The sequence below is a fragment of the Acetobacter oeni genome (genome assembly GCF_011516825.1).
In the GTDB taxonomy this organism is placed as follows: domain Bacteria; phylum Pseudomonadota; class Alphaproteobacteria; order Acetobacterales; family Acetobacteraceae; genus Acetobacter; species Acetobacter oeni.
This window is the reverse complement of sequence record NZ_WOTA01000009.1, coordinates 1-56,988: the sequence shown is the minus strand read 5'-3', so window position 1 is coordinate 56,988 and position 56,988 is coordinate 1. Positions and strand designations below refer to the sequence as shown.

The 56,988-nt window shown below is 59.5% G+C and carries 51 protein-coding genes and 3 pseudogenes (1 of these 54 only partly in view); 21 read left to right on the top strand and 33 right to left on the bottom strand.

Annotated features, from left to right (window positions below; all coding sequences use genetic code 11):
- From GOB90_RS07830 to GOB90_RS07810, 5 genes are all read right to left on the bottom strand, one after another.
- Positions 1 to 259, bottom strand: the 5' portion of a protein-coding gene (locus GOB90_RS07830; RefSeq protein WP_146887192.1) for a sodium:solute symporter family protein. The gene continues 1,118 nt to the left of window position 1, outside the view; 259 of the gene's 1,377 nt are visible here — the first part of the coding sequence; the start codon lies at positions 257 to 259; its stop codon lies beyond the left edge, outside the window.
- Between the two features lie 7 nt (positions 260 to 266).
- Positions 267 to 473, bottom strand: coding sequence for a DUF3311 domain-containing protein (locus tag GOB90_RS07825; RefSeq protein WP_194300876.1), 207 nt, complete (start codon positions 471 to 473; stop codon positions 267 to 269).
- 248 nt (positions 474 to 721) lie between these two features.
- The gene (locus GOB90_RS07820) at positions 722 to 2,122 is read right to left on the bottom strand and encodes an amidase (protein ID WP_173571989.1); all 1,401 of its coding nucleotides are present in this window, start codon (positions 2,120 to 2,122) and stop codon (positions 722 to 724) included.
- 158 nt (positions 2,123 to 2,280) lie between these two features.
- Positions 2,281 to 3,177 (bottom strand): LysR family transcriptional regulator, encoded by an 897-nt coding sequence (locus tag GOB90_RS07815; protein ID WP_146887209.1) that lies wholly within the window; start codon positions 3,175 to 3,177, stop codon positions 2,281 to 2,283.
- 120 nt (positions 3,178 to 3,297) lie between these two features.
- On the bottom strand, positions 3,298 to 4,119 hold the full coding sequence (locus GOB90_RS07810) for an SDR family NAD(P)-dependent oxidoreductase (RefSeq protein WP_146887211.1): 822 nt from the start codon (positions 4,117 to 4,119) through the stop codon (positions 3,298 to 3,300).
- A 113-nt stretch (positions 4,120 to 4,232) separates the two neighbouring features.
- Between GOB90_RS07810 and gmk the strand changes: the two genes are divergently transcribed.
- A complete protein-coding gene (gmk, locus tag GOB90_RS07805) occupies positions 4,233 to 4,901 on the top strand; it encodes a guanylate kinase (RefSeq protein WP_242011876.1) in 669 nt (222 codons plus the stop codon).
- A gap of 15 nt (positions 4,902 to 4,916) precedes the next feature.
- Complete coding sequence (gene hldE, locus GOB90_RS07800) at positions 4,917 to 6,350, top strand: bifunctional D-glycero-beta-D-manno-heptose-7-phosphate kinase/D-glycero-beta-D-manno-heptose 1-phosphate adenylyltransferase HldE (protein WP_146887213.1); 1,434 nt, start codon at positions 4,917 to 4,919, stop codon at positions 6,348 to 6,350.
- Positions 6,351 to 6,540: 190 nt separating this feature from the next.
- On the opposite strand, the gene GOB90_RS07795 is transcribed toward hldE, so the two are convergent.
- On the bottom strand, positions 6,541 to 7,242 hold the full coding sequence (locus tag GOB90_RS07795) for a glutathione S-transferase (RefSeq protein WP_146887215.1): 702 nt from the start codon (positions 7,240 to 7,242) through the stop codon (positions 6,541 to 6,543).
- 373 nt (positions 7,243 to 7,615) lie between these two features.
- Between GOB90_RS07795 and GOB90_RS07790 the strand changes: the two genes are divergently transcribed.
- The 6 genes from GOB90_RS07790 (at position 7,616) to GOB90_RS07765 (ending at position 14,073) form a co-directional block, all read left to right on the top strand.
- Positions 7,616 to 8,488, top strand: a complete 873-nt coding sequence (locus tag GOB90_RS07790; protein WP_146887217.1) for a pirin family protein — start codon at positions 7,616 to 7,618, stop codon at positions 8,486 to 8,488.
- A 372-nt stretch (positions 8,489 to 8,860) separates the two neighbouring features.
- Complete coding sequence (locus tag GOB90_RS07785; RefSeq protein WP_146887220.1) at positions 8,861 to 9,160, top strand: hypothetical protein; 300 nt, start codon at positions 8,861 to 8,863, stop codon at positions 9,158 to 9,160.
- Between the two features lie 82 nt (positions 9,161 to 9,242).
- The gene (locus tag GOB90_RS07780; RefSeq protein WP_146887222.1) at positions 9,243 to 9,485 is read left to right on the top strand and encodes a hypothetical protein; all 243 of its coding nucleotides are present in this window, start codon (positions 9,243 to 9,245) and stop codon (positions 9,483 to 9,485) included.
- A 9-nt stretch (positions 9,486 to 9,494) separates the two neighbouring features.
- Positions 9,495 to 9,656, top strand: a complete 162-nt coding sequence (locus tag GOB90_RS07775) for a hypothetical protein (RefSeq protein ID WP_173571988.1) — start codon at positions 9,495 to 9,497, stop codon at positions 9,654 to 9,656.
- Positions 9,657 to 9,845: 189 nt separating this feature from the next.
- Positions 9,846 to 10,835 carry an LLM class flavin-dependent oxidoreductase gene (locus tag GOB90_RS07770; RefSeq protein ID WP_146887224.1) on the top strand — a complete coding sequence of 330 codons (990 nt, stop codon included), beginning with the start codon at positions 9,846 to 9,848 and terminating at the stop codon, positions 10,833 to 10,835.
- Positions 10,836 to 11,568: 733 nt separating this feature from the next.
- Positions 11,569 to 14,073: a phosphocholine-specific phospholipase C gene (locus tag GOB90_RS07765; protein WP_146887227.1), complete on the top strand. Its 2,505-nt coding sequence runs from the start codon at positions 11,569 to 11,571 to the stop codon at positions 14,071 to 14,073.
- 183 nt (positions 14,074 to 14,256) lie between these two features.
- On the opposite strand, the gene GOB90_RS07760 is transcribed toward GOB90_RS07765, so the two are convergent.
- From GOB90_RS07760 to cls, 3 genes are all read right to left on the bottom strand, one after another.
- Positions 14,257 to 14,781 (bottom strand): DUF1269 domain-containing protein, encoded by a 525-nt coding sequence (locus tag GOB90_RS07760; RefSeq protein ID WP_146887229.1) that lies wholly within the window; start codon positions 14,779 to 14,781, stop codon positions 14,257 to 14,259.
- A gap of 49 nt (positions 14,782 to 14,830) precedes the next feature.
- The gene (locus tag GOB90_RS07755) at positions 14,831 to 15,082 is read right to left on the bottom strand and encodes a hypothetical protein (protein ID WP_146887231.1); all 252 of its coding nucleotides are present in this window, start codon (positions 15,080 to 15,082) and stop codon (positions 14,831 to 14,833) included.
- A 132-nt stretch (positions 15,083 to 15,214) separates the two neighbouring features.
- Positions 15,215 to 16,660 (bottom strand): cardiolipin synthase, encoded by a 1,446-nt coding sequence (gene cls / locus GOB90_RS07750; RefSeq protein WP_146887233.1) that lies wholly within the window; start codon positions 16,658 to 16,660, stop codon positions 15,215 to 15,217.
- Between the two features lie 407 nt (positions 16,661 to 17,067).
- Between cls and GOB90_RS07745 the strand changes: the two genes are divergently transcribed.
- The 5 genes from GOB90_RS07745 to GOB90_RS07725 all read left to right on the top strand — a co-directional run bounded on the left by GOB90_RS07745 (position 17,068) and on the right by GOB90_RS07725 (position 22,254).
- Positions 17,068 to 17,547 carry a hypothetical protein gene (locus GOB90_RS07745; RefSeq protein ID WP_146887235.1) on the top strand — a complete coding sequence of 160 codons (480 nt, stop codon included), beginning with the start codon at positions 17,068 to 17,070 and terminating at the stop codon, positions 17,545 to 17,547.
- 301 nt (positions 17,548 to 17,848) lie between these two features.
- Positions 17,849 to 19,078: a Tm-1-like ATP-binding domain-containing protein gene (locus tag GOB90_RS07740; protein WP_146887237.1), complete on the top strand. Its 1,230-nt coding sequence runs from the start codon at positions 17,849 to 17,851 to the stop codon at positions 19,076 to 19,078.
- Complete coding sequence (locus tag GOB90_RS07735; protein ID WP_146887239.1) at positions 19,056 to 19,886, top strand: phosphoenolpyruvate hydrolase family protein; 831 nt, start codon at positions 19,056 to 19,058, stop codon at positions 19,884 to 19,886. The genes GOB90_RS07740 and GOB90_RS07735 overlap by 23 nt, the downstream gene beginning before the upstream one ends.
- Before the next feature lie 83 nt (positions 19,887 to 19,969).
- Positions 19,970 to 21,088 (top strand): L-dopachrome tautomerase-related protein, encoded by a 1,119-nt coding sequence (locus GOB90_RS07730; protein ID WP_146887242.1) that lies wholly within the window; start codon positions 19,970 to 19,972, stop codon positions 21,086 to 21,088.
- Positions 21,089 to 21,150: 62 nt separating this feature from the next.
- Positions 21,151 to 22,254: a PQQ-dependent sugar dehydrogenase gene (locus GOB90_RS07725; protein WP_198912623.1), complete on the top strand. Its 1,104-nt coding sequence runs from the start codon at positions 21,151 to 21,153 to the stop codon at positions 22,252 to 22,254.
- A gap of 3 nt (positions 22,255 to 22,257) precedes the next feature.
- On the opposite strand, the gene GOB90_RS07720 is transcribed toward GOB90_RS07725, so the two are convergent.
- On the bottom strand, positions 22,258 to 23,175 hold the full coding sequence (locus GOB90_RS07720) for a LysR family transcriptional regulator (protein WP_146887246.1): 918 nt from the start codon (positions 23,173 to 23,175) through the stop codon (positions 22,258 to 22,260).
- A gap of 195 nt (positions 23,176 to 23,370) precedes the next feature.
- On the opposite strand from GOB90_RS07720, the gene GOB90_RS07715 reads away from it, so the two are divergent.
- Positions 23,371 to 23,853, top strand: coding sequence for a lipocalin-like domain-containing protein (locus GOB90_RS07715; RefSeq protein ID WP_146887248.1), 483 nt, complete (start codon positions 23,371 to 23,373; stop codon positions 23,851 to 23,853).
- 174 nt (positions 23,854 to 24,027) lie between these two features.
- On the opposite strand, the pseudogene GOB90_RS19135 reads toward GOB90_RS07715, so the two are convergent.
- Positions 24,028 to 24,192: pseudogene (locus GOB90_RS19135) on the bottom strand (transposase); the annotation flags it as partial.
- A 375-nt stretch (positions 24,193 to 24,567) separates the two neighbouring features.
- On the opposite strand from GOB90_RS19135, the pseudogene GOB90_RS18960 reads away from it, so the two are divergent.
- Positions 24,568 to 25,054, top strand: a pseudogene (locus GOB90_RS18960) (IS5/IS1182 family transposase); the annotation flags it as partial.
- 105 nt (positions 25,055 to 25,159) lie between these two features.
- Here GOB90_RS18960 and GOB90_RS07705 read toward each other — a convergent pair.
- The 9 genes from GOB90_RS07705 to GOB90_RS07665 form a co-directional block, all read right to left on the bottom strand.
- Positions 25,160 to 26,623 carry an ATP-binding protein gene (locus GOB90_RS07705; RefSeq protein WP_173571987.1) on the bottom strand — a complete coding sequence of 488 codons (1,464 nt, stop codon included), beginning with the start codon at positions 26,621 to 26,623 and terminating at the stop codon, positions 25,160 to 25,162.
- Positions 26,624 to 26,676: 53 nt separating this feature from the next.
- On the bottom strand, positions 26,677 to 28,095 hold the full coding sequence (locus tag GOB90_RS07700; protein ID WP_206752470.1) for a carbohydrate porin: 1,419 nt from the start codon (positions 28,093 to 28,095) through the stop codon (positions 26,677 to 26,679).
- Positions 28,096 to 28,226: 131 nt separating this feature from the next.
- The gene (locus tag GOB90_RS07695) at positions 28,227 to 29,447 is read right to left on the bottom strand and encodes a TIGR03862 family flavoprotein (protein WP_146887258.1); all 1,221 of its coding nucleotides are present in this window, start codon (positions 29,445 to 29,447) and stop codon (positions 28,227 to 28,229) included.
- A gap of 102 nt (positions 29,448 to 29,549) precedes the next feature.
- Positions 29,550 to 30,632 (bottom strand): EscU/YscU/HrcU family type III secretion system export apparatus switch protein, encoded by a 1,083-nt coding sequence (locus tag GOB90_RS07690; RefSeq protein WP_146887260.1) that lies wholly within the window; start codon positions 30,630 to 30,632, stop codon positions 29,550 to 29,552.
- A gap of 50 nt (positions 30,633 to 30,682) precedes the next feature.
- On the bottom strand, positions 30,683 to 31,483 hold the full coding sequence (locus tag GOB90_RS07685) for a flagellar biosynthetic protein FliR (RefSeq protein WP_146887262.1): 801 nt from the start codon (positions 31,481 to 31,483) through the stop codon (positions 30,683 to 30,685).
- A complete protein-coding gene (locus GOB90_RS07680; protein ID WP_146887264.1) occupies positions 31,480 to 31,752 on the bottom strand; it encodes a flagellar biosynthetic protein FliQ in 273 nt (90 codons plus the stop codon). Before GOB90_RS07680 ends, GOB90_RS07685 begins: the two co-directional genes overlap by 4 nt.
- A 37-nt stretch (positions 31,753 to 31,789) precedes the next feature.
- Positions 31,790 to 32,044 (bottom strand): flagellar hook-basal body complex protein FliE, encoded by a 255-nt coding sequence (locus tag GOB90_RS07675; protein WP_261765942.1) that lies wholly within the window; start codon positions 32,042 to 32,044, stop codon positions 31,790 to 31,792.
- Positions 32,045 to 32,121: 77 nt separating this feature from the next.
- On the bottom strand, positions 32,122 to 32,529 hold the full coding sequence (gene flgC, locus GOB90_RS07670; protein WP_146887268.1) for a flagellar basal body rod protein FlgC: 408 nt from the start codon (positions 32,527 to 32,529) through the stop codon (positions 32,122 to 32,124).
- Positions 32,530 to 32,544: 15 nt separating this feature from the next.
- Positions 32,545 to 32,940: a flagellar basal body rod protein FlgB gene (locus tag GOB90_RS07665; protein WP_146887270.1), complete on the bottom strand. Its 396-nt coding sequence runs from the start codon at positions 32,938 to 32,940 to the stop codon at positions 32,545 to 32,547.
- A gap of 208 nt (positions 32,941 to 33,148) precedes the next feature.
- Between GOB90_RS07665 and GOB90_RS07660 the strand changes: the two genes are divergently transcribed.
- A complete protein-coding gene (locus GOB90_RS07660; protein WP_146887272.1) occupies positions 33,149 to 33,421 on the top strand; it encodes a hypothetical protein in 273 nt (90 codons plus the stop codon).
- Positions 33,418 to 34,215, top strand: a complete 798-nt coding sequence (fliP, locus tag GOB90_RS07655; RefSeq protein WP_146887274.1) for a flagellar type III secretion system pore protein FliP — start codon at positions 33,418 to 33,420, stop codon at positions 34,213 to 34,215. Before GOB90_RS07660 ends, fliP begins: the two co-directional genes overlap by 4 nt.
- A gap of 384 nt (positions 34,216 to 34,599) precedes the next feature.
- Here the strand turns inward: fliP and GOB90_RS07650 are convergent, their stop codons facing one another.
- Positions 34,600 to 36,150 carry a gamma-glutamyltransferase family protein gene (locus GOB90_RS07650; RefSeq protein ID WP_261765943.1) on the bottom strand — a complete coding sequence of 517 codons (1,551 nt, stop codon included), beginning with the start codon at positions 36,148 to 36,150 and terminating at the stop codon, positions 34,600 to 34,602.
- Positions 36,151 to 36,507: 357 nt separating this feature from the next.
- Positions 36,508 to 37,155, bottom strand: a complete 648-nt coding sequence (locus GOB90_RS07645) for a hypothetical protein (protein WP_242011875.1) — start codon at positions 37,153 to 37,155, stop codon at positions 36,508 to 36,510.
- Positions 37,156 to 37,521: 366 nt separating this feature from the next.
- Between GOB90_RS07645 and ispH the strand changes: the two genes are divergently transcribed.
- The 3 genes from ispH to rnhA all read left to right on the top strand — a co-directional run bounded on the left by ispH (position 37,522) and on the right by rnhA (position 40,086).
- Positions 37,522 to 38,520 carry a 4-hydroxy-3-methylbut-2-enyl diphosphate reductase gene (gene ispH / locus GOB90_RS07640; protein WP_146887278.1) on the top strand — a complete coding sequence of 333 codons (999 nt, stop codon included), beginning with the start codon at positions 37,522 to 37,524 and terminating at the stop codon, positions 38,518 to 38,520.
- 80 nt (positions 38,521 to 38,600) lie between these two features.
- A complete protein-coding gene (locus GOB90_RS07635; RefSeq protein ID WP_146887280.1) occupies positions 38,601 to 39,593 on the top strand; it encodes a homoserine kinase in 993 nt (330 codons plus the stop codon).
- A 13-nt stretch (positions 39,594 to 39,606) separates the two neighbouring features.
- A complete protein-coding gene (gene rnhA / locus GOB90_RS07630) occupies positions 39,607 to 40,086 on the top strand; it encodes a ribonuclease HI (protein ID WP_261765944.1) in 480 nt (159 codons plus the stop codon).
- A gap of 51 nt (positions 40,087 to 40,137) precedes the next feature.
- On the opposite strand, the pseudogene GOB90_RS07625 reads toward rnhA, so the two are convergent.
- The 11 genes and pseudogenes from GOB90_RS07625 to GOB90_RS07575 all read right to left on the bottom strand — a co-directional run bounded on the left by GOB90_RS07625 (position 40,138) and on the right by GOB90_RS07575 (position 55,229).
- Positions 40,138 to 40,810, bottom strand: a pseudogene (locus GOB90_RS07625) (transposase).
- A gap of 123 nt (positions 40,811 to 40,933) precedes the next feature.
- Positions 40,934 to 41,896 (bottom strand): glycosyltransferase family 17 protein, encoded by a 963-nt coding sequence (locus GOB90_RS07620; protein ID WP_146887285.1) that lies wholly within the window; start codon positions 41,894 to 41,896, stop codon positions 40,934 to 40,936.
- An 84-nt stretch (positions 41,897 to 41,980) separates the two neighbouring features.
- Positions 41,981 to 42,739 (bottom strand): glycosyltransferase family 2 protein, encoded by a 759-nt coding sequence (locus tag GOB90_RS07615; protein WP_146887287.1) that lies wholly within the window; start codon positions 42,737 to 42,739, stop codon positions 41,981 to 41,983.
- Positions 42,729 to 44,405, bottom strand: a complete 1,677-nt coding sequence (locus GOB90_RS07610) for a hypothetical protein (protein ID WP_146887289.1) — start codon at positions 44,403 to 44,405, stop codon at positions 42,729 to 42,731. Before GOB90_RS07610 ends, GOB90_RS07615 begins: the two co-directional genes overlap by 11 nt.
- Before the next feature lie 303 nt (positions 44,406 to 44,708).
- Positions 44,709 to 48,116, bottom strand: coding sequence for a Hint domain-containing protein (locus GOB90_RS07605; RefSeq protein WP_146887291.1), 3,408 nt, complete (start codon positions 48,114 to 48,116; stop codon positions 44,709 to 44,711).
- A gap of 239 nt (positions 48,117 to 48,355) precedes the next feature.
- Positions 48,356 to 48,847 (bottom strand): hypothetical protein, encoded by a 492-nt coding sequence (locus GOB90_RS07600; RefSeq protein WP_146887293.1) that lies wholly within the window; start codon positions 48,845 to 48,847, stop codon positions 48,356 to 48,358.
- Between the two features lie 194 nt (positions 48,848 to 49,041).
- A complete protein-coding gene (locus GOB90_RS07595; RefSeq protein WP_146887295.1) occupies positions 49,042 to 50,460 on the bottom strand; it encodes an ammonium transporter in 1,419 nt (472 codons plus the stop codon).
- 300 nt (positions 50,461 to 50,760) lie between these two features.
- On the bottom strand, positions 50,761 to 52,158 hold the full coding sequence (gene gorA, locus GOB90_RS07590; protein WP_146887297.1) for a glutathione-disulfide reductase: 1,398 nt from the start codon (positions 52,156 to 52,158) through the stop codon (positions 50,761 to 50,763).
- A gap of 154 nt (positions 52,159 to 52,312) precedes the next feature.
- On the bottom strand, positions 52,313 to 53,191 hold the full coding sequence (locus GOB90_RS07585; protein WP_146887299.1) for a ferredoxin--NADP reductase: 879 nt from the start codon (positions 53,189 to 53,191) through the stop codon (positions 52,313 to 52,315).
- Between the two features lie 256 nt (positions 53,192 to 53,447).
- The gene (locus GOB90_RS07580) at positions 53,448 to 53,891 is read right to left on the bottom strand and encodes a hypothetical protein (protein WP_146887301.1); all 444 of its coding nucleotides are present in this window, start codon (positions 53,889 to 53,891) and stop codon (positions 53,448 to 53,450) included.
- Between the two features lie 141 nt (positions 53,892 to 54,032).
- Complete coding sequence (locus GOB90_RS07575; protein WP_146887302.1) at positions 54,033 to 55,229, bottom strand: YVTN family beta-propeller repeat protein; 1,197 nt, start codon at positions 55,227 to 55,229, stop codon at positions 54,033 to 54,035.
- Between the two features lie 488 nt (positions 55,230 to 55,717).
- Here GOB90_RS07575 and GOB90_RS07570 point away from each other — a divergent pair, with 488 nt between their 5' ends.
- Positions 55,718 to 56,704: a VOC family protein gene (locus tag GOB90_RS07570; protein WP_146887304.1), complete on the top strand. Its 987-nt coding sequence runs from the start codon at positions 55,718 to 55,720 to the stop codon at positions 56,702 to 56,704.
- Positions 56,705 to 56,988: the final 284 nt, after the last annotated feature.

The window sequence follows — 56,988 nt, the reverse complement described above, 5'->3', positions numbered from 1 at the left end:
CGACGGGGTAGGCGAGGACGATGTAGCCGAGGAACCAGTCGATAAAGGGCAGGCCCTGGTGCATGGCGGCGGCGGGAAAGCCCATGATGCTGCCGATGCTGTAGGTTTCTCCGACGGTCAGCAGGAAAACCAGGAGGCCGCCGAACTGACCGGAGGCGGTGAAGAAATCCCGGCTGTCCTGTTGCGTGTGATTGCGCCGTGACAGGAGGGCGACGACGAAGGACAGGAGGATTATCGCGGCGAAAACGGCTGAGGCCATCCGGGGATCACTCCTCGTCCTGAGAGGCGTGATTTTCCAGTGTCCAGGCGACGGCCATGCAGAGGGACGTCAGGGGCAGGCAGGCGAACAGCCACACAAGCGCGGCCGGGAAGCCGCCGAGTGTGAGCGGGCCGGACGAGAGCCAGGGCATCGGGGCGAGGACGGCGAAGAACGGCAGGCCCAGCCCGATGACGATCCTGAAGCGTGATGACATTCCGGAGTCACATCCTTCCGTTGTTCGGACTGTTGTTTGTGTTGTTCAGCCGGGCGTCGCAGAGGAGTGGCGGTGTGAGCATACAGCGAAACCGGGCGTGTTGAAAAATCCGCGGCGGATGTTCTGCGCCGCGCCCTGAAAGGCCGGGCGGCCCGCCCGCCGTTTTTGCATGGAGCTGAAGCGACTGCGTTCCTTTCAGGATGTGGGATGAACCCCCGAAAAACCCTTTTTTCGTCGTGGGTTTCTTTTTAACGCAGTCCGCTGGCCGGGGGCGATGGCCAGTTTGTGATCGGGCCACGGAGGGTTTCCCAGACGGCGGCGAGTTGCAGGGCTTCCAGATCGGCGAAACGGGGAGTGACGATCTGGAGGCCGATGGGCATGCCGTCACGCGAGAAGCCGCAGTTCAGGGAAATGGCGGGTTGTTCCGACATGTTCCAGGGCACGGTGTAGACGATATGGTCGAAGGAGCGTTCCGGGTCGTTGGTCGGGCCGGCGGCTTCGGCGGGGAAGCTGACATTGGGAGTGGTCGGGGACAGCACGACATCCACGGTATCGAACAGGGCGGCGCAGGCTTTCCGCATGGCGAAGGTCTGGCCGAGGCCGTCAACGGCTCTGACGCCATCGACGTCTTTTCCGCGTGAGGCCCATTGCCAGATAAAGGGCAGGATTTTCTCCTGATCACTTTCGGGGAGTTTACGCAGTTCCGCCCAGGAGCGGGCTGACCAGTAATCGTCCAGTCCGGAGAGCATTTCCTGTGTCATGACAGGGGCGACGGGGATGATGTCGGCGCCGAGTGCGGCGAATTTCGCGGCTGCGTTTTCGACGGCGGCGCGGATGTCGTCTTCCGGCGGCAGGCCGCAGCCGGGTTCGAGCATCAGGCCGATTCTGAGGCCTTTGACGTTTGTGCCGCGATACCAGGACTCCCAGCTGATGTCGTTGGGCGGGAGGCTGGTGGCGTCCCGGCTGTCCGGGGCGGACAGGGCGGGCATCATCAGGGCGGCGTCGCCGACGGTGCGGGTCATCGGGCCGGCGCAGCGACCGATATAGTAAGGATCGACGGGGATGCGGCCGAGGCTGGGCTTAAAGCCGACGATGCCGCACCAGGCGGCGGGGAGTCTGACGGAGCCGCCGATATCGGTGCCGACATGAAGCGGGCCGTAGCCGGCGGCGGCGGCGGCTGAGGCCCCGGCGCTGCTGCCGCCTGGGTTGCAGGCGAGGTTCCACGGGTTGCGGGCGAGGGTATGAAAGGTGGAGAGGCCGGAGGACAGCATTCCGAAATCGGGAACGGTTGTCTTGGCGAAGATGATGGCGCCGGCCTCTTTCAGGCGGGCGGCGACCGGGGCGTCGGCGGGGGCGGGGATGAGCGGGCTGGCGGCGCTGCCCTGCGGCACCGGGTCGCCTTTCGTGGCGATGAGTTCCTTGACGGTTGCGGGCAGGCCGTCCAGCGGGCCGTTCGGCTCGCCACGGAACCAGCGTTGTTCGGACTCTTTCGCGGCGGCGAGATATTTATCGGGGTCGTAGAGGTAGAGCGCGCCGAGGGCGGGTTCCCATCTGCTGATATGGGCGACGAGGCTTCTGGCGTATTCCAGCGGGGACAGACTGCGGGTCCGGAATTTTTCAAGAAGCTCCCGACCGGATAATTCAGTCATGATCTGTCCCTTTTCTGTTTTCGCTATCGCGCGACCGGCGAATGGTTACGATAACGAATTTACTTTAAGGGGGTGCGGCTTCTGTTTGCTACCGTGTTATTGTGAGCAGTCTGCTCCGCAAAACGTGGCATGAGTCTGGGGATGGTTTCAGAAGTCTTTCAGGTCAGGCGGGCCATGATTTCGCCTATCCGGGCGGACGTTACGCGCGCGGCGTGGGACAGCGGGCGATGCGAGGCTCTGAGGAGGTCGAGCGCCGTGGGCACCCGGAGGCGGGCGGGAAGCGGCACGGCGCAGAGCAGTCCGCGATCGATGAGAGGGCGGCAGGTGAATTCGGGCAGCAGCAGGACGGCGCATCCCCGCATGGCGAGATCGATCTGGAGATCGAAAGAGCCGCTCATGAAGACAGGGTCGAAGTCGGGTTCGCCGGGTCGGATGACGCGGTCGAAGGCCTGTCTGACGAAGTAACCCGCATCCGGCAGGGAGAGAGACTGATCGCGCAGGTCGTGCAGGGATATATTGGTGTTATTTCGCAGCGGGTGGGTGGGCGACATGATGGCGGAATGCACGACGGGCAGGCGCGCGCAGAGAGTCAGTTCGGAGAGATCGGGGGCGAACAGGGTCAGTCCGAGATCGGCTTCGCCCGAGAGCAGCGCGCTTGCGATCTGCGGGGCGCCGGACATTTCGATGACAAATCGCAGGCCGGGGTAATCGCGGTGCAGGGCGTCCAGCGCCGGGGCGATGACGCTGGTGAGGGTGCTTCCGGAGGCGCGGATTCTGACGGTTCCGCGTCTGAGTCCTTTGAGGTCTTCGACGCGGCGGTGGCTGATGGCCAGTTCCCGGGAGACGCGTCCGGCGGATTCCATGACGACTTCGCCGGCGGCTGTCAGCCGGACGCCATGCTGTTCGCGTTCGAAGAGAGGCGTGCGGAAGAAATATTCGAGATGTTCGAGCTGCCGTGTCAGCGCGGTCGGGGTGATGCCGATTTTCTGCGCGGCACCACGGAGTGAGCCTGTTTCAGCAAGGACACGCAGATAATCGAAAGCTTTGACGTGCATCCATGCTTCCTGGCCTGGTGAAATGGGAACCGGAGCATAGTGTCACCATAGTCGTTCTGGTTTCGCAACAGGGCAAGGGGGCGCGGAGTGACCCCCTCCCCGTTCGTATCCGTGGCAGAATCAGTCGGCGGCGTCTGTCACCGGCATAGTTCCGGCGGCGCCAATGGGCTGGGTGGTATAGTATTTTTCGGCCAGCCGGACGGGCAGCAGGTCCATGAAGCGCGAGCCGGCGACGATCCATTTCGGGAAGACGATGCGGCGCTGGTTTCGGGCCATGCCTTTCATGATTTTTTCCACGGCGTCGCAGGTCTGGGTGAGGCCGGGCATGGGGAAGTTGTTGGTCGCGACCATGGGGGTATTGAGGAAGGCGCAGACGACGGAGGAGAGGATCACGCCTTCGCGTTTCAGATTGCCGCCTGTGGCGACCATGAAGCGGTCGACGGCGGCTTTGGTGGCGCAGTAGGTCGGGGTTCCGGGGAAGGAGACGACGCCGGCGACCGAGGAGATGGCGCAGATGCGGCCGCGCATGCCATCGGCGGCGCGGGGCTGGCGGCGGATGAGGTCGATGGCAGGCAGGACGGTGTTGAGCACGCCGTCGAGATTGGTGGCGACCATGCGGCGGATCTGTGTTTCGGGCTCGGTGGGGGCTGCGTCCGGGGTCGGGCCGGGGCGGGTGCCGCCGGTGATTCCCGCGCAGGCGAAGACGAGGTCGAGCTGTCCGGCGCTGGTGACGGCGGTTTTCATGGCCGGGGCATCGGCGACATCGAGTGTGTGGGTGACGACGCGGGCGCCGAGGGCTTCCGAGCGTGTGGCGGTGTCGGCGAGGTCGGTTTCGTGATGGTCGATGAGATGGAGGGTAACGCCTTTATCGGCATGGGTGAGGGCGAGCGCGCGTCCCAGTCCTGAGGCGGCTCCGGTGATGAGTAAAGAATCCTGTTTCATGGTCGCTCTATTAACCTGGTGCTGGTAGAAGGGCGACACCGGCGGGTCAGAATGGCTCTCCGGCGGGATTTTGAGTGCCGGAATACGGCGCCGGGAACTGAGACGCAGGAGCCATGAACGCCGCAATGATACGCAACGGACAGCCTCCCTCCCCCCCTTCTCCCGTTTCCCGGCGGGGCGTCTGCTTTGTCATTTCGGCGCCCTCGGGAGCCGGAAAATCGACCATTGCGAATGCGCTGCGGGCGGCGGAGCCGCGGCTGAAACATTCGGTGTCCATCACGACACGGCAGCCGCGCCCGGGTGAGACGGAGGGCATTCACTATCATTTCCGGACGATGGATGAATTTCAGCGCATGGCGGAGCGGGGCGAGCTTCTGGAATGGGCGACGGTATTCGGGCGCGGTTACGGCACGCCGCGCGCGCCGGTTGAGGCGGCGCTGGAAGCTGGTCTGGACATGGTGTTCGACATTGACTGGCAGGGGCACCGGCAGATCCGGGAGGCGCTTCCGGAGGATGTGGTCAGTCTGTTTGTTCTGCCCCCTTCCCTGCCCGAGCTGGAGCGGCGTCTGAAGGGGCGGGATTCCGATGCGGCGGATGAGATTGCCCGGCGCATGGATGCGGCGCTGGCGGAGATTTCGCACTGGCGGGAATTCGATCATGTGATTGTCAATGCGGATCTGGACCGGGCGATTTTCGAGGCGCGGGCTATTCTGACGGCGGCGCGGCTGCGCACTGTCAGGCAGACGGGTCTTGCGGATTTTATTGCCGGTTTTCTCGGCTGATTTTGGGCTGACGTTATGGATTTTTCCCGGATCACCGTTCTGTGTGTCGGCGATGTGATGCTGGACCGGTTTGTTTATGGCGACATGGAGCGGATTTCTCCGGAGGCGCCGGTGCCGGTGCTGCTGCTGAACAGGCGGACGGAGATGCCGGGTGGCGCGGGCAATGTTGCGAGCAATGTGATTTCGCTGGGCGGGCGGGCCATTCTGATCGGTCTGGTCGGCGAGGATGACGCGGCGGTGACGCTGCGGGATACATTGCGTATCCGGGCGCAGGTTTCGGAAATGCTGGTGGCGACGACGCGTCGTCCGACGATCTGCAAGACGCGGTTCATTGCGGCGCATCAGCAGGTGGTGCGGGCGGATGAGGAGAGTCGTCTGCCCCTCCAGACCGAAGAGGCGGAGTTGCTGTGTCAGGCGATCGATGCGCGGCTGGAGGAAGCGAATGTTGTGATTCTTTCCGATTATGGAAAGGGTGTTTGTGACAGCATGGTGGTGCGTCATCTGATCGGCGAGGCGCGGCTGCGGGATATTCCGGTGTTTGTCGATCCGAAGACGCCTGATTTCCGGCACTATCGCGGGGCGACCTGTATTACGCCGAATGCGAAGGAGCTGGCGGCGGCGGCCGGGATGGCCGTTTCGGATAATGCCAGTGTGGAGCAGGCGGCGCGCAGGGTGATGGCGCGGGCCGAGGCGGATGCGATTCTGGCGACGCGTTCCGAGAAGGGCATGATGCTGGTGCCCTCCGGGGGTGAGGCGATTGCGGTCCCGGCGCGCGCGCGGGAGGTGTTTGACGTTTCCGGCGCGGGCGACACGGTGATTGCGACGATGGCGCTGGCGGTCGGGTCCGGCATGGCTTTCGATCAGGCGATGCGGGTTGCGAATGCGGCGGCGGGTGTTGTTGTGGCCAAGCTGGGGACGGCGACGGCGGATATTGGCGAGGTCATCCGTGAATTGCAGGCGCAGGACGGGCCGGAGGAGGCGCCGCATCTGCTGACCACAGTGCAGGCGAAGCGACAGATTGCGGACTGGAAAGCGCATGGTCTGACCGTTGGTTTTACGAACGGGTGTTTCGACATCATTCATCCGGGGCATGTCAGTCTGCTGGCGGCGGCGCGGGGGGCGTGTGACCGGCTGATTGTGGCGCTGAACGACGATGCGAGTGTGCGGCGGCTGAAGGGTGAGACACGGCCGGTGAATATGCTGGCCAGCCGGGCGGCCGTGATGGCGGCGATCCGGTCCGTGGATGCGGTGGTGGCGTTTTCCGAAGATACACCGCTGGAGATTATCCGTGAGCTGATGCCGGATGTTCTGGTGAAGGGCTCTGATTACAGGCCTGAGGACGTGGTGGGTGCCGCGGAGGTCATTGCCGGCGGGGGAAAGCTGGTGCTGGCGGATCTGCGGGCGGGACATTCGACGACGGCGACGATCGGGCGGATTCAGGGGGCGTAAGGGGAAACGGCGCGGGCTCTGTCCGAACCCGGCAGGCGCCACGGATTTCTGGCGGATTTCCGGGCAAGGCCCTGAGAAAAACAGCAGAACCTGACGTGAACAGAGTCTTTTCGGAATATTCGGGCGCCGGAAATAAAACGATTTGCTGGGATCACGAGCCTTACGGGGGTTGGTTAGCCATGAGTTCCGGCTAAGCTCCCAGAACCTTACGCAGCGAGGCCTCGATCTGTCCGCCGCAATAGGCGTCTCCGTAGTTCTGGCGGGCCTGGGCGGACAGGCTGGCCAACGGAGGCAGGGCTGCGACCCGGCGGGTCAGGCTGGCGGTCATGGGAGCGGCTTCCCTGAGGATTGCTTCGATCTTATGGAAGCGGTCTGTCATGGTTGACCACAGGGTGGCTGTCACGACATCGGCGATACCCGGCGCCTCGCCACCGAGCAGAAAGCCGGACTCTGCTTTCAGGCCGTGGCGCTTTCCGATCTCATCCCAGAAAGACATCCACTTTTTCAGGCGCGGAACGAAATCGTGCCAGCGTTTTTCCGTCCACATTTCGCGACCGCCATCCAGAGTGATCTCGTCGATGACATCGTTGGCATCGTTGACGATCTTCATGGTCAGGGCGCGCAGAGCCGGGGTGGCGGGCATGAGGTTGAGTGTTTCACCCAGATAAAGGATAATAGCCGGCATTTCGGCTATGGCGAAGCGTGCCTTTTTGTCGATCAGCATGGGTGGCCCCATGAACGGGACCGGCATGTCTTTTACCGGCTCTGCCATCAGCTTTGAGATTTCAGCATCGCCGCCCTCTGTCCAGGTTTTACCGGCCCAGGCCAGGACGGCGCGGACGAACTGACCGCGAAATGGCACGGACCAGTAGTAAAGTTCGTAATCGGACATGTCGCGGTTTCCCGGTTATGCGAGCGCTATGCGTCCATAACGCTGGCGGGCTGTTTTCGTTCGGGCCTTTATGGTGTTTCGGTTCGATACGTGTGGCCGGTAAGGTTTTTGATGGTTCTGCTTTCGGTGGTGTTGCTGTTTTTCTCGGGACGCTGCCCTGAAACCCGCCAAAGGCCGGAGCCTTTGGAAACCGGTTTGTTGATCGACGGATCAGAGTGTCGGGGCAGCGTGCATAAGGCGAGCCATACCTTTTTAAGACGTCTTCAGTTTTCTGCTGCGTCGGGGTTTGCCACCTTTTGCATTTGTCAGGCGTCACCATCTTAAGGGCATAAGCGCGGTTTCATAACGGGACTGGCCGCACGGGAGGCGTGACATGGACAAGACGATCACGGGTCGCTTTGGCAACAATCAGAGGCATTGGGTCGGGGATGGTTTTCCTGTCCGGTCGCTTTTTTCCTACGGCGGTCTCGGGGAGGCGATCAGCCCGTTTCTGCTGCTCGATTATGCGGGGCCGTATAATTTCGGGCCGACGGACAGGCAGCGCGGAGTGGGTCAGCATCCGCATCGCGGGTTCGAGACGGTGACGCTGGTTTATGACGGCGAGGTGGAGCATCGGGATTCCGCCGGGCATGGCGGCATTATCGGTCCGGGCGATGTGCAGTGGATGACGGCGGGCGGTGGTATTCTGCATGAGGAGTATCATGCGCCGTCTTTTGCCAGGACGGGCGGGCCGTTCCGGATGGTGCAGCTCTGGGTGAATCTGCCGGCGAAGGACAAGATGACACCGGGTGGCTATCAGGCGATTACGGCCTCGCAGGTTCCGGTTGTGGAACTGCCGGATGGCGCGGGCACGGCGCGGGTTATTGCCGGGGAACTGATGGGCCGGACCGGGCCGGCGCGGACGTTTTCGCCGGTTAATGTGTGGGATCTGCGTCTGACACGGGATGCTTCGCTCACACTGGATCTGCCCGAGGGGCATACCGCGATGCTTGTAGGGCTGACCGGGCACATCACGGTTGAGGGGGGTGACGGAGAACTTGGCGAGGCGGAGATGCTGCTGCTCAGCCGCGAGGGGAAGACGGTGTCTCTCAGCGCGGACGGGGATGCGATGGTGCTGGTTCTGACGGGGCAGCCACTGAACGAGCCGATTGTCGGTCAGGGGCCGTTCGTGATGAACAGCCAGGCGGAAATTGCTCAGGCTTTCGATGATTTTCGCAAGGGCCGGTTTGTGACGACGGCAGTCTGAGGGGGAACCGCTTCCGTCATCACATCCTCCGTGGCGAAAGCAGCTGAGCACGCGGACATTTCTCCCGCCCGGCAGGTAGTGCTGTCTTCGTGTCAGCAGCACCCGCTATGAGGGGCGGGAGCGGTCGTGTCAGTCAAAAGATAGGTTCCTCTTTTTTCGGAGGAGATGCGGCGAGTGACCCGATGAGGGGACAGAGGCCTGCGATTTTAATGCAAAAAACACCACAACACTGTGTCTGATCTGTGCGGCAAAACGAAATTCAATGTAGCACGGTGTAAATAAGACATATCATGAAAGAAAACATGCGGTGTCCTTGACGGGAATCCTTCCGTTACCAATGTTTTTGTAATATTCGAAACAGGAGATGTCTGCATGTCGACACGCGACAAGCTATGTGCTGCGGTAAAAAGCCGGAGCAATGTCAGTTTTACATATCACGGACGTGCTCTGGTCGGTTCTCCCCATGCCGTGGGGAAAGGCGATGGTGAGGATCGGGTGCTGATTTATGTTGGCAGCGATGAACACAAAAAGGGTGATGCCCCGGGTGGACAGTGGAAGCGTCTGCCGATTGCCGATCTGTCTGATGTCGGGACGGACAGCGGTCCGTTCCATGCCGGGCATCCGGGGAAGCATGAGACGACCGGACTGCATGAAATCGACGTTTCCATCTGATTGTAGCTGATGGTTTTTATATCGCCTCTTGCCGCCGGATGGTGAAGGGCGCACAGAATTTCTGACTCAGATGGAGACGACGATGGCACATGATCCGCTTCCGCATGAAACATCCGCCCTGCATGAACTGGCGGAGAGAGCGCGTAAGCAGCCGAAGCTGCTGACGAAGGCTGAAGTTGAGAAGATTGCGAATTTTGTTCTGAAGGGTGCCGAGCACGCGTCTGAAGAGCAGAAGGCTGTTGCGAAAAAGACGTTGCATAATCCGGAAGGTGTTGAAGCCAGTGACATTGTCACGCTGGCTGAACAGATTCTGGCCAGGAAATAGGAGCATATTATGACCGGACATTCACATGAACTCCCCTCCGATCAGTCACTTGAGCATCGTCTGAACGCGGTTCGGCGTGATCTTGCGCGGGCGGAGAAGGAAGAACCGCAGCGGGTTCATGCGCTGACGGCTGAAGTGAAAAAGCTGGAAGCTGAGCTTCAGGGGCGATAAAACCGTCTGAGGTTCGGAGCCGTTTTTTGTAAGCCGCGGGGAAATCCGGTTTCCGGAGCGGGATAAAACAGAGCCTTTCCGGCTTTATGACCCGCTTCGGAAAGACTGGCGCGGCTGACCTGTCCGGCTGTATGATCGGAGATGGCGGGTCGCATCTGTTCAGCGTTCCGGCAGTGCGGAGGCGCTTGCATGATCCCCTTTTCTGTTCTGGATCTCTCGCTTATCACGCGTGGCTCAACGCCGGCGGAGGCTTTTCGCAATACGCTGGATTTCTCTCGTCTCGCGGAGACGCTGGGATTCCGGCGGTACTGGCTTGCCGAGCATCATGCGATGCCGGGGATTGCTTCGGCGGCCACGGCTGTTCTGATCGGGCAGGTGGCCGGTGCGACGCAGCGTATCCGTGTGGGGGCTGGCGGCATCATGTTGCCGAACCACTCGCCGCTGGTTGTTGCTGAACAGTTTGGCACACTGGAAACGCTTTTTCCCGGGCGGATTGATCTTGGTCTGGGCCGGGCGCCCGGAGCGGATCAGAGGACGGCGCGGGCGTTGCGGCGCGATCCGCTGGCGCCGGACCGGTTTCCGGATGATGTTGTTGAATTGCTGCATTATTTCGAACCGGCCAGTGAGGAGGACACTCATCTGGTTCGCGCGATTCCCGGAGCCGGGTTACGGGTTCCGGTGTGGATTCTGGGGTCGTCGCTGTTTTCGGCGGTTCTCGCGGCGCAGCTGGGGCTGCCTTATGCCTTCGCTTCTCATTTTGCTCCGGGGCAGATGGATGAGGCGATTACGCTTTATCGGGCACGTTTCGAGCCTTCCGTGCGGTGTCCGAAACCGCATGTGATGCTGACGGCCAACGTGATTGCGGCGGATGATGATGCCGGGGCCGGCTATCTTGCGACCTCTCTTCAGCAGTATTTCATAGCGCTGCGTCGCGGACGACCGACGGCGTTTCCGCCTCCGGTCGATGCGTCAGCGGGATTGTGGTCGGAGCAGGAGCAGGCGATGCTGGATCACACGCTGTCATGCACGTTTGCGGGATCGGTTCCGACGATTGCGCCGCGTCTGGAGGCGTTTATTGCGCGGTATCGGCCTGATGAGCTGATGGTTGCGGTTCCGGTTTATGACCATGAGAAACGGCGCCATGCGCTGGAACTGACGGCGGAGATGGCGGGACGCTGATCCGGGACCGGTGGGGCTGAGTGGTCCTGGCGGGGGCGTTTCTTCTGTGCCTGGATTTATCAGTCTGCACGGTCCGTGCTTTTCGGGCAGAGGTTTGGAGAAGACGTGGCGAAGACCGGCGCGCATATTATTCGTGCCGCGTGGCTCTGAGCCGGGCAGAAGACGTGACTGACGCACTCCGGGTCGGGACTTCGCACTCAAACCCGACGCCACATGTGTGAATACCGGATCAGACGGGCGGCGTTTCGTCTTACGCGCAATCCCGGATGGCGCCCTCTTTGTTCCGACATCCACATCCGGGCTCGGAATCATCCGCAGGCCCTTCTGAAAACGTGCGGCTACCAGGCTTTTGAATATTCTACTTACCTTAAATGAACTTTCAAAACAGGGATCAGATCAGAGCTGAAATTCAGACAGGTTCCGGCGCGCCTGGAATGGTGAGACGCTGCCGATGAAAAAGTTCGTAATTCTTATGTCGTGTTGTATGATTCCGTACAACACGACAGTATTTGCTAAATCTGCGTGATCGGATTTCAATCCGGAAAATCAGAGGTAACGGAGTGACGACCCTGCACCGGGAGTGGCGGAAAACCGGATGCGGGGACGTGTCGTGCCTGTGTTGCCGGGAGCATGACGACCTGTCTTCAAATCGTCACACTGAAAATTCCGCTGATTGCCATATGAGCAATACGGTATCCGGCATTTACTCCACCATAACGGTTCCAGGCTGACGATGACGACACGCAGAGATTTTCTGAAATATGCCCTCCTGTCCGGTGCCGCCGCCGGTTCAGCCTCCCTTCTTCCGGAGTCAGTGCGCCGGGCCTTCGCGATTGCTCCGAACCCCGGTTCAACATGGAAGGACGCCGAGCATGTCGTGATCCTCATGCAGGAGAACCGCTCATTCGATCATGTTTTCGGCACACTTCAGGGTGTGCGCGGGTTCAACGATCCGCGCGCGATGCGCCAGCCCGGGGGCAATCCGGTTTTCATGCAGACCGGCAAATCAGGCAAGACCTATCTGCCCTGGCGGCTGAACATCCGTGACACGCGCGTGACCTGGATGGGCTCCATTCCGCATTCCCGCGACAGTCAGGTCGATGCCTGGAATGCGGGGGCGCATGACCAGTGGATCGACGCCAAGAAGTCGCACCATAAAGGCTATGATCGCTACCCGCTCACGATGGGCTATTACACGCGGGCGGATCTTCCGTTTTATTACGCGCTGGCGGATGCTTTTACCGTTTGTGATCAGAATTACTGTGGCGCCATGACCAGCACCACACCCAACCGTCTGCTGTTCATGACCGGGACCGTGCGTGACCGCCAGGATGTTTCTTCAAACGTGTATATGCGCAACGGGGAAATCCTGGAGGGCGGCATGACCTGGAGCACGTTTCCGGAGCGGCTGGAACTGGCGGGCATTTCCTGGAAATACTATCAGAATGAGCTGACCCAGACCGGTGGCATGGACGAGACGGAACGCGCCTGGCTGGGGAATTTTGGCACAAATGTGCTGGAATGTTTTGACCAGTATCACGTGTCGGCCAATCCCGGTTTTCGTGACTGGCTTGAGGCACGCATCAGTGAGTGCCAGAACCATGTCGAACGGCTCAACAGCCGGGAAATGCTCGTCTCCGAAGCGCATACCGAGCAGCTTGCCGAAGCGCGGATGCTGCTTGAGATCCTGAAGCGCCGGCGGGCTGCCACCGCCGCCCATACAATGGAGGAGCTGACACCGGAAGAGCGCGCTCTGTTCGAAAAAGCCTTTGTTGTGAACAGCAATGATGAGCAGTATCGCAAGCTGGAGAAACTGACTTTCACGGAAGGTGACAGGACGATCCGCATGGATGCGCCGAAGGGCGACATCCTGCATCAGTTTCGTCAGGACGTGAAAGAAGGCACGCTTCCCACCGTATCATGGCTGTCGGCTCCGGGACATTTCTCCGATCATCCGACCTCGCCGTGGTACGGCGCGTGGTATGTCTCGGAAGTCATGGACATTCTGACGGAAAATCCCGAGGTCTGGAAAAAGACGATCTTCATCATCACCTACGATGAAAATGACGGGTATTTCGACCATTGCTGTTCGTATGTGGCGCCAGATCCCGCCCGTCCTGAAACAGGACGTTCCTCGGCAAAAATCGGCGGAGAGGGGCTGGAATATACCAGCGTCCGGGATGAGACGGATCGGGGGGTGCCTGAACATCTGGCACGCAGCGGTCCGATCGGGCTGGGTTTCCGGGTGCCGATGATTATCGCCTCCCCCTGGAGTCGGGGCGGCTGGGTCAATTCGCAGCTCTTCGAACACACCTCGACACTTCGTTTTCTGGAAACTTTCATCGAGCAGAAATTCGGCAAGACGGTCACGGAAACCAACATTTCGCCCTGGCGACGTGCCATCAGTGGCGACCTGACCTCCTGCTTCCGCACTTATGATGGCGAGACTCCCGCCCTGCCTTACCTGGATCGGAATACTCACCTGCATATGATTGAGGAGGCGCGGGACCGGCCGATGCCGGATGGTTTCCGTACCCTGGATGAGGCCGAAATCGCGGTTCTGCGGGCTGATCCGACGAAAATGCGTGAAACAGTAAGGCAGGAACCAGGCAGTCGCCCTGCCTGCGCCCTTCCCTGCGAGCCTTGTTGCGATGGTGGATTAGCCGCGGACGGGCAGCGGGTCGCGCTTCACCTGGAGGCTGGCACGACGCTGTATGGCGCACGGGCCGCCGGTCTGCCTTTTAATATCTATTGCCATAATGCGTCCGTGAATGGGGCGATGCAGGCCGGGACCTATGCCGTCGCGGCGGGAGACAGGCTTGATGTTTCTTTTGAGATGTCCGGTTTCCCTGATAATATCTATGACGTATCGGTGCATGCGCCAAATGGCTTCTACCGTCTCTACAGGGGGAGGAAGGACGGTATTCGCCTGCATGCGGCATGTCATTATTCAGATTCAAAAAACAGGCATCTGACTCTGCATCTGACAAATCATGGATCGAAGCCGGCGGAAGTCGTCTGCGCCATGAATGCGAAAACGAAAATGCATGGTGTATCGGAGAAGCTTCGCATATTGCCGGGTCAGACCGGGATCGTCGCATTCGATCTGACTCAGAATGCCATGTGGTACGATATGGTCATGACTTCTCCGACCGAGGAGGAGTTTCTTTATCACTTTGCCGGTCGGGTCGAGACCGGACTTCCCGGACAGACTGATCCTGCAATGGGTCACGTATGATCCGCCATGGCAACAGTTCAGTCGTGCTGATCTGCTCAGGCGCGATCAGTTCTCCCGGGCTCGGACGTCCGATGAATTTTCCGACGTGTTATCCGTGAACTGTCCGTGGCTTCGGGTTTTTAAATAATAAAAAACCCGGCAAAAGGTTCTGCCTTTTGCCGGGTTGCCAGGTGGGCGTCAGGATTATGCGTGCACGGCCTGGCCGAGAGCGACGCGCAGCTTCTGTTCGGCTTCCGGGGACAGGGAAGTCTGAATGATGCGGGCGTGACCTTTCAGGGTCGCGAGCTGGGCCATCACTTTCTCGGGCTCGGCTTTTCTGACGAGCACGAACAGGGCTGACGTATTGGGGGTCAGCGTATCGCCGAGCTGGTTGATGAAGTTATCATCGATACCGTAATCGCTGAATTTTCCGTCCAGCGCGCCGGCGGCAGCCCCGGCAACACTGCCCACGACGAATCCCGCCAGCGGGTTGAGGAAGATCAGGCCGACCAGCGCGCCCCAGAAACCGCCGGAGAGCAGGCCCCATGTGGCGCCGACTTTTTCGAGGTTGACGCTCTGATCAAGATGGATCTTGCCATCCTGCGTACGCCGCACGACGACGGCGTCCTCCAGATCGAGAAGGTATTCTTTCTGAAGTTCACGGCAGCTGGCCAGTTCGGTCGTGGCGCCGTCCAGGCTGTCAAATCCTACAACAACAAGCGTGCTCATCGTATTCTCTTTTTCTCTTTCAGTTCAGTAAAACCGGTTGCAGCGAACCTTACTCAGCCGATTTGCGGCCGAAGAAGTAGCTGGCGACGGAGAATGCCGTGAGGATGAGAAAGCCGTAGAATTTACAGGATGTCGGGATTTTGTTCTCGTGATCCTGCACATCGCCTTTCAGGGTTTTCAGGTGCCCGGAAATCTGTTCGTGCAGTTCTTCCTTGTGCTTATGCAGCGACTTTTCAAGATGTTTCGCGAGATCGTGAATATCTTCCGGGCTCAGTTTTTTCACAGCTTCAGGTGTGCTCATGATCCGTGTCTTCCTGTTCTCTGTCGTTCACATCAGCCCGGGAAAGTCTCCTGGCCGCATCACTTAAATGTTGCTCTCATATAAATGTTTTTCAAGGTGCGAAGCATAAACACCGGCGTGACCCACCCCTGCTCACAGCACGGGACCGACCATGGCGAGGATGTTGTTCCAGAGAATACGGTATTTTGGCCATTTCATGACCTGATCCAGCGTGACCGGCAGCGAGGCGTCGAGATAGGTTTGCTGCCGTTCGCGGATTTCGGCGGTGAAGGCTGTGTCCACGAAGAGGATATTGTTCTCGAAGTTCAGGTCGAAGCTGCGCCGGTCGAGATTGGCTGAGCCGATCATGGTCATCTGGCCGTCGACGGTGAGGGCTTTGGTGTGGAGAAGGCCGTGCGGGTATTCGCTGATGAGGACGCCGGCCTCCAGCAGTTCCCGGTAGTAACTGCGGCTTGCACCGCCGACGATCCATGAATCGTTGCGCTGTGGCATGGTAAGGGTTGTTTTCACGCCCCGGCGGGCGGCGGCGCAGAGGGCGGCCTGGATCGGCTCATCGGGGACGTAGTAGGGCGTGGTGACGGTGAGTTCGCAGGCCGCGGCGCTCATCAGGGAGACGAAGACTTCCGGCATGGCGGCGTAGCGTACGGCGGCGCTGGTGCCGATGACCTGGGCGACGAAACCCTCTCCTGTCGGGAGCGTGGCGGTAGTGAGGATCTGTGTCAGGTTTTCATCGGTATTGCCGGCCCAGTCGGTGGCGAAGAGGTGCTGGTTCTGGAGGACGACGGGGCCTTCGAAACGGGCGACGAGATCGACCCAGGGGGCGTATTTCGCTTTGACTCGGAAGGCGGCGTCGGCGCAGTTCTGGCTGCCGCAATAGGTGATTTTATTGTCGATCACGATGATTTTGCGGTGATTGCGCATATCGAAGCGGCCCCGGAAGGGGCGCTGAAAGATATTGCCGAAGGGGAGCGCACGCACGAGACACACGCCGGCGTCCTGCATGTCTTTCCAGTGGTGGCTGCGTATCAGACGACGGGAGCCGAGGTCGTCGGCCATGACGCGGCAGATGACGCCCCGGGTGGCGGCGCGTTTGAGGGCCTGCACGACTTTCAGGCCGTTATTGTCGGCGAGCCAGATGTAGAAGCTGATGTGGACGTGTTCGCGGGCCGCGTCGATATCGGTGACGATCGCGCTGATCGCGCTGTCGGAGTCCGCCATCAGTTTTGCGCTGTTGCTGCCCAGGGGCGGGTAGCCGCTGGCGGACTGTCCGACGCGGAACAGGGGAGCCAGCCGGGGAGGCAGGCCGAAATCCTGTTCGGCATCGATGAGGTCATCACTCTTTTTGCCGGGGATGGGAAGGTCTCTGATCGCTTCGCGGATGCGCACGACGATGCCTGGGCTCAGGTTTGTCTCGCCCAGCAGCACGTAGGCGAGCATGCCCAGAATCGGCAGGGCTGCGATAATGGCCACCCAGGCGACGCGGGAGGTGGGCTCGCGATGAGGTCTCAGCAGTGCTCTGGCGATAAAAAGCAGCTGAAAGCTGATTGTGGTGGCGGCGCCGACCCAGCTCAATTCCATTGATTGCATCCCGGCCCGTTGCGCTGTGACATAAAAAGTCGGGCACCGTATCGTCAGGGCGGATGGGGGACAATATGCCGGAGAGGATCGGGCGACAGGACGGGCATATGGCATGATCGCCCGGTGCGGGGCTGTCAGTCCGGGCTGATGCGTGTCGGTGTATCTTTCCGGAGCAGTATTCCGGCCCGTGCTTTGGGGGCCGGAGATTTCCGCGCCCTGCTTTCCGGTCGCGGGGAAGCGTTCTGACGGGGACGGTTGAATTCCTGACCGGCAGGCCGGACTATGCCGGGGTCGTAAGATCGCGTGCGGTGGCGGCACTGGTGGCAAGCCGGCGCCGTAACTGAGTGAGTGTCCGGGAGGACGGGGATTTCGTATGCGTCTGCAATCTCCCTGGGCACCGAGACTGAGTGGCGGGACGCAGCCACCGGCTGAACGGCTGGCGGAGGCGCTGGCTGAGGACATTCTGGCCGGGTTGCTGGCTTCGGGCGCTGCTGTGTTCGTCGCTGATGATTGCGCCGCTGTCCTACGCGATGATGACGCAGTGGATGCAGGATGGCACGGCGGCCTCGGTGCGGCGGTCGCTGCGGGGGGAGGCGGCGTCCGTTCTCGGGGAGCGGATGGTGATGCCGTCTTACGATGCCTTTCATGTGTGGATGCCGATGGCGGCGGAGCAGGCCCGGGCCGTTCTGACGGAGACCCGGACCCGTGGTGTTCTGGTGACGGAGCCGGCGCCGTTCCGGACGGAAACGGAGCCGGGCGCATCGGGGATGCGGCTGTGTCTGGGGCCGGCTTCCCTGCCCGATCTGACCGAGGCACTGCATCGGGTCAGGGCTGCGTGTGTGGCGACGGCGGCAAAAGTGTCACGTGACGCTATTCCGATGGCCTGAAAGTGTATCGGAGGCCTATGCTTTCCTGACACGGAGGAACCGTGAGCTGTGCGGGGATCAGTCACATGAGGGAAAAAATGGTCACTGTCGCTGCTATTCTGCCTCTGTGGCTGCAGCATCGGGGGGAAGTGCCTGAGGCCTGTATTCCGGTATCGTGTATTCCGGCATCTCTGCGGGCGCGAGATGCGTGATCCGCACTTTGTCTTGTTTTTATCGGGCAGCGGAGTGGCATGACGGCACTTGAGAAGCCGCCGCATTTTCTGGCGATGAAGCGGGTTTCGGAAGACGCGGATATGCTGTCGTGACCGGTCGCGTTTACATTTCCGGAACGGCTGACACGAAGGCGGAGGAACTCCGTTATCTCAAAGAGATACTGACGGACAGGCGGGTGGCGGCCTGCATTGTGGATGTGAGCACCGGCGGTGTGCCGCACGCAGCCGACATTACGGCGGCGGAGGTTGCGATGTTTCATCCGGAGGGGATCGGGGCGGTCTTTTGCGGGGATCGCGGACGGGCCATTACCGGAATGTCGCTGGCACTGACACGGTTTCTTGCAGGAAGGGACGATCTGGCGGGGGTACTGGCGATCGGCGGGTCGGGCGGGACGGCGCTGGTGGCGCCTGCTTTGCAGGCCCTGCCCGTGGGGATGCCGAAGCTGGTGGTTTCGACGGTCGCCTCCGGAAATGTCGCGCCCTATGTCGGGGAATCCGATATCGGGATGGTGTATTCAGTTGTGGATATGCAGGGGCTGAACCGGATTTCGCGGATGGTTCTGGCCAATGCGGCGAATGCGATGGCAGGGATGGTGAGGAATGAACCGGCGCCCCGTGATGACGGGCGGCCTTCTGTCGGCATTACGATGTTCGGGGTGACGACGCCCTGTGTGGCGCGGATGGCTGAGGCTCTGAAAAGCCGGTTTGAGTGTCTGGTGTTTCATGCGACGGGTGCCGGCGGGCGGTCCATGGAGCGGCTGATCGATCAGGGGCTGATCCGGGGGGTACTGGATATCACCACGACGGAGTTCTGCGACTATGTTGCCGGCGGAATTTTTGCCTGTGGCGAGGAACGGCTGGATGCAGTGATCCGCACCGGGGTCCCTTACGTCGGGAGCTGCGGAGGGCTCGATATGGTCAATTTCGGGGCCCGGACCACGGTGCCTGACCGGTATCGGGGCCGTGTCCTCGTCGAACACAATCCGTTTATTACGCTGATGCGGACCTCGGCGGATGAATGTGCGGCCATGGGGCGCATGATTAGCGGGAAGCTGAACCGGTGCCGGGGGGAGGTACGTTTCTTTTATCCGGAAGGGGGCTTTTCGCTGCTCGATCAGCCGGGCGGCCCGTTTTACGATCCTCAGGCTGACGCGACTTTTCTGGAAACCCTGTCCGCCGTGCTGGAGGAAACGCCGCGGCGGCGGCTGATCCGTCTGCCTTATGCGCTCAACGATCCGGCGTTTGCGGATGCGATGACGCACGAATTTGAAACGATTTTTGAGGAGAACCGAGACTATGCCGGCTATTCCACGCAGTAAGATTCTTGAGAAATTTCGCGGAATGATCGCAGCCCGTCGGCCGATTGTCGGGGGCGGCGCCGGGACCGGGCTGTCTGCGAAATGTGAGGCGGCCGGCGGGATCGATCTGATTGTGATTTACAATTCCGGTCGGTTTCGCATGGCGGGACGAGGGTCTCTGGCTGGTTTGCTGGCTTATGGAAACGCGAATCAGATTGTCATGGACATGGCGCGGGAGGTGTTGCCCGTTGTGCCTGATATGCCGGTGCTGGCGGGTGTGAACGGGACCGATCCGTTTGTGGATTTTGATGTATTTCTCGACGATGTTCGCCGCGTCGGGTTTTCCGGGATTCAGAATTTTCCAACGGTTGGTCTGATTGACGGCAATTTCCGCAAAAATCTGGAAGAGACCGGGATGAGCTACAGTATGGAGGTCGATGTTGTCGCGCGGGCGAACAGGAAGGATCTGCTGACGACGCCTTATGTTTTCGACCCGCAGCAGGCGAAGGACATGGCGAAGGCCGGGGCGGATGTCCTGGTCGCGCATATGGGGCTGACGACGGGAGGAAGCATCGGAGCCGAAACGGCATTTACGCTGGATGACTGCATCAGGCTGATCAATGAGATCACTGATGCCGCAAGGACCGTTCGGGATGATGTGATCGTGCTGTGTCATGGCGGCCCGATTGCGATGCCGCCGGATGCACAGAAGGTTCTGGCCGGGTGTCCAGACTGTCACGGGTTTTATGGCGCTTCCAGCATGGAGCGGCTGCCGACCGAGACCGCAATTGTCGAACAGACGAAAACCTTCAAGGCGATGACGCGCTGAAAACGAAACGGCTGTCGGGGGCGTTCAGTCTTCGGGGAGCGGTGACGTGCCCCGGGGATCGACGCCGGCGAAAGGTCTTTTTTATGCTCAGGAAACCTGTTCTTACCTGTATTGTTCTCGGGGCTTTGGGTATTGTATCTTCCGGTCAGGCAGCCCCCCTGCCCTCTTCGGCGTTGCATGTCGCAGTCACCTCACAGAGGGTGATGAATGCGGTGACGGTTTCGGACGACGGGCGTCTCTTTGTCTCGTTTCCCTACTGGGGTGGCGGGTCGGAACCCGGGCCGGCGGTAGCGGAGCTGGATGCGAAAGGCGCGCCGCATGCCTGGCCGGATGCGGCGTGGAACGACCGGGCGCACGCGCAGGATATAATGCGGTGTTTTGTGCGGGTGAATGCAATCCGGACTGGCCCGGACGGATATTTGTGGGTTGTGGATTCCGGCGATGCGAATGTGGGTGGCAAACCAAATCCACCGGACGGGGTGCCGGCGAAGCTGGTGGCGTTCGATCTGACTTCTGGCAGACCCGTGCATACGATTGTGCTGAAGCAGGGGACGACACCGTATAGTTATGTTGATGATCTGCGCTTTCATGGCGACACACTGATTCTGACGGATGCGGGTGATCCGGGACTGATTCTGGTGGATATGAAAACGGGACGGCAGCGGCGGGTTTTGCAGCACGCGACTTCCACGACGGATGAGCGGCCGATGTATGCGGAAGGCAGGTTGCTGATCAGCAACGGGAAGCCGGCGAGGATCCATGCGGATCAGCTTGAGGTTTCGCCCGACGGATCGCTGCTTTATTTTCAGCCGAGTTCCGGGCCGATGTATAAAGTTTCCACGGCTGATCTGGAAAATCCGGCATTGAGCGAGGATGAACTCTCGCGGCGGGTTGTGGTGTTTTACAACACGCCGACGACCGGGGGGACGGTGATTGACGGTCGGGGGAATCTTTATGTTTCCGACGTCAATAAGCTGCGCCTGCTGAAGATTACGCCGCAGGGCAAGGCGTCGGTACTGATTGCGGATCAGCGGCTGGTCTGGGCGGATGCGATGTGGATCGACAGCACCGGGAAGCTGTGGATTCCGGCGGTGCAGCTGAACCGGACGGCATCGTTTCAGGCGGACGGCGTTTCGCGGGTGCGGAAGCCGGTGACCATTTATACGCTGGACCTGGGGCTGGAGCCGCAGCATCGGTTCTGAGTATGATGTTACGTGTATCTGCAAGCCGGCGGGCCGGTGTGTCGTTACGAGGAGCCTGGTTTATGAGGTGGGGTCATTTTTTTGCCGGCGTCGCGGCGCTGGCTGTGTCTGTCCCGGCCGTTGCGGTGCCGCCTGTGAACCGGCTGACGGTTCCGGCGGGTTTTCATATCGCGGTTTATGCGGACCATGTGCCGTCGGCGCGGGAGATGGCGGTCGGGGATGACGGGACGGTCTTTGTCGGGTCGATGAGTGCCGGGAGTGTTTATGCGCTGTCGCCGATGGATGCGAACGGGCGGGCGGCTGTGCGGGTGATTGCGCGCGGATTGCGGATGCCCGTTGGGGTCGCGTTCCGGAAGGGGGATCTTTACGTCTCTGATACGACGCGGATTGTGGTGTTGCGGGATATTGAACATCACCTGGACAAGCCGCCGGAGCCGGAGGTGGTGGCTGACAATCTGCCCTATCGGGCGGGGGATCATTCCTGGAAGTTTATAGCATTCGGGCCGGACGATCGTCTTTATGTGCCGATCGGGGCGCCGTGCAATATCTGCGATGTCGGACATGCGTTCGGGAAGCTGATCAGCATGAAGCCGGACGGCACGAACTTGCGGGATGAGGCTTACGGCATCCGGAATACGGTTGGATTTACCTGGCAGCCGGGCACGGAAAATCTGTGGTTTACGGATAACGGACGGGACATGCTCGGGGATGATATTCCCTCTGACGAACTGAACGAGCGAACGGTTGCGGGACAGTCCTTCGGGTATCCTTATTGCCATCAGGGGAATCTGCCCGATCCGATGTTTGGCAGGCAACATTCATGCAGTGAGTTTGTGCCGCCGGTGGTGAAGCTGGGGGCGCATGTGGCGGCTCTGGGGCTTCGGTTTTACGAAGGCGGGATGTTTCCGGCGGCTTATCGGGGCGGTTTGCTGATTGCCGAGCATGGATCGTGGAACCGGAGCGAGCTTTCGGGCTACCAGGTGGTTTCGGTGCATTTCGGGGCGGACGGGAAGCCGGAGAAACCTGACGTTCTGGTCGGAGGTTTTCGCGAGGGACAGGATGCGTGGGGACGGCCTGCGGATGTGCAGCCTCTGCCGGACGGGAGTGTGCTGATCAGCGACGATACGGCGGATGCGGTATACCGGCTCACTTATGACGGGAAATAAGCGTCAGTCCCGGAGGAAGCCGGCTGTGCGAAAGTAGGGTCTGAGATCGTTCAGGAAGGCGCGGACGCCGGCCCGGGTGTGCTGGCGGTCTGGCAGGACAGCATAGAGATCGATCCGTTCTCCCTGCAGATCAGGAAAAATCCTGATCAGCTTTCCGTCTTCCAGGTCCTGACAGACATCGCAGAGCAGTTTGTAGGCGATGCCCTGACCAGAGAGCGCCCAGTCGTGGATGATTTCGGCGTTTGTGGTTGAAAGTCGGGGCTCCACGGTGACGACATCGGTTTCCTGCTCATTGCCGATTGTCCATTTGTTCAGCAGGGCCATTGTTTTGTTTCGTCTCAGGCAGAGGCAGTCGTGTTTTGTCAGGTCGCGCGGGTGAGCCGGGAGGGAGCGGCGGGCGATGTAGTCCGGCGAGGCGCAGAGGACGCGCATGGTGGAGGCGAGGCGCGTGACCATGGCGCCGCCGGCTTCGGGGAGGCCGAGTCTCAGCACGACATCGAGATAATCGCTGAGATCGTACACGCCCTCCGAGGCGAGGGCGAGGCTGATGGTCAGCTTCGGGTGTTTTGCGCTGAATGTCTCGATAAACGGGGCGATCTGCCGACGACCGAGTTCGACCGGTGCGCCGATGCTCAGCGTGCCTTTCGGGGCGCGGGCGGAGGAGGAGATTTCATCTTCGAGGCGGTCGATGTCGGCGACGATGTTCAGGGCGCGTTCGTAGTAGACTCGGCCTGTTTCGCTCAGTCCGAAATGCCGCGTGTTCCGGATGATGAGGGTGCTGCCCAGCCTGGCTTCGAGGCGGGAGAGGCGGCGGGATATGGCGGCGGGCGAGTTTCCGAGGTTTCGGGCGCAGGCGGTGAGGCTGCCGGCATCGACCAGGCTGGTGAAAAAGCGCAGGTCACCGGTTTCGTCACTGGACAAGGGGAGTCTCCACTTCGGTCGGGCCGGAGGATCTTTGCGTTTGACGCAATATTATTTTTCCCAAAAAGTTACTACCGGATTTTCCTGTCAGCAGGCATGTTCATGGGGTCAAAAAAATAACAACAGCGTGATCTCTCCTGACTGTGACTGTCACAGGGCGGCTGAGTGAAGAAGCGATCGGAACGGGACAGGAAGATGACGGTGCAAAGTGCTCTTCAGCAGGACGAATCTGTTAGCGAGAATGAAGCTCTGAGGCAGCGGCTCGTCGGCACGTGGGAGCTTGTATCGTACAGGGTGGAAGAGAAGGAGAGCGGGGACTTCATCAACGCGATGGGGCCGGCGCCGCGCGGACGGGTTGTATTTACCCCTGATGGCTGGGTTGCTTTCAATCTGGAAGGCAGCCATCGGCATCCGGCGAAGTGCGATGAGGACCGTATCCGGCTGATGAAGACGCTGGTGGCTTATATCGGTCGTTATCGTGTTGAGGGCGACCAGTGGATCACGCGGGTTGAAACGGCCTGGGCGCCGGAGTGGGTTGGCACGGAGCAGCGGCGCACTGTTGAGGTCGATGGCTCGCATGCGAATGTGACGACGCCGTGGCGGAAGATGCCGAACTGGGCGGAGGGGCGGCTTTCGCGCAGTCTGATCCGTTTCCGGCGGGCGGGCTCGGCGAGGTAATGTTCGGGAGGGCGGGTTCCGGCTTTTTGTGGTTTGTGTCGGGACGTTCAGCGGACAGGCAGCCTGGGCGGGGGAGCGCAATGTCCGGCTGTCGATGATCGCTGTGGTCGGTCCGGCCTGCTTTCCTGCCGCAATACGCAGCACAGCCCGCAGATCGTGGACGAAAGCCTCGAAACACCCCGCTTCCATCCAGCGTCGGGACTGCTGATAAACCGCAGACCATGACGGCAGATCGTTCGGCATCGCACGCCACGCAATGCCATAACGGATCATATACCGAAGGCCGTTGAACTGTTCCAGCAGGTCATGATAGCGCTGCCCGGCATCCTCTTTCATCAGAAGAAGGCAGGGGATAATCAGCGGTCATTCTTCGTCACTGATATCGGACGGATACGGTTTGCGTGCAGTAATCATCCATCTTTTACTGCACCACTCATGCCAGAGAGTACATAACACCTTCCAGGTCTGAATCAAAAGATGAAAAGCTGCACTGCACACCACTAACGATCTCAACTCAGCGAGTATTTCGCACCATTCTCGGGGACACAAGAATATCGCTGATATCGTGTGCCGCAGATCCTGCGGCGGTGTCTTCCCATGTGGGCGAACCGCTTCAATCAGCGGTGCCCGGATCGCCCATGTTTCGTCTGTAAAAGTGCCCGGTCCGTCTCCTGTGTCCATCCCTACAATATACAAGCCCTAACAGGGCTTAAGCTGATGGCCGCTCCAAAGCAGCATAATACCAATGGTGAGAAAGCCGATCTTCGAACCTGGCGTATCCCGGAGAACAGGAAGGACAAACCAACAAAGCTCAGACACAAGGACTGGAATGCCCGCCGGACGCTGAAATTCACGAAGGCAAAGCCGCAGGACGATGCAGACAATGCCCTCAGCAGACCTTGCCATTTCATTCTTCGGCTATAAGTCTCATACCTCCATTGACCGGAAGATCCGCAAATAGAAGACCAGCGATGTGCGGGGGATTGCCCGGCAGGAATAATACAGCAGTTGGTGTCCCGGCCGACGCGGCATACCGCTCGAAGGCAAATGAGGCCTTCATGGAAAAACAGAGCTTTATCTTTCAAAAAATCACAAGAAAAAAACGCATCTCAAGCCGATGCTCTGCCATATCCGGAAGTCTGATACCGGGAAATCTGCCATTCGCTCCCGCGTCGAGCATGTCTTTGCCGGTCAGAGTGCTCTGAGCTTCAAATTACACCCGCATGCTTGAAAGAATGGTTCTTCGATCCTTCCAGCTGGTTTCCAAAGAGCCGCGACCTTTGGCGGGGCTCCTCCCGACCGGCGATCAGAGTCCGGGATCGCCGGGCAGTGTTTCCCAGCCCGGGCCGATGATGGCGGCGCGGCGGCGGCCGGCGCCGTCGAGGCGGAGGACGATGATGTTCTGTTCTTCGAGCCATCCGAGCATGCGGCGGGCGCGGCCGGTGGAGTGGGTTCCGTAGATACGGGCGATGTCGCGGTCGGGAGGGCAGGTTCTGCCGTCGAGGGCGGCGCGGGCGAGATAGAGGAAGACGGGCTGCATGTCTTCTGGGAGGGTTGAGGCGATGGCCTCGGCTTCCTGCCATTCGGGGGTTTCGGCGGCTTCGGGTGTTGTGCCGCTACGGGCGGTGGCGAGGGCTCGGCGGAAGCTGCGCATGTCGAGGGCTTCGCGGCCGAGGCCGGCGATGCGGCAGCGGACGAGGAAGTCCTGGTAGAGGGAGGCCGGGGGACGGAAGCCGCCGTCGTCCTCGTCGATGACTTCGCGCAGAAGAGCGGCGAGCTGCTGACGCCGTTCGGCGGGATCGATGTCTTCGGCCTGCGGAGCGGCTTCGGCGAGGGCTTCACCATGGGTGGCGAGCTGGGTGAGCAGGTCGGGCGGGGGCGGAGTTGTACGGCGCGGGCGGGCGATGAGTTCGGGTTCGGGGAGCGGGGCGAGGATGAGTTCGGCAACCTGTTCGGTGGGGGGCGAGAACGGGGCGAGGACGGGGCCGGCGGAGCGGCTGGCGGTTTCGACGTTGCCAACGCGGATGGTCATCGGGCGGCGGCAGAGGGCGGGGCCGAGGGCGACGAAGTTACCGCGTTCGAGGTCGCGGAAGGCTTCGGCCTGGCGGCGTTCCATGCCGAGGAGGTCGGCGGCGCGGGCCATGTCGATATCGAGGAAGGTTCGTCCCATGAGGAAGTTCGAGGCTTCGGCGGCGACGTTCTTGGCGAGTTTGGCGAGGCGCTGTGTGGCGATGACGCCGGCGAGGCCACGTTTACGGCCACGGCACATGAGGTTGGTCATGGCGCCGAGGGAGGCGCGGCGGGCCTCGTCGGAGACTTCGCCCGCCGCGGCGGGGGCGAAAAGCTGGGCTTCGTCAACGACGACGAGGACGGGGTACCAGTGGGCGCGCGGGACGTCGAACATGCCGCCGAGGAAGGCGGCGGCGCGGCGCATCTGGAGGTCGGCATCGAGGCCTTCGAGATTGAGGACGACGGAGGCGCGATGGACACGCATGCGCTCGCCGGCGGCCTGGAGCGCGGCTTCGGTGTGTTCGGCGGCGTCGATGACGAGGTGGCTGTAGGCTTCGGCGAGGCTGACGAAATCGCCTTCCGGGTCGATGATGGCCTGCTGGACGAGGTTGCCTGTCTGTTCGAGCAGGCGGCGGAGCAGGTGCGACTTTCCGGAGCCGGAATTGCCCTGGACGAGCAGTCTTGTGGCGAGGAGTTCGGCGAGGTTCATTACGGCCGGTCCGCTGCCGACGATCTGTCCCATTTCGATGTTGCTGCTCATGGTGGCGGGGATAGCTTGCCGACTCCCTGTGAGGCAACCGGGAAGCGGGGTTTTCAGATCTGGGCGTGCAAGCGGATGGCGAAGACGGAGACGGGTCCCCGGTCGCGGTTATAGGCGGGATTTCCGATCCACTGGTAATCGAGCGTGATGTGCCCGAGGGCTCTGATAGCGACATCGTAATAAAGTTCGGTGATATGTTCCGCGCCCGGATGCGGCAGTTTGCCGTCGCCGGCCAGCAGGCCGGTGCCTCCGGCGGCGAGGTAGGCTTTTTCCTGGCGCGAGGCGACATTGACGACGCCGGCAAGGCCGATGTGGTCACGGGCGCGTTGCCAGCGGGTTCCGTCCAGAGAGAGACCTCCGGCGAGGGTACGGTCGATGTCGGTAAATTCGTAGGCTTCGTAGCGACCATCCGACCAGCCTGCACGCAGGAAGGCGGCGAGGTCGCGGGTGAGGGTCTGTTCGACGGTCAGGCTGATTCCGGGGCGGTTTGCGAAATGGCGCACGAGGGCGTCGTCCGCCGCCTGGCCGGTCTGTTTCGCCAGACGGGTGGCGGTGGCGAGATCGGCCATGCGGGCGTGGCTGACGAAGGCCGTGACGATGATTTTTCCGGGTTTTCCACCAATGGTGTGACGTTCTTCGAGTTCTTCGTCGATCTGGAACTGATGGAAGCTGGTATCGAGATCGGGGCTGTTGGGCACCTCTGACATCAGGAATCCGCCGGAGCGAAGGGTCCATCGGCCCTGGTACCATTCGACGACGGCGCCTGCGCTGTAGCCCCAGGAATCGGCGGCGTAATCGTAGGTTCCGGTATCGATAACGGACCAGTTGAGGAAATCGGCGCGGGGGTCGTGGGCGTAGCTGTTGCTGTCGTAGAGATCGGTGACGGCGAATTTGCCTGCGGTGATGACCAGCCGGTTTTCTGATTGCGGTTCGGAGAACAGGTCGAGATCGGCGTTTTCCAGTTCCTGTGGACCGCCGAGATTGATGGTTTGCCGCCAGAAGGCGCGCTGGATGCGAAAATAGGGGGTGGCGCGACCGATTTTATAGGCCTCGCCGCTGGGGAAGCCTGCGATACCGAGTGTATTGCCGATGCCGAATCCCTGATCGACTTCGCCATTGACCCAGATTTCGCTGCCTTTCCAGGGGTGCAGTCCGGCGTAGAGGGTCAGATCCCAGGTTTCGGCGCCACGGGCTGAGCGGCCGAGGCTCTGGCTGCCGGAATAGGGGGCGTGGAAGCCGTCATTTCCCTGCCACACGAAGGTGGACTGCGCGTGCAGGGCGAAGAGGTCGCTGTCGATCAGACCGGGTGACTCGGTTGAGGCCGTGTCGTTTGACGAGATGGGGGAGCCGGCCGGAGCGGCGAGCGCGGCGGGGGGCGGGAGAAAGCAGAGCGTTGCGAGAAGGGCCGGTATCAGGCGGATGAAATCCGGCCGTGTCGAACGGGCAGCGGGTCGGGCTGGCAGGGGTGGCATCAGACGCGGCATGGGAGTCTGGTCGATGTCCGGACACAATTCAGGCGCTCTCTGTAATCCGTATGACGGCTTTGAGGAACAGGAATTTTCACGGATCGGGGGGGCCTTCTCTCCCCTCCCGGGTTCTGGCGTTAGCGGTTCAGCCAGGTGAGCGCGCCTTTCGCGGCGGCCCGTCCGGTGGCCATGCAGGCCTGGAGGAGGTAGCCGCCGGTGGGGGCTTCCCAGTCGAGCATTTCGCCGCAGACGAAGGTGCCGGGGACGGCGCGCAGCATGAAGTGGCTGTCCACGGCGGCCTGCGTGATGCCGCCGGCGGTGGAAATGGCGCGATCGAGGCTGTCCGGGGCTGTAAGGCGGATCGGGACGGCTTTGATGTGGCGGGCGAGATCGGCGGGACTGGCGGGGACTTCACCGGTTTCGCGCAGGAGGGCTGTTGCGACGGGGGGCAGTCGGGCCGCTTTGCGGAGACGGTTGGAGAGGCTTTCGCGGGCGCGAGTTTTGCTGAGGCGATCCGTGAGGGTAGCGAGCTCGAGATCGGGGCGGAGGTCGAGGGAGAGTGTCGCGGGTCCGTTTTGTTCGATGGCGTCGCGGAGGGGGGCGGACAGGGCGTAGAGGGCGCCGCCTTCCATGCCGGTGCGGGTGATGACGGCTTCGCCGCGGATGGTGGTGGTCCCGAAGGTCAGGGCGATGCGTTTGAGAGGGGTTCCGGCGAAGCGGTCGCGGAGGAGATCGGACCATGTGACGCGGAAGCCTGAGTTGGCGGGACGGAAAGGGGCGAGCGGGATGGCTTTCCGGGCGAGGATATCAGCCCAGGCGCCGTCTGAGCCGAGGCGGGACCAGCTTGCGCCGCCGAGGGCGAGGATGGTGGCGTCGGGGGTCGATATTCCGGTCGGGACACCATCTTTCCGGGTGGTGACGGGGTGGTTGTCGTGGTCCCAGCCGGTCCACGTGGTGTTGGGACTGAGGATGACGCCGAGGGTGTTGAGGCGCGAGAGCCAGGCACGGAGGAGCGGAGAGGCTTTCATGGCTTTGGGAAAGACGCGACCGGAGGTGCCTGTGAAGCAGGGCTGATCGAGGCTCACGGCCCAGGCGATCATCATGGCGGGGGTGAAATCCGCCATGGCGGAGGCGAGCCAGGATGCGGAGGAGCCGTAGCGGTGTGAGAAGGCGGGCTCCGGTTCGGCGTTGGTGAGATTGAGGCCGCTTCTGCCGGCCATGAGGAATTTGCGACCGGGGCTGGGCATGCGGTCGGCGATCGTGACGGAGCAGCCTGCGGTGGCGAGGATTTCGGCGGCGGCGAGGCCGGCGGGGCCAGTGCCTATGATGAGGACGGAGTATGTCGGCGCTGTGGTCATAATGTTCCTGCCGAGAATATTCGGGACACCATGACGATTTCGCGTGGCGCTTCCGGGTCTCAATAGCCGCAAACCGGTGCGCAGGAACAGGCCCGGGAGGATTTACCGGACAGGCGGCGACGCGGAGGACGGGCGGCGTTTGAGTTTCCATACATAGGCGATGACGGCGGCGACGGCCTGGAAATACTCGTAAGGGATTTCCGAGTCTTCGGGCAGGGTATAGAGCGAACGCGCCAGCGGGGGGTTCGAGACAATAGGAATTTTTGCCTCGTGAGCAAATTCCCTTATTCTGGCAGCAAGTTCGTCCATTCCTTTGGCTACGACGCGGGGGGCCTTATTGCCCTGCTCGTATTCAAGTGCGACGGCATAGTGGGTCGGGTTTGTGATGACGACGGTCGATTTGCGTACGGCCTCTCTGATACGTTTCCGTGAAGCTCGCATCCGAAGCTGTTTCTGGCGGCCTTTGACGTGCGGATCGCCTTCGCTCTGTTTCGTTTCTTCTTTGATATCGTGGCGGCTCATTTTGAGCCCCTGCAGGCGATGGTAGCGGGTCCACACTTCATCCAGAACGACAATGGCGGCCTGGACGACGAGCACGGCGACGAGCATATGCATTGTCAGGCTGTATAATACACCTGTGAAAATCTCAGGTGACCAGGACATGGCATTCGGGGCCATCGCCAGGCTGTCGCGCACCACGCCATAGAGCAGGAATGAGAAAGCGCCCATTTTAGCAACGGATTTTATCGTATCAATCAGACTGCTGACGCTGAAAATACGCTTGATACCCTTAAGCGGGTTAAGGCGCGTGATATCGGGGATCAGTGCTTCAGGTCGCATCAGAAAGCCCGACTGAAGCACTGACGTGGTCACTCCGGCGATTGCGGCGGCTCCGGCCATGGGGAGGCCCAGGAACATTGCCGTTTTTGCGCAGAACAGCATGACCTGAGAGGCTGATGAGGGGTCGAAGTCAATATCCCCTGAGTGTTCAAGGAGACCTTTCATTTCCTTCACGAACCGGCCTGCGCCTTCGGGGAGCACCATGACGAGGACGATACTTGCCAGACCCAGGCTTGAGAACAGGTGGAGTTCACGCGACTGGGCGATGTTGCCTTCTTCGCGCGCCCGTTCGAGCCGTCTGCCGGTCGGGGCTTCCGTGGTATCTCCGGTATCAGAGTCAGCCATGGTTCATCATCGAACCCTGTTCGGGAAGCATGATTTTTGTTTTACTGTGATCATAACCCGCCTGCGCCGGGCAGGCCGGCCAGAACCGTATCAAGATTTTGCATCCAGGCTGCGACCATACCCCTGACCAGCAGCGCGAGCAGGAGGATTCCACCAAGGAGCTGTGCGGGCATGGCAAGTGAATACACCTGTAGTCCCGGCGAGAAGCGGCTCAGGAGACCGAGCATGGCCGGCCACAACGTGCCGATCAGCACGAAAGGCATTGCGAGCTGGAACGCGAACAGGAACGAGCGCTGTGTCATTTCCGTAACGCTGTGTGCGGCATCACTCATCATCGGAAAATGGCCGGGCGGGAACACCTGGTAGCTTCCGATGAGTGCATGTAACGGAAAAACATAGAGACCGGTGGAGAACAGCACCACGGGAACTGTAAGCGATGCCAGATGACTGACTGCAGTACTCTGAGCACCGAGATCCGCATCCGGCTGAAGAACATTGGACAAACCGGTAAATGTTGAAAGTATCTGCATGGCAATAGGAAAAGACAAAGTCATCAGCTGTGACAGCCAGCCGATGAGACCACCGCTCAGTGCTTCGGAGCAGATGAGAGCAATGGCCCGGCCCGGATCAAGAATATCTCCGGTTTCCGCAGCCGAAAAGCGACTTTGAAGAACGGGAAACATCAGAAAGGTCAGACTGATTGCAAGTCCGGCCTTGACCGACGTTGTCACCGTCTGCCCGCTCAGGCCGGGGAGTGTTACGACCATGCCAACGACACGACACAGGATGGCCACGAAGACGACCACCTGGACCGGCAGAGAGGCGACGAATGCGGTCAGATCTCCGTTCAAGAAGCACCCGCGATGATGACCTGATCGAAGATATGCCGTGTATAGGCAACAAGTGTTGAATACATGAACGACCCGGCGAACAGAAGAGCTGCCATGGATGCGATGAATTTTGGCAGAAATGCCAGCGTCGACTCATTGATCTGCGTGACAGCCTGAAAAATGGAGATCAGCAGACCAGCCGCCAGAGAAGCCAGAAGAGTCGGGGCGCCAATTTTTACTGCAACGAAAAGTGTTTCCCGTAAAATGGATGCAATATCAATGGCGTTCATAAAATAATGTTCCTGAAATATATAAGCTCTGTAAGGATCAGATCGACATACGCATGATATCCTGATAGGATGTGATAACCTTGTCGCGAACTGTCGATGCAGTCTGCAGCACGATCTGAGCCTGCGAGATGGATGTGACGATATCGGTCAGATTTCCATGCCCGCTCAGACCGGAAGCGGCTTTCGCCTCCGTATCCTTTCCGGTCTGCACGGTACTTTCGATTGCGCTCTGAAGCGTCTCGCCGAAACTCGTACTCGTCTCGTCCGTCGTGTTGTCATCAATGGAAGTCACTGCGTCAGCAAGCGATGTACCGGACTGAGTTCGCGCGTATGCTGAAGCGGCAGATTTGTTTGTAGCAGATGAAATTATCATTTCAGGAGATCTATTGTCCGTGTAATCATGGAACGGGTGGTTTGCAGAGTATTCAGATTGGCTTCGTAAGAACGCTGAGCTTCATGTGAATCCATGACCTCGACCATGGTGCTCACATTCGGCGTCTTCACATATCCCTGCGCGTCTGCGGCAGGGTGCGACGGATCGTAGCGTGTTTCAAAATCGGACATGTCATGGTCAATTTTTTTGACGCTTACCTTGGAAACACCTGTTTTATTATCGATAATATTCTGAAATGTTATCGTCTTTCGACGATATGGGTCTGCCCCGGGGGTTGATCCCGTCGTATTCTGGTTGGCGAGATTTTCCGCAACGACACGAAGCCTCTGCGACTGAGCCTCCATTCCGGCGGCCGAGATCGCCATGGTGCTGTTCATATCCATATCTGATCGCTCTCACTATTTTCCAAGAACGGTCGTCAGCATACTTTTGTAAGCTGAATAGACATTTGTCGCGAAACGCTGCTGGTCGCTGGTTTCCGCGACTTCCTCCATCTGCGTTTCCAGAGAAATACCGTTTCCATTCGGGGACTGCTCCCCTTCTGTTACGGCAGACGAGGATCTGCTGCGTCCGGAGACAGGAATGTGCCGGGGCGACGTCGTGGCCAGCCCGACCTGAAACTGAGCCAGCATACCGGAAAACGGCGTGACATCCTGTGCGACATAATTCGGAGTATCGGCGTTAGCGACGTTGTTTGCGAGAACCTTTTCCCGCTCCTCCAGCCAGTTCATCCGTCTCTGTGCCAGGTCAAAAAGATCAGTACCGCCTGAGGCGGGACGTGAAGCATCCAGCATCCGGATCTCCGCAAAGTTAATAAAGAGGTGCCGGCTTAACCGGACCGGGCTCCCGAACATGCGATGTGAAACACTGAAATATCGTTAAAAACTGAAGTCAGTGGATTATTTGTTTATGTGAGCATGAAAACGGTTTTCGTAAACGCATTGTTTACTTTCAGCCCGCAAAGCTGGCGCCTTTCTGAACCGCATCATGGAATGCGCCCGCATGGGTTTTTATGACATCGTTTCAACCGTGGCGGCACTTGTTGCCGTTCTTGCCATGATCCTGCTCAGCCGCAGCGGCTGGCAGATTCTGGCGCGACTGCGCGGTCCTGTACGCAGCGACTCCGGTCTGTCTCTGGAAGGCTCACTTGCTCTGGATGCGCGACGACGGCTCACCGTTGTTTCGTGCCACGGACGAAAAGTTATTCTTCTTACGGGCGGACCGTCTGACGTTGTGGTTGGCTGGTTGCCGGATGCCGGAGATCACTCAGCATGAGCCCAGCACACATTTCATTAAAATCACGATCTGGCAGATGCGGCTTTTATCTGGTTCTGCTTCCGGTCATTACGGTGCTTCTGCTGTTTGCCGGTGCATGGCCACACGCGGCCCATGCACAATCCCTTAATATAGATCTGGGTCAGAAGGGCGACTCCGGCACCGCCGGACGACTGGTGCAGCTTTCGGCTCTCATCACCGTTCTGTCCCTTGCTCCCAGTTTGCTGGTGATGGTTACGGCGTTCACCCGGATCATCATTGTTCTGTCCCTGTTGCGGAGTGCGATCGGGGCGCAGGGCACGCCACCGAACACGGTGTTGATCGGGCTGGCGCTGTTCCTGACGTTTTTTGTGATGCAGCCGGTGATGGATCAGTCATGGACGAACGGAATTTCTCCCCTCATTGCCGGGAAAATTTCAGAAATGGATGGCCTCCGGGCCGCAGCCGAGCCGTTTCGCGGTTTTATGCTGGCCAATGTGAGGGCGCCTGATCTCGCGACATTTTTTCATCTTGCAAATGTTCAGCCGCCGGCCACGGCGGCGGATACACCCTGGCGGGTTCTGATGCCGTCGTTCATGATCGGAGAGTTGCGTCGCGGTTTCGAGATGGGATTTCTGCTTTATCTGCCGTTTCTTGTCATCGACATTGTGGTCTCAACGGTTCTGATGAGTCTCGGTATGATGATGCTGCCCCCGGCCACGATTTCTCTGCCGTTCAAGCTGATTTTCTTTGTGATGGTCGATGGCTGGCAGCTTGCTGCCGGGAGTCTGGTGCGGAGTTTTGGTAGCGGGTGAGGCATGAGGCCGGAAGCCTTCTCTTCTGTGAGGTTTCCGGGCCTGGTTCTGATGTTGAAGCTTTTTTCAGGGCTTTGTGCCCTGAAACCCACCAAAGGCCGCCGGCTTTTGGAAATCTGTTTGTTTATAAATCGGGGTGCAGGAGCCTGTGGTCCCTGTCGGGTGCGGGCAGAGCCCGGACTGGCACTGGCCTGTGGAAAAAACCACTCACCAATAATGAAGGCGGACGGAAGCTCAGGTTTTCTGCTGGCAGCCCGTCCAGAGAAATAATCATTCGGGAGAGACAGAAAGAGTCACGCGGATTTTCTTTGTGATGTCCGGGTCAAAATCTGCTTCTGCCGACCGGGCTTCTCTTGTCTGAGCGATGAACCCGGTCGGGAGAGGTCAGTGTCGTGCTGTACCGGATGCGTAGCCGCTGCCGCGCGGATCGACGGAGCCGAAGCAGCGACCGTTATTACCGGGAAGGCCGGAAGGACAGGAGATTGCGTTCGCGCGGCCCGCAACGGTGGCTGGTTTCATAGCCTGTTCGTCGCCATGCAGGGCACCGGAGAGCGCGGCGGCGGCGGCATCGGCGGCATCGGCCTGGCCGGAAGCCGTGGCGGTGGCGATGAACTGGTCGTCACGATGGGCGATAGCCGCGGGCAGCAGAGGCCAGGGCAGATGTGCCGAGGAAGCGCCAAGCACGATGCCCGTGGAGCCTGCGACACGGCCGGTTCCGAACAGATTATTCATGGTAAGGGCGCAGGCCACGGCCTCGCCTTTCCGGTCCACCACGGCAAAAGATGTGGAAGCGGGCAGATTCGGAAGAGTGCCGCCTGAAGGGATATGACCGGAATCGATCAGTTGCCGGGCACGTGCCGCCAGGACGGAGGGCGTATTGCTTCTGCTTTCGCTGGCGCGCCAGCCGGCCACGGCCTGTGCGCCGACGCCAGAGGTACCGGAACGTCCGTTTTCCATGGCCCGCCATGCGACAGCCATCCCGTAGCCACCATCCGCAGGAGGCGGCAGGAAAGAGACCTGCGTGCCCTGCACTGTGATCGTCAGCGGCATGACGGCCTGCGGAAGCGCGTTGCGTAGACCGGCCATGGTGATGCCGGCGCCGGCTGCATCGCTGGCGGACACAAAGGCCTGTGCCAGTGAGCCGATATAGAGATCACCCGGTCCAGCGGAGTGGATGCGTGTCAGAGAACCGGCGAGTCTCGGCTGGACGAGGATATCGCCGGCCTTCATGACACTGCCGTCCTGTCGGGCGAACACGCTCCGCGCGCTGTCATCGGCCAGCAGAGGCGCCTGGACTGCGCTCAGATCGGACGCCAGCTGGGTTCCCACTTCGAAGCCGCTGCGAGCCAGGTGGAGCGCGGGTTGGGTCAGCTCCGCGAAATCGACGCTGCCGTAGCGGAGCTGCATCAGGAACAGGCCGCGAGGAAGCATGGGGGCGGAGGCCGGACGATCGGCATGCCCGGTCGGTCCCTGGACGGTATCGGCGGGGGAATCGCCTGTTGGCAGGAAGATGAAGGCCTGCCCGCCGTTTTTATCTCCGGGGCGCCAGGCCAGGCAGGCGCCGCCGGCGCCGAGAGAGGCACGGGACGGCAGCGTTACCGACAGCGCGAGGCCGAGGGCCGCAGCGGCATCTGCCGCGTTGCCGCCACGTTCCAGCACGGTCTGCGCGGCGATGGCGGCCTGAGGTTCATCGGCAACGATGTTACCGGTGTAACCCGAAATGATATGGGACCCGGAACCGAAGAGAGAGAGCACCTGGTGCTCCGTGCCGCCATTGCCCTCGCCTGCTCCGACGAAGCTGAAAGGGAACCAGGAGCAGCCGGAGAGCAGTCCCGTTGCGGCGACCGCGAATCCGGCGCGCCGGAGGACGGAGCATGTTCTGCGAAAACGGCTTGCGGCAGGCGCATCCGGGCGCGAGTCAGAATGGGGTCTCACGGGACGCTCACGCACGCGACAGGCACTCCATACTTCTCAGAGGTCGGAACCGCCTTACATGGGCGCACCGAACCAGCAGTCACCAGACAGCCGGACGTGGCTGTCTCATTAACATCGCGGAATGCGACATCTGGTCCACTGGTTAGCTTTCTTCCGCGCGGGCGGCAACGGTCCCGGCTCGTGATCGCTGTGAATGCGCTGGCCGAGGGCTTCTGACACGCGCGGCAGCGGCCAGTCTGCGGAGCCCCGGAGTTGGCCGGATCTGGCCAGGCTGTGGCGGGATCTCCTCCGCGAAGCGCGGCGTATAGCGGTTCCGCTGCCGGCATTCCGGTCCTTTGATGCATGGCGAACTGCTGTTTACTGGCCGCTGAACGTCGCCAGGACGCCGTGTTCGCGGTTATAGGCCAGCTGGGTTTTTGTCAGCTGGAAGCCCACTTCGAACCGGTAATCATTCTCTCCGTTTGTCGGTTTGATCGGCAGATCGACGGTGACCAGCCGGGTATCGACGGCCACTGTCGAGGCACTGTCGGGGAAGGTGACGGCCTGTTCGAAGATATGTTTGCCGACGATCTTGTCGTTGTGGACGACCGCGACGAACCAGGGAAGCGTCAGTGAACTATAGGTCGCGGCCGGGCCACGGCGGACCACCATATGCACGCTGACACGGGTTCGCAGGTCTTTTTTCTTTTCGTTCTCGGCGGCCGCGGCGCAATCACCGCCCAGGTGGGTGATGCTGGCGCGGGTCACGAGGTGGTCGAAGCTCGGCCCTTTTGCGGAGTAGTTATAATAATCCGCGACTTCGGCCGGAATGTGCATGGCGGGGCATGTCGGCGCGAAACCGACGCTGTCATCTTCACCACAGCCGGCCAGGGTGAGCGGCAGCGTGATCGCGACGGCGAGGCCGGTCAGATACCGTCCGAGGGGCGAGCTGAAGCCGGAGAGCGCCCGAGTCGGGGCACGGCCTTCTGCCGGGGTTGAAGGAGAACGGGACGGAGAGTGGGTCATGCGGCAGTCCAGGATGGCAGGTCACACGTGCGATCGGCGCGGGGCAGTCGCGGACGGAGAGCCTGAAGGAGAACGGGCGGGCAGAAAAGAGGCGGGACAAAAAGCATGAGGCGAAGTATTAAACATGAAGTGCGTCCGGGAAAACCGGGCCGGGTCAGAATTGAGAATACCGGCCATGCGGGTCTGCCCGTCGGCCGTGAGTCTCATACTCCGGAGCACGGCCCGGTGAGCGGGTCAATCCGTCCGATACGGCTTGCGCGATCCGCCTGTCTTGCGTAGGGCGGGCAAAACCGATCAGTTTTCCGGCCGGACCGGCCTTTTTGCCGGCCGCCCCGTTTATCGCCTGCCGAACGTTTGGGGAATACCATGCCCGATCAGCTTACATCGACACTCATGCCTGACGCTGCGGATGCGGGCACTCGCGCGCTCAGGGTTATTCTGGCTGGCCCGCGTGGTTTCTGCGCCGGCGTTGACCGTGCCATCCGCGTGGTTGAAGAAGCCATCAAGGCCTATGGCGCGCCGGTTTATGTGCGTCATGAGATTGTCCACAACCGGACGGTTGTGGAGGAGCTGGAGGCGAAGGGAGCGATTTTCGTCGAGGAACTCGACGAGGTGCCGCCTGATGGTCATGTCGTATTTTCCGCGCATGGCGTTCCCAGGACGGTGCCGGCCGAAGCGGCGCGCCGCAATCTGCTGTATCTCGATGCGACATGCCCGCTGGTTTCCAAGGTCCATCGCGAGGCCGAGCGGCATTATGCCGATGGCGGTCCGGACAGCCGTCATATTCTGATGATTGGCCATGCCGGGCATCCGGAGGTGATTGGCACGATGGGTCAGTTGCCGCCGGGCGCTGTCACGCTGATCAACGACGCCGAAGAGGCCCGCACGGTGCAGCCGGAAGATCCGACGCGTCTGGCGTTCATCACCCAGACGACGCTTTCGGTGGATGACACGGCGGAGATCGTGGACATTCTGCGTGATCGCTTTCCGCTGATCGAAGGACCGAAACGCGAGGATATTTGCTACGCTACGACGAACCGTCAGGAAGCTGTGAAGGCGATTGCGCCGGAATGCGATCTGGTCATCGTGATTGGCTCGCCGAACTCGTCGAACTCGCAGCGTCTGCGCGAGGTTGCGGAGCGGTCGGGCACGAAGCGGGCGTTGCTGGTGCCTAAACTGGCGGCGCTCGACTGGTCGGTGCTGGACGGCGTGAATTCGGTTGGCATCACGGCGGGGGCCTCCGCGCCGGAAGCGCTGGTGCAGGAAATGGTCAATGCGCTGGCGAAACGCTATACGCTGAAGATCGAAGAGCGGACCGTGAAGGAAGAGAACGTGACGTTCCGTCTTCCCGCGCCGCTTGGCTGAGGCCGAACGCGTCAATTATTTTTCAGGCGTCCTGGTTTTTACCGGCTTGTCTGACTGGTGAACTGCTCTGAAGGGAGCCCATGGCTGTCTACACGGAAGTCGGGGATGAAGCCCTCGCCGGTTTTCTGACCGAATATGATATTGGCCGTCTGACGGCTTTCCGTGGCATCGCCGAGGGTGTGGAGAACAGTAATTTCGTTCTGCGCACGACGCAGGACGGGACCGATCGGGATTTTATTCTCACGCTGTATGAAAAGCGGGTGAACCCGGTGGAGTTGCCTTGGTTTCTGGGGTTGATGCGTCATCTTGCCATGCGGGGCCTGTCCTGTCCGTTGCCGGTCGCGGGCCGTGACGGGCTGGCGCTGCGTGAACTGGCCGGGCGGCCCGCCGCGATTACGACGTTTCTTCCGGGTGTGTGGCCCCGGCATGTGAGCGTGGAGCACTGCGCTCCGCTGGGAGCGGCGCTGGCGGCGCTGCATGTTGCCGGTCAGGATTATGCGACGGAGCGCCCGAACGGACTGGGGCCGGAGGCCTGGCGACCGCTGTTGCGGGCGGCCCGGGGTAACGGGGGCACGGAGCAGGCTTTTCCCGGGCTGAGCGAGGAACTCGATCTTGCGCTGGACCGGATTCTACCGTCCTGGCCTGCCATGCGTGGCGAGTCTGCTTTGCCGCGTGGGCAGATTCATGCCGATCTGTTTCCGGACAATGTGTTTTTTCTCGACGGAACGATTTCGGGGCTGATCGATTTCTATTTTGCCTGCACGGATCTGCTGACCTACGACGTGGCGATCTGTCTCAACGCCTGGTGTTTCGGCGATGATGGCACATTCAATGTGACCTGCGCCCGGCGGCTGCTTGAAGGCTATCAGAGCGTGCGGCCGCTGACGGAGGCGGAACGTACGGCTCTGCCGGTGTTGTGTGCCGGGGCAGCGATGCGGTTTGCGCTCACACGGCTTTATGACTGGGTCAACACTCCGGCGGGAGCGATGGTCACGCGCAAGGACCCGATGGCTTACGTGCGACGGCTACGCTTCCATCTCGCTTCGCCGACTCTGGAGGCATACGGTGTCTGACACGACTGAATTTGTGGATGTGACGGATGAGCGGGGTTCCGTGGCTGCGCCGGCGGTTGTTCAGGTCTGGACCGATGGTGGTTGCCGCCCCAATCCGGGCCCGGGTGGCTGGGGCGTTCTGCTTCGCTTCAAAGGGCAGGAACGGGAGCTTTCAGGAGGCGAGGCGGCCACGACCAATAACCGGATGGAACTGACGGCGGCGGCGGAAGCGCTTGAGGCACTGACGCGTCCCTGTGTGGTGGCGGTTCATACGGACAGCGAATACGTGAAGAACGGCATTACACGCTGGCACACGGGCTGGGTGCGGCGGAACTGGCGGAATGCTTCGGGTGACCCGGTCAAGAACATGGATCTCTGGCGGCGCCTGCTGGAGGCGGCAAAAAAGCATGAAGTCTCGTGGCACTGGGTTCGGGGTCATTCCGGAGTGCCTGAAAATGAGCGCGTGGATCAGCTTGCGACAGCGGCACGGGTCGCGATTGAGGGAGACGGCTGACATCTGCGATATCGTTCCCAGGAGATACTTCAAAAAAGTCGTTCAAAATCTCTAAAGGGTATTTTGCATGAGCAGAGCGGTAGCGTTTCTGTACATGAATCCTGCGAAGGCGAGGGCGTGCACGGCTGCGAGCGTTGAAGCACATCGCTCATAGTCCTTCACGAGCCTCCTGCATCGTGTTGCCCATGCCAAAGATCTTTCCACAACCAGTCCGCCGGGGTAATAGCACGAAACCATGCCTCGCCTGAGGATGTCTGACGATTTCGGGTATAATATCCAGCTCTTCAGCGGCTTTTACCACTTTGGCTCCGATGTAATCCTGATCGGCCCATGCCAGTTCAACGCTTCTGTCTGTTGCCTGCCGGATGGCCTCAGCCAGCGGGCCAGATTCTGCCCGGCCATCCCTGTTCTCTGGTGTCACATGCAAGACCGGAAGATGCCCTGGGCATCGGCCACCATGTGCAGCTTTGATCCCTTTTTCTCCTGGCGCCATCCACCGTCGGGACTACTGATAAACTGCGGCCACGGTGGAAGATCGTCCGGCATCGCATACCACGCGGTGCCGTAGCAGATCACATACTAAAGGCCCTCGAGCATGATGGTGTTGTTCCGTATCCTCTTTCATAAGAAGAAGGTATGGAACAATCAGAGACCATTTCTTGTCACTGATATCAGACGAATACGGTTGTGTGCTGTAATCATCCGAATTTACCGCCTCAGTCATGCACAAAAGCGCATAACGCTTTCCAGAAAATTTTACTGAACAATAATTACCTCCAATACCATCCCTGTTTTACGGGCATGCTAAAACAAAAACATTAAATTTTTATATGTAAATATAAAATAATTACAAAATTATATCAGCCATAATTGAATATTCTTTAGCCGTTAATCCATACAAAACGCCACTTTTATCATCACTAAATTTTAGAATTTTAGCAAAATCGTTTCTTGTATTCCGGAAAAGATTTTGCAACTCATCCATTGCTTCATAAACATCTTTTATGAACCCGTTATCTAAATAAACTTTCTGATTATTATTTATTTCAAGTGGATAATAAGGATATGTTATTGGAATAAATTTTGAAACTTCTTTGAAATTTCCCACTATTCCACCAGCTGTAATATGATTTTTTAGCGCATCCTTATTCATCATTGCACGTGGCCAGGGATCGTTCGCGTGTGAGTAAGATCTGAATTTACTCTGCAGACGTTCGAATCCTCCAAGATGTGTAAAGTGCCATCCGGCATCCATCACATGCAAGATTTTACCTTCAGTTTTCAACTGATCGTAGAACTTCGAACGATCCCATCGTGCCGTTGAGATATTTTCTATATTTTTCAGGTATCGCTTTTTCCCCGCATAACACGCAGTCCATCCCGATGGAGACTGCTGCAAATTCATATAAAACTGGAACATGGGCATATCAAAGATGCTTATTCCATCGAAATTGGAAGCTTCCAAAATAGATGATTGCCGCAATAACTCATCGGCATCTGCGATAATGAAAAGATCATTGTCTTCCGCTTGTTCCATCACTCTTAAAAACGAATGTCTCTGGTGATATTCTCTGACGAATGGATCTTCTGTGTCAGGAAAGTCATCAACGACAATGTGAATAATTTTATGGAGATAATCTTTGAAAATTTTTCTGTTTTCATGAAAAAAAAGTGGCTTTGGGTTTCCTGTAAAAGTCTTTGCAGACTCACTGATCACAAAGTAATCAACAAAATCATTATGCATCTTTAGTCGCAGATCTAAAATTTCCAGTTCATTAAAAAAAGGAAAGCAATCATATGTTTTTGTCATGGCCAACTCCGCAATATCAAAAAATTACTGTGTGATTTTTTCTATAATTTACAAAAAACTCTTTATATAACATAAAAATGCCCATTATACGGGATACCGAAAGGCCATTATAAGTTCGAGATCATAATGAGCAGGCAAAGCTTCCCGCATTGTACGGGAGACTTCATGCACTCTGTATTTGCAAAGAATTTCGGGAAGAAATCCAACATCCAGATCAGCTCGAACAAACTTCATCCAGAAATCATAATCTTCCCAGCCCTCTTCGATATGACTAAAGCCACCTACTGTCTCGAACGCAGATTTTCTCACAAGCGAGGTAACATCAATATAATTTGCTTCGCGTAACCGGATCGGATCCCACAGATCAGCATGTCCGAGACCATGCCGGTCTCCGACCTCGACAATTTGTGGATAGACAGCATCAAACCCTCCATCGACACAGGCTGTCAAAAGTTTTGTCGCCGCTGCGGGAAACAGAATATTGTCAGCATCAAGAAGCAGGATGAATTCTCCTCTCGCCTGCTCAATAGCGATATTGCGTGACACGGACGGTCCCATATTGCGCAGGTTTCTGATGACCGAGACGCCATGAAAGCGCTCCCGGTTCCTGTCGGCCCAGCCTGAAATAGCTGCAAGGGACGAAGTTTCGTCAGAGCAGTCATCTACAATGATAAGCTCAATATCCGTATGTGTCTGTGCACAGACGGAATCGAGACATTCCTCGATGTAATCACCATAATTAAAATGCGGGATGCAGACTGATATCAGTTTCTCCGATGCAGGAGCTTCCATGGACGTTTTGTAGATATGCTCATATCGGCGATTCCAGGGCTTAATGGTCACTGCTGATAGCCTTCCATCGCGATGAAATAAAACGCAATAATCTATTCTGATCCTCCGCCGCCTGACGGCCGTTCACGATTTTGGTAAGGGCATTACTGCGTATTCGGGCGGCCTCTTTTTTTCCATCAGATGAATGAAGGAGCCACTCCACAAGATTTGGAATATGTCTGGTTGTTTCAGAAAGATAGTGAATTCCCGCACTAAAATACGGGTGCGGGAGACATTCCTCGCTTACAACAAGGGAACCTCGTGCCATTCCCTGCGCTACAATACGTTGCCATTCAAAAAAGAGGTCATTTTCCCTGTGAATATTGAGAGAAATTTTTGAGTGAGAGGCAACATGACTGGCAAGACGCGACAATATCCCGTATCTCTGACTGTCAGCTATAGGGCCACCCGTACGCCTGTAATAAAAGAAGCATTTATAATCCGCGAAGAATTCGGCATGTCTGGAGAAGAATTTTTCCCGCCTGTCGGTATGATTTCCGAAAAAACTGACATCTATTTCCCGTTTATTGAATGACAGTTTCGGATCAGAGCTTTTCCTACATGATGGAGGTAAAATTCGTACCATTGCATGAGACTGATCAGCGGGTGATAGTATCCGGGAAGACATATTCACGGGAGGGTTAAAGAACAGCCCCGGAATACCTGCACCTGAAAACACTTCTAAATTTTGAAAAGAAATATCGATGACACCGCTGGACATCAGATTATAAAGCAAACCTCTGACAAACCACAGCGTCTGCGGCTGCTCGGTATTAAACATGACTGAATTTCGGACAATATCATCCCCCTTCCACGGCTCTGAACCGGGAAGGAAAAAGAACTCATGTGGTCCGCAGAAAATACAGAACTGAGGTTTTTCCTGTATGGAGCATGTCTCATCAAGCAGGATGGCATTAAGTCCGGCGTCATTCAACTGACTGACCAGTGTTTCTGCAATTTCCCTGATAAAAATATTTCCGAGGGAATGTTGAAAAACACCTATTTTTTCAGGAAAATCTCGCTTTTTCAGCAGTGGTGTTGACGGAACAGCCGACAGAGCAGGAGACTGCTGCGCCAGCTTGCCCAATGTTTTTGCGATATGCTTCCGCGAGAGTACTGAGCGTCCTTCACTGATACCATAGAGCACGGCATGCTGGGCCGGACAAAGATCTGACGTGGTTACGTCACTGTTCATTGCCACATAATCCGTGGAACCAAAAAACGCGAGGTGTTTCATCCGGGAAATAGCTTTGTATACCGAACGATAAGAGTAGTCTTCCAGCATTCCCCTGGTTGAATAGACCGTTTTTCCATCTGTTCTGATATAATGCGCGAATGGATTTTCACCGGACGCTATTTCGTTCTGAAATATCCCGGCATAATGCGCTGTATCGAAACTCCGGTTGGGTCGGCGTCCCTCGTCCGCGCCATGTTCAATGTAGTGTTTTACCGGATCCAGCTTTGCGTTTTTAACGTCAGCATTAGCCTGATAATAAAATTCCTCATCAAACAGACCGGAATTTCGGATTGTTAACTCGTCCTGATCTGAATCAAATGCTTCTCTGGTAGTTTTATTATCAGATACGTGGACAAGACCATGATTCCGGATTTCAAAAATAGATGAAACGTCAGTCACATTGACGACAGGACCGATCCCTGGTGATTCTGTCTGGGCCATATTCTGATCTCTGAAAGTTACTTATTGAAACAAATTTCAATTTCAGTCTTGAAGTAAAGAAGTTAATTTTCGTACAATTCGCAGCATAAAGGTCTGAAATCAGCGCAGGCCGGTCCTGCTTCTGTCAGTGCCAAGCCTTACCATGGGGAATCGGCTCGGGATTGCCCTCCCGGCAGCTTCATTTCGGTTACAGCCTGACTATGCTGGCCTTAAATATAATACAGCATCGGACCGGATGGATTCCGGTCCGATGCTGTTCACGTGCCAGACCTTGCCTGTAAGCGGAGAGGCCCCCGGCCGGGGTTATGCCGATGCTTTAAAAAATTCCGGCGCTTCCAGTGCGGCCTCCGGTCTTCCAAGAGCTTCTGCCAGGGCTGTGTTGACCTCGTGTTCTCCACATTTCTCCGCGATCAGGCGGCAGGCCGTGTTACCCATCGTATCCACCAGGTCCGGAGCGTCATGCAGACGGACGATTTCAGCCGCGAGATGTTTTGCGTCTTTCTGAACCAGCGCGCTCAGGCCTCCCGGAAGATCAATGCCTTCGGCTGCCATGGGCGTCATGACGCAGGGCAGACCGGCCGCGAATGTTTCGAGTACTTTGCCTTTGATGCCGGCTCCGTATCGCAGGGGCGCGACGCCCAGGCGGACCTGCTCGAACAGCCCGTCCCGCAGGTTCTCGATTCGGCCTGTAACTTCGACGCCCCCGCATGACGGGCTGGCGGCACGTGCCAGGGCTTCGATACCGGCGTCCATATCCGTGCCGGCCAGCACACAGCGGATATGCGGGGCCTGCTGCCAGACGAGTGGCATGATCTCGCGGACCAGCCAGTCGGCGGCATCACGGTTGGGAGCGTGACGGTAATGACCGAGGAAAGCGACGCCCTGACGCTGGCGGGCGGATGTTTTCACGGGCTGCGCGGCGATGTCCCATGGAACGACATGCACTTTCAGAGCCGGCATCAGGCGTCGCAGTTCTTCGGCTTCAACGGCCGAATGGGTGACGACGACGTCGGACATAAGAGCGGAAGTCACTTCGAGTGTCCGCATCCGTCCGGCTTCGCGGGCGAGACCGGCGTTCCCCTCCACGGCGGCCTGACGGGCCATGCGGAGATAGTGAAGATCCGCAACGCTGTAGATGAGGCGGCTGTTGCTCATGTAGCGTCTGACGAGTCCCGCATAGGATGACGCGAGGCCGGCGCGGTGCAGATAGACAACGTCGAATGTGCCGGCCTGCCGGCGCAGCAGGTCTTCGGGCGACGCGTAGAACGGGGCGGTGGCCACGGAGACGCCTTCGGCTTCCAGGACGGAAATCAGGTCCTGCGGGATATTCGTGGACGGCATTGTGAACGTCACGTGGTAGCCGAGGCGTCCAAGGGCGCGGATATGCGAGCAGATGGCTTCTGATCCGGCATCGTGTCCCTGCCGGGGAAACTGTTCGTCAATGACGAGCGCACGGCGGAGTTTAGGGATTTTGGACGCGGATTTCCCGGCCAGGCGACGGATGCGGTCGTGCTCTGCCTTTTCCCGGTTCCCGGCATCGCGTTCCGCTTTTGCCTGACAGATCAGATCGGCCTGATGCGCGACGAATCTCAGAGCCCGGCTGCGTTCTTCATCGGTTTCGAGGCCGGAAATGGCCCGGGTGACGAACGCTTCCAGCTCGTCATTGAACTCGTCCGAGGCGGCGAGCAGGCGCGGCGAATCGTTCAGGTGACGATCCGTGCCGGCGTAACGGACGGCGATGGTATGCGCCACCGAGGGGTCGAGCGGTCTGGTGAAGGCGAAGGAGAATCCGGCCCATCCGGTTCCGAAACCGGAGGCAACGAGGTCCGGGCGGTGATCGGCGGCGGAAACGGTGGTGAGGTATTCGTCGTCAACGAATATATCGACCTGCATTTTATCCCAGGGCTGGTTCTGATTCCAGGCCCAGCCGCTGACTTTGCGACGATCCGCGAAATCCAGCCAGCCATGCAGATGCTCTTCCGTCTCCGCGTCAGCAGCCGACATGGGAGCCTGTTCGTGGCGCGGCATATCCGTATCGGGATTCAGTCTGGCGCGTTCGGCAAGCCGGTGCCAGATTTTTGCGAGCTGTTCCCCGCCTTCGACCCGGGGAGCGCAGTAGACCGGCTCCGCACGTCCGGCATCGGGGTAGAGGGTGTAATAATCGGCGGCATTCTGGAATATGCCGCGTGAGCCGTCCTCCACATAGGTCTCGGACGGGGTGCCTTCGGCCATCAGCAGGTCGTGGCTCTCCAGTTCGAGGTGGATATAGGACACTTCGCCGGGCTCTTCGTCCTGCACGATGCTGATACCGTTGACCAGCGAGCTGGCGGGAATGAGCACACCGTCAACATACATGGCGTGGAGAGGGGAGATGCTGAGGTCACGCACCGGCACATTGCTGGCGAGCGCGCCGGCTTTGATGGTGACGGGAAGCAGCTTTTTGTTTTTTCCGACGAAGGCTGGCGCGTAGCTGCGGCGCCCGATCCAGCGCACGGGACGGAGGGCGCCGGAGGCCGTGCGGACCAGATCACCGATCTGAAGGGTTTCGATCGGGGCCTCGCCGTTCTGAACCGCGATGCGTGTGCCGGGGCAGTAGCAGGCGATGTCGGTCAGTTCGAAAGCTGTCTGGGCCTGTGAGCCGGTGGCGTTGGTCTGAGTGAAATCGGAAGCCCCGTCGATCGGAGAGGCCAGGCTGATTGTGTCAGCGGTTGCGCCGGTGGAATCCAGAATGTTTATCGCATCAGAGGCGTAGGAGACGGTGTAATCGGACGGATCAAGATCGATCAGAAGCTCTGCGCCGGCTGACAGCGTGAGATTGGTGATGGCGTCGTCGGTACCGCCAATCTCCAGTATGGCGCCGCTTGCGACCGTGATGTTATCGACGGTCGCGCCCACACCGTCATTATCCAGAACGTAGGCGGACCCGCCACTGTTAAGCGTAATATTACTGGCTGTAGCGCCGGCTGCGATCTGGATAAAACCGGAGGAATCAACAGTTACACCTGAGACAACGCCGCCTGACTGAACGTCACTTTCGCCACCGGAACTGACAGTGATATCGCAGGCACTGCCTCCCTGCTGAACCTGCTGTTCGGCGCCGCTGAGAATGGTGGTGTTGCTTGCATAACCACCGTTCGAGACGACCTGGTTGGCAACAACGGCGGACCCGCCGCCGCTCAGTGTGGTATCGACCGCTGAGGCACCGGCGGCAATGAGCTGCACCGCGTTGCCATAGAGAGTGGCGCTGACCGCACTGGCGCCGGCCTCTACATTCTGTTGCGCGCCGGCAGCACCATCTGTTCCACCCGACAATATGGCGCCGCTGTCGATCCCACCCGTGATGATATTTTCCGTGGCTCCGGCCTCAAGGATCAGGCCACTGGCGACAGCCCCCGTGTTGATGCCGGTTATGGTCGCGCCGGAGTCGACGGTTATACCTTCAAGGTAGCCGCCACTCAGGACGTTCACGCCCGTATCGCCGGCCTCTATTTCTCCACCGCTGACGATAGCGGGGCTGGCGGTTGTTCCGCCAACACTGATCGTGCCGCCACTAAGCAGAGTGAGATCGTTTACAGTCCCGTCGCTGGAGACCCGCAGCGTGGCGCCGGAGCTGACGACGAGACCGTCAACCACTCCGCCATTATAAACGAGCATTGTTCCGCTGCTGTCAGTCTGATTTGTCTTTGTCCCGCTGCTGATGATGGTTGCCATGTTTTCGATGCTCCCGAAAATCACACCCGGCCATTTTTGGCCGAATGTCCTGTGAATTGATTTCGGGTCTTATTCTTCGGACAAATCACTAATTTTTCGGATACAATGGTTTCTATGTGTTCATAATTGGTGTCTCCAGCCCCTGGCTGTCGGGCTGGCGGGAAGCTCCGGAATAAAAAAACGGCCGCGCCGGAAAAGATCCGGGCACGGCCGTCATAAGATACTCTATCAGTAAAACATTACTGACTTTTCAGGCGCTTATTGCAGAGGCTGTAATAGCCACCGCCTTTTTTAATCCATGTCAGACCGCCATTGCCGCCGTTTGCCTTGTTGGCGTGATACTGGTCGAGGCATGTTTTGCGACGGGCCGCGCCGGCGCTCAGTGATGAATATTTTGAAGAAACCTGCCCCGGAAATACAGCATTTCCGGATGAAACCGGGCTGGCGGTCTCTTTCGTGGCGGCGGGGGTCGCCGCAGGCGCTGCCGGCGTGGCTGTGGCCGGGGCGGAGTCGTCTGCCTCGGCCTCGGCTCCGGAGCACTGTGCGGTCTTGAACTCTTTATAGGTCTGACCGGAGGTCAGGGTACCGGCTTTTCGCGATTCGGTGAATTTCGCGTGGCACTCTTTAGCAGTCATCGCGTGAGCGATCTCCGCGGAACCGATCCAGGCGGCGCTGCCTGCGAGCACGGCGAGGGACGTGGCCATGGCACGCGCCGAACGAATGAAGCCCATCAGCTATCCTTTATCTTCATGAGTGTCCCGTCCATGCCTGGCGGGCGCGGCACTCTGTATTTCAGGCCTCCTGAGAGGCGGGACGTCCGGGCAACAGTGCCCGGACGGACTCTATAACGCGACTGCCGGACATGACAGAGGCCGGGTTACGGAACCCGGCCTCCGGACGACTGACGACAGCGAATCGCTGGTCGTTATGAAATGCGCTCGCCATGAAGCGCGACATCCAGGCCTTCCTGCTCGGCTTCGGCCGAAACACGCAGGCCGATCACTGCATCGACGATCTTCAGCAGAATGAAGGTCATGACACCGCACCAGATGATGGTGACGCCGACGGCTTCGGCCTGCACGATCAGCTGGTGGAACGAGCCGGGCGATCCGCCCGGATTTGCGTCGGTGGCGGAGAGCGGGCCGTAAGCGAGGACGCCGGTCAGCAGTGCACCGACGATTCCGCCGACGCCATGCACGCCGAAGGCATCGAGGCTGTCATCATATTTGAATATATGTTTAAGCGTGGTCGCGCTCCAGTAGCAGACGACGCCGGTGATGAGGCCGATGATCAGAGCGCCGCCCGGCAGCACGAAACCAGCAGCGGGGGTTATGGCGACCAGACCGCCGACGGCGCCGGAGATGATGCCCAGGACGGTTGGCTTGCCCGTGCGCGCCCATTCGGCGAGCATCCAGGCGACGCCCGCGGCGGCGGCGGCGATCTGGGTCGTGGCCATGGCCATGCCCGCGCGACCGTTGGCGCCGACGGCGGACCCGGCGTTGAAGCCGAACCAGCCGACCCAGAGCAGGGATGCTCCAATGACGGCGTAGGTCAGGTTGAAGGGCGCCATGTCATCCGTGCCGAGGCCGCGACGTCTGCCAAGAACGATGGCGCAGACGAGGCCGGCGATACCGGCGTTGATATGCACGACGGTGCCGCCGGCGAAGTCGAGCGTGCCGAGGCCCATGAGCCAGCCGACCGGGCTCCAGACCCAGTGCGCGACGGGGGCGTAGACCAGCAGCGACCAGAGGATGGTGAAAACGCACATGGCCGAGAATTTCATGCGTTCGGCGTAGGCGCCGGCGATCAGGGCCGGGGTAATGATGGCGAAGGTCATCTGGAACGTCATGAAGACGCTCTCGGGGATGGTCATGACCGTCGGGTTCGGGGAGTCGGCGCCGAGAGTGAAGCCAATATCGGCGCCTCTGGAGATATGGTCGCCGATGGTCGCGAGGAAGGCTTTCGACAGGCCGCCTATATAAGGTGTGCCGGTCGTGAAGGCGAGCGAGTAGCCGGCGATCATCCAGACGATGGTGATGATGCAGCAGATGGCGAAGCTCTGCATGACGGTGGACAGCACGTTCTTCTTGCGCACCATACCGGCGTAAAAGAGGGCCAGTCCGGGAATGGTCATCATCAGAACGAGGGCAACGCTGACCAGCATCCAGGCGGTATCGCCGCTGTCGATTGCCGGGGCTGCGTCGGCGGCATGAGCGGGGAGAGCTGCTGTGACTCCGGCGACCACGGCTGCGACGGCGCTGAGTATTTTCGTACCGGGGAGCGGCGGTGTCCCGGCGGCCTGCCGCGGGCCCCGCCCAGCAAACGTGGAGAACTGAATATCCATTAACGCCTGTAGCCCCCTGCCCCATTAACATCCGCGTGCCGGAGGATCAGAACGGAACGCGCCGATGCCGGCGTCTCTGCCGGTTATGAGGCCGGGAGACAAAAACAGGCACGGAGCGTCTGGCGCTGATCCCGCCGGTCGCGCGACGACCTGACAAAATCTTCATCCTTTACGTAGCTTATCCGAAACGAAACGCTCAAGCCCCGAGAGCGGACCTTGTTCATTTTACTGATGTTTTGCGGTGCCGGTGGTGGTCTTTCGGGCGCGGCGGCCGGAGGCTTCTGAGCGGAAACCTGCTTTTCAGTCGCCGGACACGCGTGTTCTCGTGCGCATGGTGACAAATTCCTCGCCTGATGTCGGGTGAATGCCGATGGTGCGGTCGAAATCGGCTTTGCGCAGTCCGGCGGTGACGGCGATGGCGAGGCCCTGCATCAGTTCGGGCGCGTCCTCGCCGATCATATGGGCGCCGACGATCTTCTGCGTGGCCTGATCGACCACGAGTTTCATGAGGGTACGTCGCTCGCGGCCGCTCAGCGTGTGGCGCATCGGGCGGAATTTCGAGAGGTAAATGTCGGTTGTGCCCCGTTCGGCGGCTTCGGTTTCGGTGAGGCCGACGCTGGCAAGAGGCGGGGTGAAGAACACGGCTTTCGGGGTGGTGTCGAAGGACCACTCGCGGGACCGGTCGGCATAGAGGCGATCGGCGAGGATGTGGCCCTCGGCAATGGCGACCGGGGTGAGGTTCAGGCGGTTGGTGACGTCACCGATGGCGAAGATGCCGGGCTGTGTGGCCTCGAAGTGCCGGTCTATCTCGATGCGGCCGTCTTCTGTTGTACGGATTCGGGTGGTTTCCAGGCCGAGTTTTTCGGTCTTCGGGTGGCGTCCGGTGGCCATCAGCACGCAGTCCGCTGTGAGCCGGTTGCCGTTATCGAGTGTGACGGTGAACGCATCGCCATCACACTCGATCCGGGTCGGGCTGGTTTTTTCGTGCTGCGTGATGCCGCGCTGGCCGATGGCCTCATGCAGGGCGGTACGGAGATCCTCATCGAAGCCGCGCAGGGGCAGGTCCTGGCGATAGACGAGATCGACGCTCGCGCCCAGGCCGGCGAAAATACCGGCGAATTCGATGCCGATATAGCCGGCGCCGATGATGCAGACGCGGCGGGGCAGCGCGGGCAGGCTGAAGACCTCATCGGAGGTGATGGCCAGATCAGCGCCGACGATCGGCAGTCTGGTCGGCGCGGAACCGGTGGCGATGACGATGCGTTCGGCGGTGATCCGCTCCGGTTTCGCTTTGGGATCGAGGCCGGTGGGCGTTGTGACGATTGTGTGGGCGTCTTCGAAACGGGCGTGGCCGGTGAGCAGGCGGACGCCGGCTTTTTCCAGCATTGAGACGTAGATGCCGTTCAGGCGGTGGATCTCGCGGTCTTTCGCGGCGATCAGCTTTGCCCAGTCGAACGTGCCGGGTTCGGTGTTCCAGCCGAAGCCGTGGCTGTCAGCGACGTAATCCCCGTATTCACTGGCCTGGACCATGAGTTTTTTCGGCACGCAGCCAAGATTGACGCAGGTTCCGCCCCAGTGACGCCCTTCCGCCACGGCGACGCGGGCGCCGTGGCCGGCGGCGATTCGGGCGCAGCGAACGCCGCCGGACCCGGCGCCGATAACCAGGAGATCGACGTCACAGGGCTTCTTGTCGGACATCTTCTCTCCGGAGCGTTATTCAGGGTCATTCTGATCCGGGTCACTCTGCCCGGAGCTGGCGGGGACCGCTGGTCCCCGCGCCATGATTTATTTGCGTAAACGGTTTCCGGAGACGTGCGATCTCCGGCGGGCTCAGGACAGAGCCCTGAACATCTCAGCGCTCAGCGAACGCCTTTTCAACGACATAGGCGCCGGGACGCGAATTGTTGCCCTCGTCGAAGCCACGGGATTCCAGAAGTTTTTCGGTATCGGCCAGCATTTCCGGCGACCCGCAGATCATCACGCGGTCATGTTCAGGGTCGATTTCCGGGATATTGAGGTCACGGAAGATTTTGCCGTTTTCGATCAGGGTCGTGATGCGGTCCGAGACTTCAAACTCTTCACGGGTGACGGCCGGGTAATAGCGCAGTTTCGGCCCGATCATCTCGCCGAGGAATTCGTGCTCGCGCAGGTCTTCGCGGATGTATTTACGATAGGCGAGTTCGTTTTTGATCCGCACGGTGTGGGTCAGGATGACGTTGTCGTAACGCTCATAGCATTCCGGGTCGCGGATGAGGCTCATGAACGGTGCCAGGCCGGTGCCGGTGGAGAGGAAATAGAGGTTACGGCCCGGGCGGAGGTTGTCGAGCAGCAGGGTTCCGACGGGCTTACGGCCGATCAGGACGGTATCACCGACCTTGACGTGACGCAGGCGCGAGGTGAGCGGGCCGTCCGGCACGGCGATGGAGAGGAACTCCATGTGCTCTTCGTAGTTTGCGGAAGCGATGGAGTAGGCGCGGAGCAGCGGCTTGCCCTCGACCTCGATGCCGATCATTGCAAACTGGCCGTTTTCGAAACGGAGCGCCGGATCACGCGTTGTGGTGAAGCTGAACAGGCGGTCCGTCCAGTGGTGAACGGTGAGAACTGTGGCCGGATAGAGGTGCGGGTAGTCCTTCGTGGGTTGCGCGAGATGCCACACGCCTTCCTGACCTTCGACTGGCAGCAGGCCGGAGGGGGCCAGATCGGGGGCAAGGCGTGTCAGCGTTTCGGACATGGCCGTGAAGTCTCCGTTTTAAGGGCGTGACGCCTGCAAAAGAAACTGAAAACAGGTGGCTGTCTGGCCATCAGTTACCTGCTCAGCGGGCGCGCGCCGGGTTGCCGGGCGATTTGGCAGGCGTTTTTAAGGGCAAGAGCGGGCTTATACCAGCAATTATTTTCGCGAATCTGCTGCGAGGCCGGGACAAATCACGGACGAAGCCAGTGGTTCAGGGAGAGCGGGTGTCGTTGGCACCTCATTTCGCCAGGGGGATTTATGAAGATTGTTTCCCGATATCGCGCATGGCGACAACCAGATTCATATGCGGCGCGAGAATGCGCGGCGGCAGTGTCGGCAGGTAGATACGGATGACGTCCAGCCGTTTCGAATCCGGGAGCGCGGCGAAGACCGGGCGCGATCCGAGCTCCGCGCCGCCGGTGTCGTAGCTTCTGGCGATGGCTGCGAGAAGGGTCGCCGGGACGGATGCCAGAAGAGTTTTCTGCGACGGGGTCAGGAGTTTGTCGCGGAGGGGGCCTGACAAGGTGCGTATTGCCGCGATTTTCGGGGGTTCGTAAGGTTTCAGCTGGCTCAGGGGGAATTCGACTTCCACGCCGTTGCCTTGCAGCACGTAGCCGGTCGGGCCGTCGATATCGACCAGCTTACCTTCGTGCGCCCCTTTGAGGTCCGATACATGATCGCCGATCGACAACTGCGCCATGACTGACCTCCCTGTGCCTGTGTGAATATGGCTTACAGGGAGGCATGGATATGACCGCCGGTCAAACGCTCGCCATGTGGCGCGTGTTTTTAACCGGGGGTTCGGGACAGAGCCGTGAAGCTCTGCCTCCGTTCGTCTCTGTCAGCGCATGATCCCGGTATGCCCGACCGAGTAGCGGCCCGGCTGTGGCCAGACGGTGAGACCGTGCGGCTCGGCGCCGACGGGGATACTTTTCATGGAACCTGTCGCGGTGTCGATGGCGTAGACGACATCGTCGAAGCGACCGGACAGCCACAGAAGTTTTCCATCGGCGCTGACATTACCCATATCGGGGCTGCCGCCACCGGGGACCGGCCAGGTTCTGATGACCCGGTTCGTGGCGAAATCGACGACTGAAACGCTGCCGTCTTTACTGTGACGCGGGCCGTGGACCTTATGCGATCCGCGATTCGCGACATACATGACGGTGTCATCCCGGCTCGGATAGATGCCGTGCGTGCCGACGCCGGTATGGATGAAGCCTGTCTCTTTAAAAGTATCGCCGTCGAGGATGAAGACGCCGTCCGCGTGCATGTCGGCGACGTAGAAGGTCCGGCCGTTCGGGGCGACCAGGATATCCTGGGGCATGCCGCCGGTGGAGAGCTTCAGGTAGCCGAGAATCTGGTGGTTGACGGTATCGACCTTGGCGACCATGCCGCCGAATTCGCAGGTGAAGATTGCGTAGCGGCCATCAATGGAGAAGGCGGCGTGGTTGATGCCGCGACATTCCGGCGCTTCGACCGAGCCTTGCATCGCCATGGTGTGCGGGTCACGGAAATCGAGGCGCTTGCGGGCTTCGGCCACGACGATCGCCGATTTGCCGTCCGGTGTGAAATACATATTGTACGGATCGTCGACCGGGACGGCCGGGCCGGGTTTACCGGTGCGCGGGTCGATTGGCGTCAGGCTGCCCTGGGTGGTGCCTTCGGCGTTATTGGTTGCCCAGAGGGTGCGCAGATCCCAGGACGGGACGACGTGCTGCGGGCTGCGTCCGACGGGGAAGCGGTCCACGACGCTCATGGTGGCCGGGTCGATCACGTAGACATCGTTCGAGCGCAGGTTCGGCACATAAATCCGGGCCGGGTCTTTGGCGACTTCCGGCGCGATGTTGTCCGGGCGCGCTTCCGAATAGATGTTGTTCGGATTGATGACCGGGGGCATGCCGGGGATGGTCTGAATCGCGCCGGCCGCGGCGGGCGCCGCTGTGGGTTCGGGTGTCTGGGCATGGACAGGGGCCAGAGAGCAGATACCGAGAAGGCCTGCCATGGCGGCCCCGGTGAGAAATTTGTTTTTCGTCATAATATGTCAGCGTCCTCCGCGGGCGCACGCATAGCACAGGCGCAGGGGGCGGCAAGCGATCTGCATCAAAGACGATGAAAAATCTGTTGTGAACGGTTTCCGGAACTGGACTTTGTACACTTCCGTCCGGTCTGTTTGCCCGGGAGGGCGAGCAGCTGCGGAACCTGGAAGTCCGTCCGCATTCGCGCCGCCGAAAATCGCCGGCAGTGCCTGTCATGACAGGTTCTTAGCAGCAGGGACGAAAAGCCGGGCGTCCCTTCTGCCCGCGCGCTTTATGTCTTTCATCTTCCGACGTTTTTCCTATTTCCCCCGTATCAGAACGAATGTCCCTTGCGCGGCGCAGAAGGTCTAGGGGTGTGACTGGTACCCTGACGAAAGGGTGAAACGAAAGCGGCGATGTCCTGCAGGCGTAACTATCAGAAGAGTATCAGGTCATACTTCACGATAGCCTCTGTGATGCACGCCCTTATCGAAATTCAGAGGTATTCATGAGCATACCCAGTGTCGTCACACATCCTCCGTTCAATATTACCCGCTCCAGTCATGTCCGGTATTTTGTAACCGACCTGGAAAAAAGTGTCAGATTCTACACGGAAATACTTGGGCTGGTGATCAGTGATCAGGATTCTGACACCGTGTACCTGCGCGGAATAGAAGAGGCCTGCCATCACAGTGTTGTTCTCATGCAGAGGCGTGATACGGCGCCGGCCGCAGAATGTGTTGGTATGCGCGTGGCGTCCGAAGATGACCTTCATCGTGCACAGGAACACATTCTCGCGGCTGGAGGCACGGCCACCTTCGCAGAACGTCCTTATCAGGGGCTGACGCTTCTGACGTCGTTCGGCGAGGGGACGCCGCCTGTCGAACTTTGCTCATCGATGCCGGTTCTGCCGCGCCTGCTCAATAATTTTCCGGCGCAGAAGGGTGGACGGGCGCTCCGTCTCGACCATTACCAGTGTGTCATACCGGATGTCGGGGCAACGGCGGAGAAGTTCATGGCACTCGGGTTCCGTCCTTCGAAATACACGACGCATGTCGATACAGGGCAGCTTCTGAGCATCTTCCTCGCACGTAAAAACAACCCGCATGATCTGGTGCTGGCACAGGGTGCCGGACCGCGACTGCATCATGTCGCTTTCATTGTATCGGATCTGCAGGCCATGTTCCGTGCCTGCGATATCGCAGCCAATCTCGGCTATGGTCGTCATGTCGAATATGGTCCCGGGCGGCATGGTCCTCCCAACGGCATCTTTACCTATTTCAGAGATCCGGACGGCAACAGGATCGAATTCGGCCTGCCTCCCATGCAGTTCATGGACCCGGAAGACCAGCCGAATGTCTGGGATTCGACTGATGGCGTGTCGCTTGTTCCCTGGGGCGACGGCCCTCCGCAGCGGTGGAGAGAGGAAATGACGTCGTTCGACGGCATTACACCGGCGGGTGGTACCATAGCGCGGTGGACATCCCGGCGGTAAAAGCAGAGTGCGTCACGCAGCAGTCCTGCCCGGGAATTTTTCCGGTGCAGGACTTTTTTGTAAAGGTCGCCAGTCGGAACGCTGTTCCGAACCCTGGCAGGGGATGCGGGCTCTCTGCTGTTTTAGTAAAAAACTTTACCTGCCAGATGCAGAGCAGAACCTGGCTTTGATTTTCTCTCAGTGTCTGACCGAAAATGAGTTGAGTGATTTCAGCGGGTTATGATTCATGGGTTTGCGATAACCTGATGAGATCAAGATGGCCTGGACTGAAATCACCCGAGCGC

Excerpts from the sequence above, each read along its gene's own strand:
- GOB90_RS07825 (WP_194300876.1), bottom strand. The coding sequence starts at position 473 with ATGTCATCACGCTTCAGGATCGTCATCGGGCTGGGCCTGCCGTTCTTC.
- GOB90_RS07820 (WP_173571989.1), bottom strand. The coding sequence starts at position 2,122 with ATGACTGAATTATCCGGTCGGGAGCTTCTTGAAAAATTCCGGACCCGC.
- GOB90_RS07815 (WP_146887209.1), bottom strand. The coding sequence starts at position 3,177 with ATGCACGTCAAAGCTTTCGATTATCTGCGTGTCCTTGCTGAAACAGGC.
- GOB90_RS07810 (WP_146887211.1), bottom strand. The coding sequence starts at position 4,119 with ATGAAACAGGATTCTTTACTCATCACCGGAGCCGCCTCAGGACTGGGA.
- gmk (WP_242011876.1), top strand. The coding sequence starts at position 4,233 with ATGAACGCCGCAATGATACGCAACGGACAGCCTCCCTCCCCCCCTTCT.
- hldE (WP_146887213.1), top strand. The coding sequence starts at position 4,917 with ATGGATTTTTCCCGGATCACCGTTCTGTGTGTCGGCGATGTGATGCTG.
- GOB90_RS07795 (WP_146887215.1), bottom strand. The coding sequence starts at position 7,242 with ATGTCCGATTACGAACTTTACTACTGGTCCGTGCCATTTCGCGGTCAG.
- GOB90_RS07790 (WP_146887217.1), top strand. The coding sequence starts at position 7,616 with ATGGACAAGACGATCACGGGTCGCTTTGGCAACAATCAGAGGCATTGG.
- GOB90_RS07785 (WP_146887220.1), top strand. The coding sequence starts at position 8,861 with ATGTCGACACGCGACAAGCTATGTGCTGCGGTAAAAAGCCGGAGCAAT.
- GOB90_RS07780 (WP_146887222.1), top strand. The coding sequence starts at position 9,243 with ATGGCACATGATCCGCTTCCGCATGAAACATCCGCCCTGCATGAACTG.
- GOB90_RS07775 (WP_173571988.1), top strand. The coding sequence starts at position 9,495 with ATGACCGGACATTCACATGAACTCCCCTCCGATCAGTCACTTGAGCAT.
- GOB90_RS07770 (WP_146887224.1), top strand. The coding sequence starts at position 9,846 with ATGATCCCCTTTTCTGTTCTGGATCTCTCGCTTATCACGCGTGGCTCA.
- GOB90_RS07765 (WP_146887227.1), top strand. The coding sequence starts at position 11,569 with ATGACGACACGCAGAGATTTTCTGAAATATGCCCTCCTGTCCGGTGCC.
- GOB90_RS07760 (WP_146887229.1), bottom strand. The coding sequence starts at position 14,781 with ATGAGCACGCTTGTTGTTGTAGGATTTGACAGCCTGGACGGCGCCACG.
- GOB90_RS07755 (WP_146887231.1), bottom strand. The coding sequence starts at position 15,082 with ATGAGCACACCTGAAGCTGTGAAAAAACTGAGCCCGGAAGATATTCAC.
- cls (WP_146887233.1), bottom strand. The coding sequence starts at position 16,660 with ATGGAATTGAGCTGGGTCGGCGCCGCCACCACAATCAGCTTTCAGCTG.
- GOB90_RS07735 (WP_146887239.1), top strand. The coding sequence starts at position 19,056 with ATGCCGGCTATTCCACGCAGTAAGATTCTTGAGAAATTTCGCGGAATG.
- GOB90_RS07730 (WP_146887242.1), top strand. The coding sequence starts at position 19,970 with ATGCTCAGGAAACCTGTTCTTACCTGTATTGTTCTCGGGGCTTTGGGT.
- GOB90_RS07725 (WP_198912623.1), top strand. The coding sequence starts at position 21,151 with ATGAGGTGGGGTCATTTTTTTGCCGGCGTCGCGGCGCTGGCTGTGTCT.
- GOB90_RS07715 (WP_146887248.1), top strand. The coding sequence starts at position 23,371 with ATGACGGTGCAAAGTGCTCTTCAGCAGGACGAATCTGTTAGCGAGAAT.
- GOB90_RS07705 (WP_173571987.1), bottom strand. The coding sequence starts at position 26,623 with ATGAGCAGCAACATCGAAATGGGACAGATCGTCGGCAGCGGACCGGCC.
- GOB90_RS07700 (WP_206752470.1), bottom strand. The coding sequence starts at position 28,095 with ATGCCACCCCTGCCAGCCCGACCCGCTGCCCGTTCGACACGGCCGGAT.
- GOB90_RS07695 (WP_146887258.1), bottom strand. The coding sequence starts at position 29,447 with ATGACCACAGCGCCGACATACTCCGTCCTCATCATAGGCACTGGCCCC.
- GOB90_RS07690 (WP_146887260.1), bottom strand. The coding sequence starts at position 30,632 with ATGGCTGACTCTGATACCGGAGATACCACGGAAGCCCCGACCGGCAGA.
- GOB90_RS07680 (WP_146887264.1), bottom strand. The coding sequence starts at position 31,752 with ATGAACGCCATTGATATTGCATCCATTTTACGGGAAACACTTTTCGTT.
- flgC (WP_146887268.1), bottom strand. The coding sequence starts at position 32,529 with ATGGATATGAACAGCACCATGGCGATCTCGGCCGCCGGAATGGAGGCT.
- GOB90_RS07665 (WP_146887270.1), bottom strand. The coding sequence starts at position 32,940 with ATGCTGGATGCTTCACGTCCCGCCTCAGGCGGTACTGATCTTTTTGAC.
- GOB90_RS07660 (WP_146887272.1), top strand. The coding sequence starts at position 33,149 with ATGGGTTTTTATGACATCGTTTCAACCGTGGCGGCACTTGTTGCCGTT.
- fliP (WP_146887274.1), top strand. The coding sequence starts at position 33,418 with ATGAGCCCAGCACACATTTCATTAAAATCACGATCTGGCAGATGCGGC.
- GOB90_RS07645 (WP_242011875.1), bottom strand. The coding sequence starts at position 37,155 with ATGACCCACTCTCCGTCCCGTTCTCCTTCAACCCCGGCAGAAGGCCGT.
- ispH (WP_146887278.1), top strand. The coding sequence starts at position 37,522 with ATGCCCGATCAGCTTACATCGACACTCATGCCTGACGCTGCGGATGCG.
- GOB90_RS07635 (WP_146887280.1), top strand. The coding sequence starts at position 38,601 with ATGGCTGTCTACACGGAAGTCGGGGATGAAGCCCTCGCCGGTTTTCTG.
- GOB90_RS07620 (WP_146887285.1), bottom strand. The coding sequence starts at position 41,896 with ATGACAAAAACATATGATTGCTTTCCTTTTTTTAATGAACTGGAAATT.
- GOB90_RS07610 (WP_146887289.1), bottom strand. The coding sequence starts at position 44,405 with ATGGCCCAGACAGAATCACCAGGGATCGGTCCTGTCGTCAATGTGACT.
- GOB90_RS07605 (WP_146887291.1), bottom strand. The coding sequence starts at position 48,116 with ATGGCAACCATCATCAGCAGCGGGACAAAGACAAATCAGACTGACAGC.
- GOB90_RS07600 (WP_146887293.1), bottom strand. The coding sequence starts at position 48,847 with ATGGGCTTCATTCGTTCGGCGCGTGCCATGGCCACGTCCCTCGCCGTG.
- GOB90_RS07595 (WP_146887295.1), bottom strand. The coding sequence starts at position 50,460 with ATGGATATTCAGTTCTCCACGTTTGCTGGGCGGGGCCCGCGGCAGGCC.
- gorA (WP_146887297.1), bottom strand. The coding sequence starts at position 52,158 with ATGTCCGACAAGAAGCCCTGTGACGTCGATCTCCTGGTTATCGGCGCC.
- GOB90_RS07585 (WP_146887299.1), bottom strand. The coding sequence starts at position 53,191 with ATGTCCGAAACGCTGACACGCCTTGCCCCCGATCTGGCCCCCTCCGGC.
- GOB90_RS07580 (WP_146887301.1), bottom strand. The coding sequence starts at position 53,891 with ATGGCGCAGTTGTCGATCGGCGATCATGTATCGGACCTCAAAGGGGCG.
- GOB90_RS07575 (WP_146887302.1), bottom strand. The coding sequence starts at position 55,229 with ATGACGAAAAACAAATTTCTCACCGGGGCCGCCATGGCAGGCCTTCTC.
- GOB90_RS07570 (WP_146887304.1), top strand. The coding sequence starts at position 55,718 with ATGAGCATACCCAGTGTCGTCACACATCCTCCGTTCAATATTACCCGC.